53 protein-coding genes, 1 tRNA gene and 1 pseudogene (2 of these 55 running past the window's edge) are annotated in these 57,671 nt (G+C 44.1%); 44 read left to right on the forward strand and 11 right to left on the reverse strand.

Annotated elements, in window-relative coordinates; translation table 11 throughout:
* The 4 genes from NSQ57_RS08510 to NSQ57_RS08525 form a co-directional block, all read left to right on the forward strand.
* Nucleotides 1-140, forward strand: the 3' end of a protein-coding gene (locus NSQ57_RS08510) for a beta-glucoside-specific PTS transporter subunit IIABC (RefSeq protein ID WP_029516651.1). 1,741 nt of this gene lie to the left of the window's left edge; 140 of the gene's 1,881 nt are visible here — the last part of the coding sequence; its start codon lies off the left edge, out of view; the stop codon is at nucleotides 138-140.
* Between the two features lie 74 nt (nucleotides 141-214).
* Nucleotides 215-1,624, forward strand: a complete 1,410-nt coding sequence (locus NSQ57_RS08515) for a glycoside hydrolase family 1 protein (RefSeq protein WP_342425909.1) — start codon at nucleotides 215-217, stop codon at nucleotides 1,622-1,624.
* Nucleotides 1,625-1,803: 179 nt separating this feature from the next.
* Nucleotides 1,804-2,706, forward strand: a complete 903-nt coding sequence (locus tag NSQ57_RS08520) for a LysR family transcriptional regulator (protein ID WP_340955037.1) — start codon at nucleotides 1,804-1,806, stop codon at nucleotides 2,704-2,706.
* Nucleotides 2,707-2,829: 123 nt separating this feature from the next.
* Nucleotides 2,830-3,969 (forward strand): 5-methyltetrahydropteroyltriglutamate--homocysteine S-methyltransferase, encoded by a 1,140-nt coding sequence (locus NSQ57_RS08525; RefSeq protein WP_029516654.1) that lies wholly within the window; start codon nucleotides 2,830-2,832, stop codon nucleotides 3,967-3,969.
* A 992-nt stretch (nucleotides 3,970-4,961) separates the two neighbouring features.
* Here NSQ57_RS08525 and NSQ57_RS08530 read toward each other — a convergent pair.
* Nucleotides 4,962-5,300, reverse strand: coding sequence for a helix-turn-helix transcriptional regulator (locus tag NSQ57_RS08530; protein ID WP_029516656.1), 339 nt, complete (start codon nucleotides 5,298-5,300; stop codon nucleotides 4,962-4,964).
* Between the two features lie 717 nt (nucleotides 5,301-6,017).
* Between NSQ57_RS08530 and NSQ57_RS08535 the strand changes: the two genes are divergently transcribed.
* Together NSQ57_RS08535 and NSQ57_RS08540 are read left to right on the forward strand one after the other, a co-directional pair.
* Entirely contained in the window at nucleotides 6,018-6,116 is a 99-nt protein-coding gene (locus tag NSQ57_RS08535; RefSeq protein WP_014599622.1) for a hypothetical protein, read from the forward strand.
* Between the two features lie 219 nt (nucleotides 6,117-6,335).
* Entirely contained in the window at nucleotides 6,336-6,785 is a 450-nt protein-coding gene (locus tag NSQ57_RS08540; RefSeq protein WP_342425910.1) for a DUF6386 family protein, read from the forward strand.
* A gap of 138 nt (nucleotides 6,786-6,923) precedes the next feature.
* On the opposite strand, the gene NSQ57_RS08545 is transcribed toward NSQ57_RS08540, so the two are convergent.
* Nucleotides 6,924-8,054 carry a phosphodiester glycosidase family protein gene (locus NSQ57_RS08545; RefSeq protein WP_342425911.1) on the reverse strand — a complete coding sequence of 377 codons (1,131 nt, stop codon included), beginning with the start codon at nucleotides 8,052-8,054 and terminating at the stop codon, nucleotides 6,924-6,926.
* 133 nt (nucleotides 8,055-8,187) lie between these two features.
* Here NSQ57_RS08545 and NSQ57_RS08550 point away from each other — a divergent pair, with 133 nt between their 5' ends.
* The 7 genes from NSQ57_RS08550 to nspC all read left to right on the forward strand — a co-directional run bounded on the left by NSQ57_RS08550 (nucleotide 8,188) and on the right by nspC (nucleotide 15,953).
* A complete protein-coding gene (locus tag NSQ57_RS08550) occupies nucleotides 8,188-8,661 on the forward strand; it encodes a hypothetical protein (RefSeq protein WP_342425912.1) in 474 nt (157 codons plus the stop codon).
* A gap of 50 nt (nucleotides 8,662-8,711) precedes the next feature.
* Nucleotides 8,712-10,025 carry a hypothetical protein gene (locus NSQ57_RS08555; RefSeq protein WP_341039180.1) on the forward strand — a complete coding sequence of 438 codons (1,314 nt, stop codon included), beginning with the start codon at nucleotides 8,712-8,714 and terminating at the stop codon, nucleotides 10,023-10,025.
* A gap of 154 nt (nucleotides 10,026-10,179) precedes the next feature.
* On the forward strand, nucleotides 10,180-10,803 hold the full coding sequence (locus NSQ57_RS08560) for an SMI1/KNR4 family protein (RefSeq protein ID WP_029516661.1): 624 nt from the start codon (nucleotides 10,180-10,182) through the stop codon (nucleotides 10,801-10,803).
* A 180-nt stretch (nucleotides 10,804-10,983) separates the two neighbouring features.
* On the forward strand, nucleotides 10,984-12,864 hold the full coding sequence (gene htpG / locus NSQ57_RS08565) for a molecular chaperone HtpG (protein ID WP_029516662.1): 1,881 nt from the start codon (nucleotides 10,984-10,986) through the stop codon (nucleotides 12,862-12,864).
* Between the two features lie 157 nt (nucleotides 12,865-13,021).
* Nucleotides 13,022-13,291 carry a bacteriocin immunity protein gene (locus NSQ57_RS08570; RefSeq protein WP_342425913.1) on the forward strand — a complete coding sequence of 90 codons (270 nt, stop codon included), beginning with the start codon at nucleotides 13,022-13,024 and terminating at the stop codon, nucleotides 13,289-13,291.
* Nucleotides 13,292-13,605: 314 nt separating this feature from the next.
* The gene (locus NSQ57_RS08575) at nucleotides 13,606-14,805 is read left to right on the forward strand and encodes a saccharopine dehydrogenase family protein (protein WP_016819676.1); all 1,200 of its coding nucleotides are present in this window, start codon (nucleotides 13,606-13,608) and stop codon (nucleotides 14,803-14,805) included.
* Nucleotides 14,806-14,813: 8 nt separating this feature from the next.
* Nucleotides 14,814-15,953 (forward strand): carboxynorspermidine decarboxylase, encoded by a 1,140-nt coding sequence (gene nspC / locus NSQ57_RS08580; RefSeq protein ID WP_029516665.1) that lies wholly within the window; start codon nucleotides 14,814-14,816, stop codon nucleotides 15,951-15,953.
* A 108-nt stretch (nucleotides 15,954-16,061) separates the two neighbouring features.
* On the opposite strand, the gene NSQ57_RS08585 is transcribed toward nspC, so the two are convergent.
* Both NSQ57_RS08585 and NSQ57_RS08590 read right to left on the reverse strand, forming a co-directional pair.
* The gene (locus NSQ57_RS08585) at nucleotides 16,062-16,556 is read right to left on the reverse strand and encodes a hypothetical protein (RefSeq protein WP_069012171.1); all 495 of its coding nucleotides are present in this window, start codon (nucleotides 16,554-16,556) and stop codon (nucleotides 16,062-16,064) included.
* A gap of 326 nt (nucleotides 16,557-16,882) precedes the next feature.
* The gene (locus NSQ57_RS08590) at nucleotides 16,883-17,377 is read right to left on the reverse strand and encodes a hypothetical protein (protein WP_039269955.1); all 495 of its coding nucleotides are present in this window, start codon (nucleotides 17,375-17,377) and stop codon (nucleotides 16,883-16,885) included.
* A gap of 286 nt (nucleotides 17,378-17,663) precedes the next feature.
* Here NSQ57_RS08590 and NSQ57_RS08595 point away from each other — a divergent pair, with 286 nt between their 5' ends.
* Both NSQ57_RS08595 and NSQ57_RS08600 read left to right on the forward strand, forming a co-directional pair.
* Nucleotides 17,664-18,179 (forward strand): hypothetical protein, encoded by a 516-nt coding sequence (locus NSQ57_RS08595; protein WP_039269956.1) that lies wholly within the window; start codon nucleotides 17,664-17,666, stop codon nucleotides 18,177-18,179.
* 70 nt (nucleotides 18,180-18,249) lie between these two features.
* Nucleotides 18,250-18,759, forward strand: coding sequence for a GNAT family N-acetyltransferase (locus NSQ57_RS08600; RefSeq protein ID WP_039269957.1), 510 nt, complete (start codon nucleotides 18,250-18,252; stop codon nucleotides 18,757-18,759).
* 108 nt (nucleotides 18,760-18,867) lie between these two features.
* Here NSQ57_RS08600 and NSQ57_RS08605 read toward each other — a convergent pair whose 3' ends face one another.
* Nucleotides 18,868-19,302 (reverse strand): N-acetyltransferase, encoded by a 435-nt coding sequence (locus tag NSQ57_RS08605; RefSeq protein ID WP_342425914.1) that lies wholly within the window; start codon nucleotides 19,300-19,302, stop codon nucleotides 18,868-18,870.
* A gap of 394 nt (nucleotides 19,303-19,696) precedes the next feature.
* On the opposite strand from NSQ57_RS08605, the gene NSQ57_RS08610 reads away from it, so the two are divergent.
* Nucleotides 19,697-19,781 (forward strand) — tRNA-Leu (locus NSQ57_RS08610).
* 92 nt (nucleotides 19,782-19,873) lie between these two features.
* On the opposite strand, the gene NSQ57_RS08615 is transcribed toward NSQ57_RS08610, so the two are convergent.
* Nucleotides 19,874-20,404 (reverse strand): NAD(P)H-dependent oxidoreductase, encoded by a 531-nt coding sequence (locus NSQ57_RS08615; protein ID WP_342425915.1) that lies wholly within the window; start codon nucleotides 20,402-20,404, stop codon nucleotides 19,874-19,876.
* A 197-nt stretch (nucleotides 20,405-20,601) separates the two neighbouring features.
* Between NSQ57_RS08615 and NSQ57_RS08620 the strand changes: the two genes are divergently transcribed.
* Both NSQ57_RS08620 and fabV read left to right on the forward strand, forming a co-directional pair.
* On the forward strand, nucleotides 20,602-20,958 hold the full coding sequence (locus NSQ57_RS08620) for a helix-turn-helix domain-containing protein (RefSeq protein ID WP_029516671.1): 357 nt from the start codon (nucleotides 20,602-20,604) through the stop codon (nucleotides 20,956-20,958).
* A gap of 169 nt (nucleotides 20,959-21,127) precedes the next feature.
* Entirely contained in the window at nucleotides 21,128-22,309 is a 1,182-nt protein-coding gene (fabV, locus tag NSQ57_RS08625) for an enoyl-ACP reductase FabV (protein WP_342425916.1), read from the forward strand.
* 114 nt (nucleotides 22,310-22,423) lie between these two features.
* On the opposite strand, the gene NSQ57_RS08630 is transcribed toward fabV, so the two are convergent.
* Nucleotides 22,424-22,627, reverse strand: coding sequence for a hypothetical protein (locus NSQ57_RS08630; RefSeq protein ID WP_342425917.1), 204 nt, complete (start codon nucleotides 22,625-22,627; stop codon nucleotides 22,424-22,426).
* Nucleotides 22,628-22,795: 168 nt separating this feature from the next.
* Here NSQ57_RS08630 and NSQ57_RS08635 point away from each other — a divergent pair, with 168 nt between their 5' ends.
* The 3 genes and pseudogenes from NSQ57_RS08635 to NSQ57_RS08645 all read left to right on the forward strand — a co-directional run.
* The gene (locus NSQ57_RS08635) at nucleotides 22,796-23,947 is read left to right on the forward strand and encodes a sn-glycerol-1-phosphate dehydrogenase (RefSeq protein ID WP_340884984.1); all 1,152 of its coding nucleotides are present in this window, start codon (nucleotides 22,796-22,798) and stop codon (nucleotides 23,945-23,947) included.
* 197 nt (nucleotides 23,948-24,144) lie between these two features.
* Nucleotides 24,145-25,251, forward strand: a complete 1,107-nt coding sequence (locus tag NSQ57_RS08640) for a GntR family transcriptional regulator (protein ID WP_342426125.1) — start codon at nucleotides 24,145-24,147, stop codon at nucleotides 25,249-25,251.
* Nucleotides 25,252-25,518: 267 nt separating this feature from the next.
* Nucleotides 25,519-25,901: pseudogene (locus NSQ57_RS08645) on the forward strand (ribulokinase); the annotation flags it as partial.
* A 206-nt stretch (nucleotides 25,902-26,107) separates the two neighbouring features.
* Here the strand turns inward: NSQ57_RS08645 and NSQ57_RS08650 are convergent.
* Nucleotides 26,108-26,692, reverse strand: a complete 585-nt coding sequence (locus NSQ57_RS08650) for a helix-turn-helix transcriptional regulator (protein ID WP_007429779.1) — start codon at nucleotides 26,690-26,692, stop codon at nucleotides 26,108-26,110.
* Between the two features lie 295 nt (nucleotides 26,693-26,987).
* Here NSQ57_RS08650 and NSQ57_RS08655 point away from each other — a divergent pair, with 295 nt between their 5' ends.
* The 17 genes from NSQ57_RS08655 to NSQ57_RS08735 all read left to right on the forward strand — a co-directional run bounded on the left by NSQ57_RS08655 (nucleotide 26,988) and on the right by NSQ57_RS08735 (nucleotide 46,367).
* A complete protein-coding gene (locus tag NSQ57_RS08655) occupies nucleotides 26,988-30,227 on the forward strand; it encodes a hypothetical protein (protein WP_342425918.1) in 3,240 nt (1,079 codons plus the stop codon).
* Nucleotides 30,228-30,298: 71 nt separating this feature from the next.
* A complete protein-coding gene (locus NSQ57_RS08660; protein WP_342425919.1) occupies nucleotides 30,299-35,275 on the forward strand; it encodes an RHS repeat-associated core domain-containing protein in 4,977 nt (1,658 codons plus the stop codon).
* A gap of 114 nt (nucleotides 35,276-35,389) precedes the next feature.
* The gene (locus NSQ57_RS08665; protein ID WP_069011062.1) at nucleotides 35,390-36,040 is read left to right on the forward strand and encodes a hypothetical protein; all 651 of its coding nucleotides are present in this window, start codon (nucleotides 35,390-35,392) and stop codon (nucleotides 36,038-36,040) included.
* Between the two features lie 194 nt (nucleotides 36,041-36,234).
* Entirely contained in the window at nucleotides 36,235-37,668 is a 1,434-nt protein-coding gene (locus NSQ57_RS08670) for a polymorphic toxin-type HINT domain-containing protein (RefSeq protein ID WP_069011063.1), read from the forward strand.
* Between the two features lie 69 nt (nucleotides 37,669-37,737).
* Nucleotides 37,738-38,382, forward strand: coding sequence for a DUF3885 domain-containing protein (locus NSQ57_RS08675; RefSeq protein WP_069011064.1), 645 nt, complete (start codon nucleotides 37,738-37,740; stop codon nucleotides 38,380-38,382).
* Nucleotides 38,383-38,875: 493 nt separating this feature from the next.
* Complete coding sequence (locus NSQ57_RS08680; protein ID WP_342425920.1) at nucleotides 38,876-40,012, forward strand: polysaccharide deacetylase family protein; 1,137 nt, start codon at nucleotides 38,876-38,878, stop codon at nucleotides 40,010-40,012.
* 210 nt (nucleotides 40,013-40,222) lie between these two features.
* Nucleotides 40,223-40,648 (forward strand): phage holin family protein, encoded by a 426-nt coding sequence (locus NSQ57_RS08685; protein WP_029516680.1) that lies wholly within the window; start codon nucleotides 40,223-40,225, stop codon nucleotides 40,646-40,648.
* An 80-nt stretch (nucleotides 40,649-40,728) separates the two neighbouring features.
* Nucleotides 40,729-41,016: a Dabb family protein gene (locus NSQ57_RS08690; RefSeq protein WP_013309679.1), complete on the forward strand. Its 288-nt coding sequence runs from the start codon at nucleotides 40,729-40,731 to the stop codon at nucleotides 41,014-41,016.
* A 23-nt stretch (nucleotides 41,017-41,039) separates the two neighbouring features.
* Nucleotides 41,040-41,480: a HepT-like ribonuclease domain-containing protein gene (locus NSQ57_RS08695; protein WP_069011066.1), complete on the forward strand. Its 441-nt coding sequence runs from the start codon at nucleotides 41,040-41,042 to the stop codon at nucleotides 41,478-41,480.
* A gap of 8 nt (nucleotides 41,481-41,488) precedes the next feature.
* The gene (locus NSQ57_RS08700) at nucleotides 41,489-42,136 is read left to right on the forward strand and encodes a metalloregulator ArsR/SmtB family transcription factor (protein ID WP_029516682.1); all 648 of its coding nucleotides are present in this window, start codon (nucleotides 41,489-41,491) and stop codon (nucleotides 42,134-42,136) included.
* A gap of 96 nt (nucleotides 42,137-42,232) precedes the next feature.
* Nucleotides 42,233-42,556, forward strand: coding sequence for a YtxH domain-containing protein (locus NSQ57_RS08705; RefSeq protein ID WP_342425921.1), 324 nt, complete (start codon nucleotides 42,233-42,235; stop codon nucleotides 42,554-42,556).
* 208 nt (nucleotides 42,557-42,764) lie between these two features.
* Nucleotides 42,765-43,574: a glutamate racemase gene (gene racE / locus NSQ57_RS08710; RefSeq protein ID WP_069011068.1), complete on the forward strand. Its 810-nt coding sequence runs from the start codon at nucleotides 42,765-42,767 to the stop codon at nucleotides 43,572-43,574.
* 117 nt (nucleotides 43,575-43,691) lie between these two features.
* Nucleotides 43,692-44,912, forward strand: a complete 1,221-nt coding sequence (locus NSQ57_RS08715; RefSeq protein ID WP_342425922.1) for a M14 family zinc carboxypeptidase — start codon at nucleotides 43,692-43,694, stop codon at nucleotides 44,910-44,912.
* A gap of 136 nt (nucleotides 44,913-45,048) precedes the next feature.
* Nucleotides 45,049-45,315, forward strand: coding sequence for a hypothetical protein (locus tag NSQ57_RS08720; protein ID WP_029516685.1), 267 nt, complete (start codon nucleotides 45,049-45,051; stop codon nucleotides 45,313-45,315).
* A 140-nt stretch (nucleotides 45,316-45,455) separates the two neighbouring features.
* Nucleotides 45,456-45,758: a heme biosynthesis protein HemY gene (locus tag NSQ57_RS08725; RefSeq protein ID WP_013370462.1), complete on the forward strand. Its 303-nt coding sequence runs from the start codon at nucleotides 45,456-45,458 to the stop codon at nucleotides 45,756-45,758.
* 23 nt (nucleotides 45,759-45,781) lie between these two features.
* Nucleotides 45,782-46,003, forward strand: coding sequence for a DUF1450 domain-containing protein (locus tag NSQ57_RS08730; protein ID WP_007429791.1), 222 nt, complete (start codon nucleotides 45,782-45,784; stop codon nucleotides 46,001-46,003).
* A gap of 94 nt (nucleotides 46,004-46,097) precedes the next feature.
* Nucleotides 46,098-46,367, forward strand: coding sequence for a hypothetical protein (locus NSQ57_RS08735; protein ID WP_023987992.1), 270 nt, complete (start codon nucleotides 46,098-46,100; stop codon nucleotides 46,365-46,367).
* A 199-nt stretch (nucleotides 46,368-46,566) separates the two neighbouring features.
* Here NSQ57_RS08735 and NSQ57_RS08740 read toward each other — a convergent pair whose 3' ends face one another.
* Nucleotides 46,567-48,549 carry an LTA synthase family protein gene (locus NSQ57_RS08740; protein WP_029516686.1) on the reverse strand — a complete coding sequence of 661 codons (1,983 nt, stop codon included), beginning with the start codon at nucleotides 48,547-48,549 and terminating at the stop codon, nucleotides 46,567-46,569.
* A 188-nt stretch (nucleotides 48,550-48,737) separates the two neighbouring features.
* Nucleotides 48,738-49,898 (reverse strand): class I SAM-dependent RNA methyltransferase, encoded by a 1,161-nt coding sequence (locus NSQ57_RS08745; protein ID WP_023987994.1) that lies wholly within the window; start codon nucleotides 49,896-49,898, stop codon nucleotides 48,738-48,740.
* A 157-nt stretch (nucleotides 49,899-50,055) separates the two neighbouring features.
* On the opposite strand from NSQ57_RS08745, the gene NSQ57_RS08750 reads away from it, so the two are divergent.
* A complete protein-coding gene (locus NSQ57_RS08750) occupies nucleotides 50,056-50,700 on the forward strand; it encodes an O-methyltransferase (protein ID WP_340884995.1) in 645 nt (214 codons plus the stop codon).
* A 112-nt stretch (nucleotides 50,701-50,812) separates the two neighbouring features.
* Here NSQ57_RS08750 and NSQ57_RS08755 read toward each other — a convergent pair whose 3' ends face one another.
* Entirely contained in the window at nucleotides 50,813-52,033 is a 1,221-nt protein-coding gene (locus tag NSQ57_RS08755) for an MFS transporter (RefSeq protein ID WP_029516688.1), read from the reverse strand.
* A 235-nt stretch (nucleotides 52,034-52,268) separates the two neighbouring features.
* Here NSQ57_RS08755 and hemE point away from each other — a divergent pair, with 235 nt between their 5' ends.
* From hemE to NSQ57_RS08780, 5 genes are all read left to right on the forward strand, one after another.
* Nucleotides 52,269-53,315, forward strand: coding sequence for a uroporphyrinogen decarboxylase (hemE, locus tag NSQ57_RS08760; RefSeq protein WP_039269982.1), 1,047 nt, complete (start codon nucleotides 52,269-52,271; stop codon nucleotides 53,313-53,315).
* A gap of 31 nt (nucleotides 53,316-53,346) precedes the next feature.
* The gene (gene hemH / locus NSQ57_RS08765) at nucleotides 53,347-54,288 is read left to right on the forward strand and encodes a ferrochelatase (RefSeq protein ID WP_029516690.1); all 942 of its coding nucleotides are present in this window, start codon (nucleotides 53,347-53,349) and stop codon (nucleotides 54,286-54,288) included.
* 7 nt (nucleotides 54,289-54,295) lie between these two features.
* The gene (hemG, locus tag NSQ57_RS08770; RefSeq protein ID WP_029516691.1) at nucleotides 54,296-55,741 is read left to right on the forward strand and encodes a protoporphyrinogen oxidase; all 1,446 of its coding nucleotides are present in this window, start codon (nucleotides 54,296-54,298) and stop codon (nucleotides 55,739-55,741) included.
* A 137-nt stretch (nucleotides 55,742-55,878) separates the two neighbouring features.
* On the forward strand, nucleotides 55,879-57,360 hold the full coding sequence (locus NSQ57_RS08775) for a CapA family protein (protein ID WP_340931879.1): 1,482 nt from the start codon (nucleotides 55,879-55,881) through the stop codon (nucleotides 57,358-57,360).
* 81 nt (nucleotides 57,361-57,441) lie between these two features.
* On the forward strand, nucleotides 57,442-57,671 hold the start of the coding sequence (locus tag NSQ57_RS08780) for a glycerophosphodiester phosphodiesterase family protein (RefSeq protein ID WP_029516693.1). Its footprint extends 541 nt past the window's final position; 230 of the gene's 771 nt are visible here — the first part of the coding sequence; its start codon is at nucleotides 57,442-57,444; the stop codon falls past the right edge of the window.

A 57,671-nucleotide genomic window follows, 5' to 3' on the forward strand; every position in this document is an offset into this window, starting at 1 on the left:
ACAGAGAGCAGATTATTGAAGCAGGATACGAAATCGTGACCCCTGTCATCGTCACGCTTACAAAAAATAAAGTGGATGTGTTTGAGACAAATCAGGAGCAAATTCAAAAAAATGAAGTATTGCTAACGTTGGTTGTGTGATACAGGAAAGCCTATCATCACATTCATGAATTGCAAAATCAGAAGGATATAACGATAACTGGAGGGACTATAGCATGAAACATAATCAATTGAAGGCATTTCCTGAAAATTTTTTCTGGGGAGGTTCAACTTCCGCTTATCAAGTAGAGGGTGCATGGGACGAAGATGGAAAAGGCCCCTCTGTGATTGACATGGCTAACCACATTGAAGGAGTCACTGATTTTAAGGTAACCAGTGATCATTACCATATGTTCAAAGAAGACGTAGCTCTGATGGCTGAAATGGGCTTTAAAGCATATCGTTTCTCGATTGCTTGGACACGTATTTATCCCCTGGGGGCAGGTGAAGTGAATCAGAAGGGAATCGCGTTTTACAGCTTATTAATTGACGAACTAATTAAATACGGGATTGAACCGATTGTTACCATGTATCATTTTGATCTGCCTTATGCTCTTGAACAACAAGGCGGTTGGTCGAAAAGGGAGACGATTGATGCCTTCGAACAGTATGCCAAAACATTGTTTGAGAACTTTGGAGACAGGGTGAAATATTGGTTAACCATTAATGAGCAGAACATGCTGATTCTCCATCCCGGTTCTATTGGCACATTAGATACAAGTCTGGAAAATCCGCAAAAGGTACTGTACCAACAAAATCATCATATGTTAGTCGCACAGGCGAAGGCGATGGTATTGTGCCACGAGATGCTGCCTGACGCGAAAATTGGACCAGCACCGAATATTGGGGTTATCTATCCAGCCAGTTCCAAGCCTGAAGATACGCTGGCGGCGGACAACTATGCAGCCATTCGCAACTGGCTCTATCTGGATATGGCTGTGTTTGGCCGATACAATCATATTGCCTGGAGCTATTTGGTCGAGAAAGGCTATGAGCCTGTCATTGAAGAAGGGGATATGGATATATTAGCGAAGGGGAACCCGGACTTTATCGCATTTAATTATTATACCTCTCAAACCGTAGGAGAAAGTTTAGATGACGGGAATGATTTTTCACATACAGGAGATCAGCACGAAATTGTGGGTGAACCCGGAGCATATCGAGGTTCCGTCAACCCCAACCTGCAAACGACGGAGTTTGGTTGGGAGATTGATCCGGTCGGTTTTAGATCCACGTTACGCCAAATTTATTCTCGCTACCACTTGCCTTTGATTGTGACAGAGAATGGCTTGGGCGCTTTTGACAAGCTTGAAGAAGGGGATCTAGTGAAAGACTCTTATCGTATTGACTTTTTCAAGAAACATATCGAGCAGATTCAACTGGCTATTACAGACGGTGTAGAAGTGTTCGGCTTCTGTCCGTGGTCTGCAATTGATCTGGTGAGTACCCACCAGGGCTCCAGCAAGCGTTACGGGTTTATCTATGTGGATCGTGAGGAGTTTGATCTCAAGGATCTGCGTCGTATTCGTAAACAAAGCTTTTATTGGTATCAAAAGCTGATCTCCACGAATGGTGAAATTCGTTAATTAAAGCATCGTAACTAGAGCACCTCCCTGGAAGGAAGATTTCCATTTAGGGAGGTGTTTATATTTTTAAACCTTAGGGAGAGAGGCTGTTCTCATTTAAGTAACGACTATACCTTTTCTTAGAAGTGTGATTATGTATTATATAATAGAAGAAACACAAACGGAAAGGACATCATGCATTGACCTTACAACAATTAAAATACGTCATTGAGGTTGCCAATCGCGGTTCCATGAATGAGGCGGCAAAGCGGTTGTTCATTTCCCAGCCCAGTCTGTCGAACGCGATTCGTGATCTGGAGGAAGAAATTCATATCACCATTTTTGAGCGTACCAATAAGGGGATTTCTTTGTCCAAGGAAGGCGTGGAATTCCTCGGTTATGCACGTCAGGTCGTTGAGCAGGCGGAGCTGCTGGAAAGTCGCTATCTGGATGCCAAGCCTACACCACAGCATTTTGCTGTGTCCACGCAGCATTACGCTTTTGCCGTAAATGCATTTGTGAATCTGGTGAATCAATATGGTCAAGAAGAGTATGAATTGGCTTTGCGAGAGACCAAAACCCATGAAATCATACAGGATGTCAAAAGCCTGCGCAGTGAGATCGGAATCCTGTATCTGAACGAATTTAACGCCAAGGTCATTAACAAGCTGCTAAAAGATGCGAATCTACAATTCAACAGCCTGTTTACGGCCAAGCCACATATTTTTATCAGTGCCAATAATCCGCTATCCCGACAGTCTATCGTGACCATTGACCAGCTTTATCCTTATCCATATCTTTCCTTTGAGCAAGGGGAGTACAATTCCTTTCACTTTTCCGAGGAGATTCTCAGTACGTTATCGCATCCCAAAAGCATTCGCGTCCATGACCGGGCGACCCTTTTTAATCTGCTCATTGGGTTGAACGGCTATACCATTTCTACCGGAGTGATCAGTGCCGATCTGAACGGTAACGACATTATTTCCGTCCCTCTGGAATGTGATGAGTCTATTAATGTGGGATGGATTTGCCATAAAAATGCTGCGCTCTCCAAGCTGGCCACTGTCTATGTAGAAGCGCTGCATGAGGCGATAGGGGAATAAAAAGTTGGGTATAGCCCTAGGCTATAACTAGCTATAGTTTATTGGAGTTACCTTATAACTGAAAATGTATGTTATCTTTCTTACAAGAACTTCACTATAGAAGCGAAAAAGGAGATAACCCTAATGAGCAGCATCCTTGATAATGCATCCCAACGTAAAGTGACCCCTTTTAGACATGATATGGTCGGCAGCTTTTTGCGCCCGCAAGCGATTAAAGACGCCAGAATTCAATTTCAAAATAATGAAATCTCTGCGGACGAGCTGAGAAAGATTGAAGATAACGAAATTATCAAGCTAGTGGAAAAGCAAAAATCCGTAGGACTTCAAGCCGTGACGGACGGTGAATTCAGACGCTCCTGGTGGCATCTTGATTTTATGTGGGGTCTGGACGGTGTGGAAAAGGTACAGCTTTTGAACGGCTACCAATTCCAAGGTGTGGAAACAAGAGCGGAAACTGCACGCTTGTCCGGTAAAATCGGACATTCCCGTCATCCTTTCATTGAAGATTTCAAATTCCTGAAGCAAGTAGCAGGTGAGGATGCGATCGCACGCCAAACGATCCCGGCACCTGCACAGTTCCTGGCCGAGCTATTGCGCGGAGAGAATAAAGAAACAACCGATACGTATTACAGCAATCTGGATGAACTGGTGACGGATATCGCCAAAGCCTACAAATCCGTGATTCAAGCGTTGTACAATGAGGGTTGCCGCAGCTTGCAACTGGATGATTGCACATGGGGTATGCTCTGTGATAAAAACTATTGGGAAGCTAGACAGCATGCGGGTGAAAATGTGGAAGATACCAAAAAGCTGTTCGCCCGTGTGAATCAGGAAACGGTGAAGGATCTTCCAGCCGATTTGGTCGTTACGACCCATGTATGCCGTGGTAACTACCATTCCACCTGGGCATCTTCTGGCGGCTATGAGCCTGTAGCCGAAACCCTGTTCGGCATCGACAACATCGACGGCTACTATCTCGAATTCGATACCGACCGTGCAGGCGATTTCACACCGCTTAAGCATCTGAAAGATCAAAAGCAGGTCGTACTGGGTCTCGTTTCCTCCAAAACGGGTGAACTGGAAGACAAGCAGACGGTCATTAATCGCATTAAGGAAGCGACTCAATTCGTCGACATCAACCACATCTGCCTCAGCCCACAATGCGGCTTTGCTTCGACAGAAGAGGGCAATATTCTGACAGAAGAGCAGCAGTGGAAAAAGCTTGCTTTCATTAAAGAGATTGCGGACGAGATTTGGAAGTAAGGTTTGGTTTAGGATATTTAAAAGGTTCTATTAGTTAAAGATATTTTATTGAAAAACACGTCATATATGGACGTGTTTTTTGATCTTTACAAGATTAGGTGGTGGTTTTCTTTTGATTGAATTCTATAACATTAACAACATGGTCATATGGTTTCGCCAAACTGATGGCGGGAAACTCTAAAAAAGCATAATCTCTGAGTATCCTAAAAAAGGCTAAGACTCTTTTATGTTTGTCCACTTCCTATTTACAACTCTTGCATACAATGGATTGTAGAATGGTATTAAGAGGGAGTGACAAAAAAATGAGTCTTTATTTTCGAAACAGCACCAATTCTACCGTACAGGTAGCCATTTTCTATCACGCGAGTAGGTGTGGGTTTGTCTTTGTGGGACAAACTGGTATATTGTCTACCTGGTACCGTTTGGCGCCTGGTCAAACGAGGGAAGTTGTTACTGGCAACGTAGGGGATAGAACAATATATTATTACGCTGAGAGCGTATCAAGAAATCTTGTGTGGTCAGGTAGTTTCCCCATACATGTTCCTAATTATAACTTCAGTGGATGTTGGATCTGGAATATTAATGGTAATCTATGCAATAATTGCAGAAGAGTTGGTTTTAAAACACTTAACATCCAACGCGGTTTCGTGAACTTTACAGTCAACCTTATTACAAATAGTGCTCAAAGAAAAACGAAGCTAAAAAATGTTCGTATGGTATTGCCCACAAAAAGGGTAAAAAGGAAATTTAAATTGAATGACCGCAAGAAACTACCTAGAAGCCAATAATTTCATAATGGCGGGAAATCCTTTGCAATTTCGTATTCGATTCGGTTCGCGCTTTTATATAAGAAACTTGAAATTAAGATAATACTGGATATATATATGTTATTTTAATGTTCGATAGGGTATTGAACTTACGTAAAACAATAGTGCAATAGGAACTGCCTTGTTAACTAAAGGTGGCTCCTTTATTTTTGCTAAAAAATCCTTTTATTTTGTAATCTCCCGTATCACATTCCTCGCCAAGCGTACTTTCTCTGGACTCGATTTTTGGAGTATTTTTACGATTTCTTGTATATCAGTTTCATGTTTTGTAACCTTAATATCCTCATTTACATAAGCAAAAAGCTGAATCAAATTAACATCCAGTGCATTAGCAATTTTAGCTATATTTATTAAAGATACGTTTTTTTCTCCACGCTCAATCTGCCCTATGTATGAAAAATGGAATCCACCTTTTTCCCCAAGCGACTCCTGAGACAATCCTTTTTCTTTTCGCAAAGCACGTATTCTGGCACCCACTAATTTAAGAACTTCTTTATCTTCCATCGTCTACACCTCACTATTCTAAAAGTGTAGACAAGATATCCAAACGAAAACATTGAATAATGAATATAATAAATAATAATAATATCTATAAGTATTATTTTGGAGTATAATAAGACTAATATTGAAATTCTCTGGAGGAATAGATATGAAAGAAGCCCTTCTACCTTTATTCCAAGTCCCCCTCAACCGTCCAGACCCTCACAACACCTACATAATTCAATAACCGATTTCCACACTCTATCTCAATACCACATGAAACTAGCCCAAATCCTGTACAAGCACAATCAAGTCCAATGCTGCATTATCCTATGTGACTGGGCGTTAACTTCCATGTTAAAAGCTCTATATATGAAAGAAAACAACAGCCTTTTTCCTCCCGGATTCCTGTCTATGACTGACCTGCTGCACTTATTACATACCGAAACCACCCTGGATTAGATGTTGTCGTATTTATAGGTACCACTCAATTTCTTTCATCCCAGTTAGAAACCCCGCTCCTTCAAATGATGAGGCACAAGGATGTGAGCAGGCTGTTGCGCAGAACTAACGATATTCTCTGCCAGTTGTCATCCAGAGTCATTAGCGATCTATCTCAAACGTATCAGTCCATTTTTTTGAGTAGCCCTTCTATGGCAATAAACTTGCCGATTCGCCCTGTCGTTATCCACTTTTCTACATACGATAAGAGTAAGCTTTAATGCAAGGAGGGATTCAGACATGGGTGAAGTAGGTTACGGTGGAGCATGGACATCCACAGGAGCGATTTTGGTATTGTTCATTTTGTTGGTAATTATTACTAAGTCTTTTCTGATCTAACAGCAGGTTAGCATCGCTTAAATCACAAATCGGCCTTCTTTCACGACATCGTGAGGGAGGGCTTTTTATGCAGAATGGGTGTTAGTCCAACATGTTGTCTGGCCCTGCAAGCATTGTTATACTTTACATACAGGGAGATTTTCCCTCAAGTATATGGCAATACGGATAGCGTATGACGTGGAAAAACAGAAATTAGCTGACCAAAATCAGGAGGATCACATGATGAATACGGCAAGCAGTCCATTTCAATTTACAACAGATACGGCGACTCTTTGCCTATTTGATACGCAAGCTCTTAAGCATCGTTTGGACGATGATCCGGATTGGTGGTCCATTGAAGAGGACGAGCTGGGCGAGTTGAACAAAGGAAATGTAGCTTTTTTGAATCTGGGAGCGGACGGGACCTATGAGGTTGTGATGACAGATCATATTGACAAGCCTACTGTGCGGCTGTTTTTGAAGGTTCCCTCAGGCAACCTGTTTATTGGAGCAGGGGAGGAAGCCACAAGTGGTGGACTGGAGCCTGAGTGTGCATGGGGAGGGACGTTCCTATCTGTGCAACCGGGACTTTATGAATGCATGGCAAGCAGAGAAGACAACCGTATTTACCTTTCTATAAAAAAAGGAAGCGAAGGCAGCAATAGCTTTACAGGTCTGATTCGACTGTAGATTGCAGAATCAATACGTGACGGCCATACATGCCGCCTGAACAGGTGGAAGCAGGAACAACCGAAGCCAGGGGAAATGGAAAAAGGCTATCCCCACAGCTTACAGATCCGTGAAGACAGCCCTTTATCATTCTATTGGCTATTGATACTTTACAATAATGGCATTGCTGATTTGGCGGCCGGGTGTGGTGAGGTAGGAGCCGTTGTAATACAGCCCGCTGGAAGCACCGCCATCCAGATTCATGGCCTGATAAGCGCCGGCCTGCTTCATCATTTGGGCGAGCTGCGGTATAGTCGCTCCGTTGGTGGTCAGGAGGATCAGCTTATGATCCCGACTCATTCCGAGTGCGCTGCGGGCGCCGCCGCCTGTTAATATTTTAGGGTCCTTGAAGCCTTCGGCTTTGACATTTAGGGAAACCTGACCGTTCGTAACCAGACGAGGTCCAGCTTGAAGAGCACCTTCGACGCTGCCTTGACTTAAGCGTTGTTCAAAGGCAGAACCTGACACCAGCTCGGATAAATGGTTAGCATCGTAGGTGAAGACCGTCCGTTGGTCGCCGGAGCTCTTTTTCAACATCTTTCCATGGCTGACCAGGTAGCCGTAAGGCGTTTTGTAGGAGCTTTTGGTATAGGCATCAAAGAATGTACCGTTTATGGCTACAACCGCTTGATTACGTTTGGCGAGACTGCTTAAGTCTTCCACTTTACCAATGGTATCGCCTGCTAGAGCCACGTCTAGGCTTACCTTGGGATGGAGCATAGAGATGGTGACCACCTTAGCGGAAAAGGTACGAGACCCGACCTTGAAGCTTTTATGAGCCGTTGTAATGGGGGGAGTATTTCCGGGTAGCTTACCAGTAAGTACCGGAAGCGTGACGGACGTTGTACCCTGCTTAATGCGTACAGCTGAGGTTTCCTTTTGCCATGAGACTTGCAGGTTTAGATATTGGCTGACGAACTGCAAGGGTACATAGGTCGAACCATTATCGGTAAAAGGAGCGTTTTGCAAACGGACCGTCTGGTCATTCACTTTGGCGGTAGATTGTCCGGTGAATAATGTGATCCGGCTATTGCCTTGCGCGATTTCTATTTTTTTGTCCGCGGCAGTCATGTTGAGTGTGATCCCTTCATAGCTGTTCAGGAGACGGAGCGGGATGAAGGAGTGGTTACTTTGATCCACATAGACCAGCATAGGTGCTGGGGCAGCAGCGTAGATCGGGGTTACAAGTAATAGCAAGGACAGGATAACAAGTGCGGTGATTCTTTTCATGAATAGATCAATCTCCTTATGTAGTCTTGACACTTTACGAGGTGCTTGTAGTTATATCGGATTTTGTGAGTTGTAAATGTATGTTATACGAATGTTGAGTGTTTAACTGATATAGGAAGCGGGGTGGCTGGGGATGAGCAGGTATGAGACGAGACTTGAGGATTACCGTCGCAGAGAGCGCCCGTCTTATCGTGTGTTTGAAGGATTGCAGGAATTGGTGCGTAGCGTGGGGCAACTGTATAATAACTGGTTATATGTGAATGTAGATCAATGGGATCAGGACCCTGTTCACACACCTATTTATTATTGGGATGAGCATTGGCTAGAGGAATGTGCAGAGGAGGGTACAGCCGTAACCAACGAACATGACGAGTCTATTCCCAAGTGGGTGCCGGATCGTCAGGTTCAAACCTGGTTTGAGTTGGCGACCTTCGAAAGTGTTGTGGAAGTCCTTAAGGCTGCTGGACAGCCAGTGACGCTTCAGATGGTGATTATAGCGGTAAAATACTATGACAAGCACGATGCCTATCTGGACTATGAAGAGGTGAAGGCAGTGACAGACCTGTGGTTTGTGCTGACAAAGGTGAGAAACCACCTAGCAGAATGAACAAGCCTGTAGATCAAACGGGGCATACATACACTGGATGGGGGAAGCGAATGAGTTGGTTGGATCATGAAATGGCAGCAAAGTGGCGACAGGAAGGAAAAAGGTATGCTGCAGATGTGAATGAATTTGTCAGAATCGGTATGGAAAGCCAGTGGCAGCAAGAGCAGCCAGAGCCAAAGCAAGACGAACGCTCCAAACTGGCCGAAGATATTTTTCGTATGATTCAGGACGCAAATCAGGCAGAGGAAACAGAGCAGTTACGTCGGGAAATTCCGGCTGCATCCTGGCCGCTTACAGCAGCGTTTGAGGAGGCTTTGCAAGCCGTTAGGCCGATAGCCTTTATGAATGGAGGCAATGAAGTCATTCTACATGCGGGCAATCCTCGGGAACGCGGACAGATCTATGTGACGGGAAAAGATGGAATCAGGCAAATCCCTGGAATGCACCGAGTAGGTTGTTCGCCGGACGGGACTTATTTTGCGTTGGTGGATGGACAGGGGATTCGTATTGTTCGTCAACCGGACTTAAATCTGCAAGGAGAAGAGACAGCACATTTTCAGTGGAAGGATATACAAGGACGCTTAAAAGCATCCATTCCTGATTTGGAGTGCTTGGGAGATGAAGAGCATCCAGAGGATATATTAGATGAAGTGATTCCGTTTGGCGATGGACAGCGAGTTCTGCTGGTATGCGGTTACGGCGTTTATTTGTTGGCTGGTGATCAGGTGGATTTGATCCATCCCAAGACGTCTGAACGAAGAGAACTAGAGCTGGAAGACACGATTGTGGATATGGCCCATGGAGCTGTGTCGAGGGATGGACGCTGGATCGCTTACGGTAGCCAGATGAGTGAGCATATGCTTATGGATCTGTCCGATAAGACGGTGCATACATTGGAGCCAAATTCTAGTTATCCGCATTATGCTGTATTTTCCAAAGATGATTTGAATGTCTGGTACAATGCCTGTCATTTCTACAACGGCGCCACCATTCAAGTGTCGATTGCTGAGGTGGATCAGGGTCTTGCTCAGAATAAGGAAGAGTGGCCGATGATAAATGAAGAAATGCGAGTATACGCTGCAACAGCACTGACGCAAGGATCTATTTTGGGTGATGCCTACGGTTATCTCCGTCTGATTGACAGGGAGGGGCGTGAACTTTGGCGCTATTTTGTCGGCAGTACGATATCCGGGCTGGCAGTTACACCCGATGAAGGCATGTTGGCGGTTGGAACGTATGGTGGTATGCTTCATTTGATTGATTTGCAGAGCAGCACGAAGGACGAATATAGCATTGGCACCGCTCTAATTCACGAGACAGAACGTTGGATGATCTGGCGTAACTATGAGCCGTTGCGCTGGTAATACTAATATTCCGCAAATGGTGATAAAAGCAAGTTCTGATAAGCTGAACTTAAAAGTGCAGTAACACATGAATACAATGCTATTTTCATATAGAGAGCATTTGGCATAAACCCATGATGCAAAATGCGAATAGAGAGGAAAGAGGTGTGAGGACATGGACAAGAAAGCGGATATTCGTACATCTATGAAGGAACTATTTGCACAGATGGATGAAGCCTTTTTTATGGATGTGGAAGAAAATGTACCGATTGAAATGCGTGATGGGAATGTCGACGAGGAGGGATGGATCAAATGGAAGCCTCTCCCTTCACAGATTACTGAACAGGAAATTCGGGAGATGGAGGAAAAATACCATTTTGAGCTGCCGCCCCTGCTAAGGAGTTTTATCATGTCCTACCATTATGTATCTTTACAATTCGATAATGAGTCCATTCCGGGAGTGTACTGGAGCGATTGTACGTTTGTTGAGTTTCCACGTCTGCCTGTAGGTCAAGGCTTAAAGGCATTTTATGATTTGCTCGATCAATGGTCACCTCTGCTGTCAGCAGGCTACATTCCTTTTGCAATAGCAGAGGACGACCAAGGTCCCGTTTGTTTAAATGTAGGCAGCAGACATAAGGACGGCGATTATCCTATTGTTTGGTTCTTTCATGAGGACCTACAGCATTTGGATGAGGATGAGCTGCGGATCAGGAGTAATCTGCTTCCCCATGTACAAGGGCTGTTTCCCTCCTCTGTCGAAATGTTTAACGTGATGTTTAAACACATTAGACACTAGCGATTTCCTAAAATGTAATTTTACTGCTCAGCCAACCGAGATATTGACATAAAAAATGAGGAATGTTATAAAAAAGGTAGGCTAGCACTCGAAAGATGGGAGTGCTAACAAAGTAGAATCGTTTGCATAGCTCATATCTGCTGGCCTTACATAGGTTTACATCTGAAAGGAGATATCCGAATGGAGAAAAAACAGTTTCAGGCTGAGTCCAAGCGTCTGCTCGAAATGATGATTAACTCGATTTACACGCAAAAGGAAATTTTTCTAAGAGAGCTGATCTCCAATGCAAGTGATGCGATTGACAAAATTTATTATAAAGCATTGACGGATGATCAACTGGTCTTTGACAAAGAAAATTATTATATCAAAGTAACTGCCAATAAGGATAATAGAACGCTAACCCTGCGTGATACCGGGATTGGTATGACTAAGGAAGAACTAGAAAATAACCTGGGTGTTATTGCTAAAAGCGGCTCACTGGCATTCAAAAATGAAAATGAATCCAAGGATGGTCATGACATCATCGGTCAATTCGGCGTCGGCTTCTATTCAGCTTTCATGGTAGCAGATGTTGTTACAGTGACTACCAAGGCTTTGGGAAGCGATACTGCATATAAATGGGAATCCACAGGTGCGGACGGGTATACCATTGAGGCAGCTGAGAAGGACGAGGTCGGAACCGAGATTGTTCTGAAAATCAAAGCAAACACCGAAGATGAGTCCTACGACGAATATTTGGACGAGTATCGTTTAAAAGCACTGATTAAAAAATACTCCGACTTTATCCGCTATCCGATTAAAATGGATATTACAGGCAAGCGGTTGAAAGAGGGAAGCGACAACGAGTTTGAGGATTACGAGGAAGAACAGCGTATCAACAGCATGGTTCCGATCTGGAGAAAAAACAAAAGCGAGCTGACCGACGAGGATTATCAAAATTTCTATGCGGAAAAACGCTATGGCTACGACAAGCCGCTCCAGCATATCCATGTCAGCGCGGACGGCGCGGTAGTGTACCAAGCTATTCTGTTTATTCCTGAGAATATCCCGTTTGATTTCTACTCCAAGGAATATGAAAAAGGGCTGGAGTTGTATGCCAACGGTGTGCTGATTATGGAAAAATCCCCTGATCTGCTGCCGGATTATTTTAGCTTTGTCAAAGGTATGGTTGACTCCGAAAGCCTGTCACTCAACATTTCCAGAGAAATGCTGCAGCATGACCGTCAGCTGAAGCTGATTGCCAAAAATATCGAAAGCAAAATCAAAGGCCAATTGCTGACCTTGCTCAAAAATGACCGGGAGAAATATGATCAATTCTACAAATCATTTGGCAGACAATTGAAATTTGGTGTCTACAACGATTACGGCAGACATAAAGAAACTCTGCAGGATCTGCTCATGTTCTACTCTTCTACAGAGAAAAAGCAGGTTACTTTGGACGAATACGTATCACGTATGCCAGAAGATCAGAAGTATATCTATTATGCTTCCGGCGAGTCCAACGAGCGTATTGAAAAACTGCCGCAAACCGAAATGGTGGCTGACAAAGGCTACGAAATTCTGTACTTCACTGATGATATTGATGAGTTCGCTATTAAAATGCTCTTAAGCTACAAAGAGAAAGAATTCAAATCTGTATCAAGCGGTGATCTGGGCATTGAGCCTGACGAAACCGAGAAAGAAACAGAAGCAGAACAAAACGACAACAAAGAGCTGTTCGAGTACATGAAGGGCTTGCTGGAAGGCAAGGTATCCAGTGTTAAAGCCTCTAAGCGCTTGAAGACACATCCGGTATGTCTATCCGCAGACGGCGAAGTGACGATTGAGATGGAAAAAATCTTGAACGCCATGCCTAATAACGCTGATGTCAAAGCGAATAAAGTGCTGGAAATTAACGTAAACCATGCGGTGTTCAACTCTTTGAAAGAAGCTTTTGCCGAGGATAAGGAGAAAGTAAACCTCTATACGGCATTACTGTATAATCAGGCTTTGCTGATCGAAGGCTTGCCGCTGCAAGATCCGGTTGAATTCACGAACGATATTTGCAAAATCATGGTTTAACAAGCTTTATTACTATATAGAGCCGTTCCCGTACTGGGAGCGGCTTTATTTATCATAAACGTTTCCTAAAGCTTCATGATAGACCATATAGCGCTTACAGAAGAAGGGATGGGCCCACACATTGCCGATCATACTCAATACAAAGGAGGGCAATTATATGAGTCTGGATCAAGCCAACCAGGAATTCCAAAATTTAGACCGTTTAGAACGAAGTGAGCTTATACAGTTAGTAGAAAAAATCATCAGAGATGAGGGAACAGAAGAGGAAATCGACAGTATGTTGACCATAGTGATGCAAAATACGCCTCATCCGGGGATCAGTGATTTGATCTACTGGGATGACCGTGACTTGAGTGCGGCAGAGATCGTAGATGAGGCATTACGCTATCAGCCCATTATTTTACCACCCCATGAATCATCTTCATAGGATGCGGAGGGGTGGTCTTTTGTTTAGAAATAAGATAATATTAATTCTTTAGGGCTATGCGCATTATATTTAAAAAAACTTCCGTTAAACGTGTGCTGACTTCCCTGGGGTGTATGGGGTAATAGTTGTTTTCTGCTTACTTTACGGATTTTTATGCCTAATTTTGGGTTTTGTAAAGTTTTTGTGACATGTTCCTGTGAATTTTGACACAGCAAATTGTCGTTTTTCTTGATTATTTGGTGGGATGTCTTTATAATCATTTTGTTTGCAAGAATGATTAGCGATTAGCGTATGGAATAAGGAGGTTATTTATTTTGGGAAAAGCATTGATTATTGGCGCCGGTGGCGTGGCCAGCGTTGTGGTGCATAAATGTTGCCAAAACCCAGATGTATTTGAAGAAATTTGTATCGCAAGCAGAACTGTTGAGAAATGCGATGCGCTTAAAGAGAAGCTGGGTGGAGGTCGTACGAAGATACAAACGGCTCAGCTTGATGCTGACAACACCGACATGGTCATTGACTTGATTCGAAGCTTTCAACCGGATGTAGTTATCAATGTGGCTCTCCCTTATCAGGATTTGACGATAATGGATGCTTGCCTTGAGACAGGTGTTCATTACGTTGATACGGCGAACTATGAACCGCCGGATACGCCGAAGTTTGAATACAGCTGGCAATGGGCCTACAAAGAAAGATTCGAAAAAGCAGGAATTACAGCTCTGCTGGGCAGCGGTTTTGATCCAGGCGTGACTGGAGTATTTACGGCTTATGCTCAAAAGCACTACTTTGATGAAATTCATACGATTGATATTGTGGATGCGAATGCAGGGGACCACGGATATCCTTTTGCAACTAATTTTAATCCGGAAATCAATATTCGTGAAATTACGGCGAAGGGCCGTTACTTTGAAAACGGAGAATGGATTGAAACTGAGCCACTTTCTGAGAAAAAGGTATACGACCTTCCTGAAATTGGACCGAAAAATATATATCTTTTGTACCATGAAGAACTGGAATCTCTTGCAGTGAATATTAAAGGCGTGAAAAAAATCCGCTTCTGGATGACGTTCTCGGACAATTATCTGAATCATTTGAATGTACTTCAAAACGTAGGCATGACTTCGATCGAGCCTATTGATTACGAAGGACAACAAATCATTCCACTGCAATTCCTGAAGGCTATTTTGCCAGATCCGGCTTCTCTGGGTCCAAGAACAAAAGGCAAAACAAACATTGGTTGCATCATCCAAGGTGTGAAAGATGGAAAACCAAAAACGTATTATGTTTACAATGTTTGTGATCATGAGGAATGTTATGCAGAGGTTGGCTCCCAAGCCATTTCTTACACAACTGGTGTTCCTGCCATGATCGGCGCCATGCTTATCATCAAAGGTCTCTGGAAAAAGCCAGGCGTTTACAACGTTGAGGAATTTGATCCAGATCCATTTATGGAAGCCCTAAATAAACACGGATTGCCATGGCAAGAGAACTTTACGCCAACGTTGCTTGATTGAGGTCTGCGATGAATATTGATATTACAGGACTTCCATCACCTTGTTATCTTGTTGACGAAAGACTTCTTGTCAAAAACCTTGAGGTTTTAAATTCCGTTCAAGAACGGACAGGCTGCAGTATTTTGCTCGCTCTTAAGGGATTTTCGATGTTTTCGACCTTTCCTCTGGTTGGCAAATACTTAAAAGGGGTAACCTCCAGTTCGTTGTTTGAGGCTAGACTTGGTCGCGAAAAAATGGACAAGGAAGTTCACGTATACGCACCTGCTTATGTTGACAGTGAATTTGATGAGCTATTGGAGTATGTTGACCATATTGTTTTCAACTCCTTTGATCAACTGAAACGCTACAAAAGCAGAGTGCAAGGCGTAACTTCCAAAAAAATCGACATCGGCATTCGGGTTAATCCGGAATATTCGGAAATCGAAACGCCGTTGTATGATCCTTGCTACAACAACTCCAGAATGGGTGTGACTCTGGCTAACTTTAGACCTGAGGATCTGGATGGCGTGGACGGTATTCATTTTCATACGATGTGTGAACAGAATTCAGATACGCTGGAGCGCACCATTAAAGTCGTGGATGAGAAATTCGGGCCATACATTAAAAACATGAAATGGCTCAATTTCGGCGGCGGTCACCATATTACCAGAGAAGACTATGATCTGGACACGCTGGTACGCTGTATTCAATATTTTCAGGATAAATATGGTGTGCAGGTTTATCTGGAGCCAGGCGAAGCTATTGCTTTGAATACTGGATATCTAGTAGCTACCGTATTGGATACGATGAAAAACGGAATGGACATTGCCATTCTGGATACTTCGGCTGAATGTCATATGCCTGACGTGCTGGCTATGCCATATCGCCCGAATATCATCGATGCAGGCAAGCCTGGTGAGTATGCACATACTTACAGACTTGGTGGACTTACGTGCTTGGCTGGAGATGTGATTGGAGACTATTCCTTTAAAGAGCCATTGAAGCCAGGAGACAAGCTTGTATTCTGCGACATGGCCCATTACACCATGGTCAAAAACCACATGTTCAACGGAGTCAACCTGCCAGCCATCGCCAGCTACAACGACGAAGAAGGCATTAAGGTAATCCGTCAGTTTTCCTACGAGGACTTTAGCTCTCGTTTGTCGTAAGAAATAGATGTGATTAAATGACTGTACCGAAGAATGAATGAACTACAAAAGCCTCGCCCCTTGAGATAGGGGCGAGGCTTTTTTGTATAGGAAACTGAATTAGTATCTTTATTCCTCAATTTTGGCGGAAATCTTGTACCAGAACAATTGACCGATTTCATAGCCTGGCACTCCCACTTCTAAGTAGTACTCTTTGCCAGCCTCAAGTTTTTTACCTAAAGTATTCTGTCCTTCTTCTGTTGTTTTAATCATATGACCATCGCTATCTGTTAGAGTCAAATTTAACCATGCATTAGGATACTTATCCCCTTCAATTTTAAAATCAACCCACTTGGTCTGAAAAGCTTTAAATTTATACATATCGTAAGTATCATAGTCTCTTCCTTCAATGAGTTCCCCTATGGTTCCGTATATATCACTACCTAGCCAAACTTCGCTGGCCTTATCATACCAATTGTTAGGCTCCCTGTCAGTTCCATTACCGAAGAGTTGGTTGGTTTCCTTTGCAACTGGTACAGAATCTGCTTCTGCAGCTAAAGCGACACTGGCAGTAGTACTCAACATAAGTGTAAGACCTAATGAAGCTAATAATGTTTTTTTCATGAATAAGAGCCCTCACTTTTTTGGTTTATATTCATTAAGTATACATATTAATTTTAGGTTGTTATTCTATATCATTCACTAAATAATCATATACACAAAAGAAATAACAATACGTGAGTATAATAGAATTCTTGTTATAAGATGGTGATTTTCCATGATGCAGAAGCTTATACCAGCCATAAGCACGGAGAAGGTGTTAGCGTTCATCCGTAGTTCTCCTACGAGGATAGCTGCGTTTGTGGTAAGACAGGAGTTGTTAAAAGTGGTAAAAATGTGGTCCTGAAAAAGGATCGTGTTTTTTTGTTAACTTCAATTTATCCTTTGATCTACTTGATCGTAGAAGTAATTTTATAGTCGAATAATTGTCCTAACTCAGCACCGGGTGTTTCTACGACCAGGTAGTACCATTTGCCAGCTTCAAGATTTTTACCTAAAGAGTATTCACGATCATTTGCATATCTAATGAAGTGTCCGTTACTGTCAGCCAAACCAAGTCTCAGCCATGTATTAGGGTATATGTCCCCTTGAATATTAAATTGATACCAACCAGACTGAAAGGCTTTAAACTTATAATAATCGGTATTGTCATAACCTCCATCAATGTGTTTGCCTATTTCCCCATAGATGTCGTCTCCTGCCAGTATTTCACTAGCTTCATCGAACCAGTTATTAGGCTCTCTGTCAGTCCCATTTCCAAAGAGCTGGATAGATTCCTTTTGTAAAGCGGGTGCTCCTTCTTGAGCTTCTTGAGCAGATGCAACAGCGGAGGATGTGCTTAATAGAAGTGCAAGACCTAGTGTGGAAAAAACTGCCTTTTTCATTTAATAATCTCTTCCCTTCTTTTGTTTTGTGGGATTTATATGATATATTACTAATCCCATCCAGTATTATATAGTGTATTACAATAAATTGGAATAATAAACGAAAATATATATTTTTTTGTCACAATTATGTGTTTTTACAAATTTATTCACCGAACTTCGACATATAAATTGACCAACTTGCTGTATACTATAAAGTTCCATCTTAATATGCTTTCATGAAAAGGGGCATTCTATTTTAGAGGTAACAGAAGCTATGTTATACTCAATAATTGGAGGTGGAAAAATGTTCGACCCGACGGTTTTTGATAATTTAAAAGTGGCTATGGAAAATGCGGTTTACGATCTGGATAATTTGGATTCACGTATTGACATTACTCAGCGGATCGATAGATTGGAAATGTCTGTGATGTCGCGTGAATTTGGCGTACAGTTCAGACTGAGGGAACAGCCGGATGTGATGGCAGAACTTCAACTAAAGATGGATTTAAACAACTTGGCTGCGGAAATTTTGGAAATCAAAGATCAAATTCCGGGATGTGTCTTGTTGCTGAGTTTTTACATGGAAATTCGTGATATTGAGTCACAATGCAGGCGGATTGAAAATATACTGACCGAAATTTGGAAGCCCGATCTTCGACCGGTACAAACGCTTAGTCAGATTTACGGAGAGAAGACACCTACATACCAAAATAGGATTGAACTCCGATTTTCCAGACAAATTAATGAAGATCAGATGGAGGATATTCCAGAGTTATTGGAACATATGTTGCTGACACTTATGGAATTAAACAAGGTCTAAACATCCCTCTTCCTCTTAATAAAGACAGCCTGTCATTTGGGGGATTTAGAGGTAAAGGAGCTAGGAATATATGATAAATGAACACGATTTTTCTGAAATATATGCGATTATGGAGTCTTCTTTTCCAGCATCAGAATGCAGGACGTTTGAGGCTCAAAAGGCTTTACTGAAGCATCCAAGCTATCGTATTATCACTGAAAAGAATGAGCAGGGCAAGGCAGTGGCTTTTTTGGCAGGCTGGGAATTCGCGCATTTTCGGTTTGTAGAGCACATTGCGGTAGATTCCCGTATACGAGGTGGCGGATTAGGCAAAAAACTCATGAGTAGTTTTATCTCACAGTCTGATAAACCGGTAGTACTGGAGGTTGAGCCACCAGGGGATGAATGGACACGGAGAAGGATTGGTTTTTACGAACGTTTGGGGTTTCATCTAAACCATTTTGACTATGTACAACCCCCATTAAGAGAAGGACAGGCTGATCTGCGGCTTCAAATTATGAGCTATCCAGGTGCGCTGGCTGAACAGGATTTTGCTCCGTTTAAAAAGATTTTATATACCGAGGTTTATGGGCTTAAATAAGAGACTACATAGTCAGTTGTATTAAATAAAAGCAAAAGGCTCTGCTTAAGCCGTATTTCTACGGGAGCAGAGCCTTTGTGCTATAAAGCTGTTGGTGCTTCATTATTGTTAATGTTGTGTCCATTTCATCACGAATTCTTTCTCGTCAGTTTCGGTATCTACAGATTCCTCTTGAATGGTAAATCCATTTTTAGTGTAAAAGTTAAATGCTTTCGTGTTTGACTGGTACACCTTTAATTGAATCTCATCATGTTGCTCCTTAACCCAATCTAATAGTAACTTGCCGTAGCCCTTTCTTTGAGAATCAACACGTATAAATAGAGCCGCCAAGTATCCATCCAACATGGAAACGAAGCCGCCGACGCTATGATCATCTTGTATGATAACGTAGTTTTGAGCGAGGGGAAGGTACCTGTTCTCCATCTCAGTAGCTTGTGATGCCCAATACTGCGGAGCAATAAAATGGTGGGCTTCTACGGAAGCATCCAGCCAGATGGCTGCCAGTTCCTTGAACTCTTCTACATTCGCGGGTCTAATCGACATCGTAACGCCTCTTTTCACAGTATGTAATCCTATTCCGATAGTCAAGTATGAGAAAGATGTTGTTGAAATAAAAAAGACCGTCCGAGGACGGTCTTTCTACCCGTGGCGCTTAATTAAAGCTTTGATCCGTATCCCGCGCCTCCGTTAACTCTGTAAATTAGAGAATAACGGACCGGGTAAGGGATACGTTCAACATGTGATTATTGATGTTGACGCACCTCCTTTCCTGATGAACCCATTTTACCATATCTGGTTTGTGATATCCAGTGATTTTCTTATATTTACGGGAATGATTCATAGAAAATATAAGATAAAAATAGCTTGATTTTATGTTCTATGGAAGATATAATCTAAATTACCGTGATTGAAAAACATCGGTGTGAATACATAATATGCGGTCGTGGCGGAATTGGCAGACGCGCACGGTTCAGGTCCGTGTGGGCTAACCCCCCGTGGAGGTTCGAGTCCTCTCGACCGCATCATGCCTAACATTTACAGGTTCTTGGATTGGCTGGATGCCACCAAGAGCCTGTTTTTATATGGGTAAGATGCGTGTACTATTATAACTATTTTATTTATACTGAAATATATATTTGATATAATCCTTTGCACTCTGATTAATGTCTTCGTCACTTGCTTGAAACGAGGCTCCAAAGACAGCGAAATAGGGTAATGTTATGGCGCCAACATGTACTGCGCTTGCTTTAAAAGGTGCTATAACTTCATCAACAGTGAAAGAAACGGAACCAGTAGGTAAGTAATTTCCTTTTTTATCGCCGATGGACATGGCTATCCCTAGCTTCTTTCCTTTTAACTTATCACCTTGTGAACCATAAGCCCATCCGTGAGTAAAAACATCATCAAACCACTTTTTTAATAAAGGTGGGTAACTATACCAATATAAAGGGAATTGAAATATGATATTACTATGTGTTTCAAGTAACTTTTGCTCTCTCAAAACATCAATGCTCCAGTTTGGATACTCTTTATAAATCTCATGAATTGTAATTTCATTGGTATACTGAAGTAATTCTCGTTTCCATCTGTGATTTACTCTGGAATCTTCAATATTCGGATGTGCTAAAATCACGAGAGTTTTCATCATAAATCACCTTTCTTACATAGCATCATTTGTTTTTTGTTGGTACGTCTTATTATTCTGTACGCTATAAAAAAAGTAAATACACACAATAAAGTAATATAGTTACTAGAAAGTGTGCATGGTACTTAGAGTAAATATATGGGATTATAGAATTAATCAGATCAACTTAGTTATTTTAGCGTTGAAGAGGTGGTCGTATGAAACAATATAATTTAGGCATAGAAGCAACACTTGAGATCATCGGAGGTAAGTGGAAATCCTTAATCATATGCTTACTAATGTCTGGTAGAAAGAGGACAAGTGAATTACAGCGCAGTATTCCAGGCGTTTCTCAAAAGGTTCTTATACAGCAGCTCCGTGAACTTGAGAAGGATGGCATCATTGGCAGACATGTGTATAATCAGATGCCTCCAAAAGTGGAGTATTATATAACGGAATATGGTATAACAGCAAATGAAATAATTGATTTAATGTGTTCTTGGGGAAGAGCTAATATCAAAATAAGACAACAGCAAGGAGAAGATGTGATGTTGTTAGAATATGATTCAAAATGAATAGTGGAGTAAAAAAGCGTTATAGACTACGATGTTTGCGGCGGTTTTCTTCGGCTGCCTTCAAGTGCTATGTTATATGTTGAGCCACAAGCTGATTTGCTATATAGTAATGACTGGACAACCATTCCATCCATATTAAATGAATGCCAAAGTAGGGGGACCATTTACAATGATTATTAAACCGAAAATTCGTGGTTTCATATGTACGACTGCACATCCTGCAGGATGTGCGGCTCATGTTAATCGTCAGATCAACTACATCAAAGACAGTACATCAATACAAGGAGCTAAAAAGGTACTTGTGATCGGAGCATCTACTGGATATGGGCTGGCTTCTCGTATTGCTGCGAGTTTTGGGCTGGGAGCGGATACCGTAGGGGTATCCTATGAACGTCCCGCATCAGAGGGGCGCACGGCTTCAGCAGGCTGGTATAATACAGTAGCCTTTGAAAGAGCGGCCAGAGCAGTTGGCTACATAGCAGAAAGCATTAATGGAGATGCTTTTTCTCATGAAATTAAGCAGGAGACATTGAAGCTGGTAAAGGAAAAGCTGGGCAAGGTAGACCTGATTGTGTATAGTGTCGCTTCACCGCGACGGACACATCCCGATACGGGTGAAACCTTTAATTCCGTTCTCAAGCCTATCGGACAGTCTTTTTCTAATAAAACAGTGAATACGAATACAGGTGTCGTATCAGAAATTACGCTGGAACCGGCTACGCAGGAGGAAATTGAGAACACCATCACGGTAATGGGTGGCGAAGATTGGTCCTTGTGGCTAAAAGCGTTGGAAGAAGCTGATCTGCTGGCTGAAGGGGTAACCACACTGGCTTACTCGTATATTGGTCCCGAAATTACGGAGGCTATCTATCGTAAAGGAACCATTGGCCAAGCTAAAAATGATTTGGAAGCTACAGCACATACTCTAACAAAGCAACTGGAACGTTATCATGGAAAAGCCTACGTTTCTGTGAATAAAGCTTTGGTTACACAATCCAGTTCGGCTATTCCAGTCGTACCATTGTATATTTCTTTGCTGTTTAAGGTCATGAAGGAAAAGGGACTGCACGAGGGATGTATTGAGCAGGCACAACGTCTGTTCGAGACGCTATACAGTGGGTCCACGGTGGAAACGGATGAAGAAGGACGCATCCGTCTGGATAACTGGGAAATGAGAGACGATGTGCAGCAGGCTGTCAAAGCAGCTTGGTCTGAAATCACTACAGAAAATGTATCTGAATTGGGCGATCTCGAACAATACCGACTGGATTTCCTCCAATTATTTGGATTCGGGTTTGATGAAATTGATTATGAATTAGATGTTAACCCAGAGGTAGACACGACTTCATAAGTAAATATGTGTAAAATAAAAACGGGTACTCTCAAGCGATGCAATTGGCTTAAGAGGCCCGTTTTTTTATGTATTCTAGCAAAATACAAGTTGCACTCGTTTCACTAACAGCATTTATCGAGAATTAGACGTGAAAAGCGACTTACGGTGCAGCAAGCGAAAAACGGCAATGGTAATGATAATCCCCGCAATGCCAAAGATTGCAACAGAAGTCAGGGCCCGGTAAGCTTGCCAGCCGAACAAAAATGCAATACCACTGCCAAACGTTGTACCTGCCAGTAACCCAAGTGCGCAGGCAATATCCGTTCCAAATTTCATAAACATGTTCCTTTCGAATGTATAAATTAAAAAGTAACTTGTACTTTTTCTCTGGACTTAGACACACACTTGTGCGTACAATTAAATAGTAATCGTTTTCAAACGGAATCTATTAATCATTATGTATCATTCTTGTGCAAATTATTCCTTTTTCAGGAGGCTGATGAAATGAATATGAATGAACAGATCAAGCTGTGGAACGAAGAGGCGCAGGCTAGTAACGCTGATCATCCTCACCGAAAGGTTGAATTGTTTATTGAGGTACGAGATGGAGCATTGGAGGCTGTTGTTCCTTATTTGAACCAACAGGATTATCGTCATGTAACTCTGGTAGAAGATGAGCATACTTCGGTTGCGGCTGGAAAAAAAGTAGCTGAGCTGATCCGGGAGGCAGGTTTGACAGTTGATGTAGTCCGTTTACCTCCGAATGCTGTAGGGGATGTCATTGCTGATGAAACCTACATTATGAAGGTGCTGCTGGGTGTGGCGGATAAGAGTCAGGCTGTACTTGCTGTAGGTTCTGGCACGATTCATGATCTGGTTCGCTTCGTATGTTATAAAATGAATCGTCCCTTCTTGTCAGTACCGACGGCTGCTTCGGTGGATGGTTTTACCTCCGCAGGCGCACCACTGATTGTGGACGGCAGCAAGCAGACATTCCAAGCAGTTCCGCCAGAGGCGATCTTTGCTGATTTGTCCGTGCTGGCAAATGCGCCACAGACGATGACTGCTGCAGGTTTTGGCGATATGCTTGGTAAGTTCACCTCACTAGCGGACTGGCATGTTTCCAGAGATTTGGGAAACGAGCCGTATTCGCCTGTGGCTAATCGCATTACCGAGGAGGCTTTGCGTGCCTGTGTAGAGCATGTCGATGAGATTTCGGCAGGCAGCAAGGCTGGTGTCGAGGTATTGATGAATGCGCTGATTGCATCCGGTATTTCGATGCTGATGATAGATCATTCCCGTCCAGCGTCAGGGGGAGAGCATCATATTTCCCACCGAATTGAAATGGATTTTATTGCAGAGGGACGCAAGCAAGTTTTGCATGGTGCTAAAGTAGGCGTAGCATCCGCATTGCTGTCTGACCTGTACAGGGATTTAGCATCCAGTCAAGATGTAGAGGCTTTTAAGGTGTATCAGGCTTTGCCTACGTCGGAGCAGATGCGTGCATGGCTGGCTCAGGTCGGAGGCCCATCTACCATTGCCGAGCTAGGAGTTACGGAGGAACAGCTCGCTCGTGCATTGCGCACGGCTCATACCTTGCGTGATCGCTATACTGGGCTCAAGTATATGAACGAACATCAATTGCTTCGTTCGTAATGTGCAACATCTACGTAAATTGTCCTTAGATATTCAGCCAATCTTGTGTGGCAAGGAAGGGATAAGCGAATGGGTTTACACCTCCGGCAGCAATACGAGGATATCCTGCTCCTGTGACATTTGTATGTACAAATGAACGGTATGCTATAATCGTGGAATATGAACAGGTACACGATATTGCGAGTACGGAGGAAATTATGGCGCCCAAATATATACAAGTTAAACAGGAAATTTTGTCCTGGATTCATTCATCCAAATTGAAGCCGCAAAGCCAGCTTCCATCTGAGCATGAAATGTCTGAACAATTTGCCGTTAGTCGGCAAACGGTGCGTCAGGCGCTGGGTGAACTGGTGCAGGAAGGATGGCTGTTTCGAATGCAGGGCAAGGGAACCTTTGTCGCGACACGTGACAGTAAACAGCCCGAAGATCCAAAGATTATTGGAGTCATTACAACCTATATTTCGGATTATATTTTCCCATCCATTGTACAGGGAATTGAATCCAAATTGAGTCGCCAGGGCTACAAGATGCTGCTGTCCAGTACAGGTAATGACCCTGAGCAAGAAAGTCAGTGCCTGGAAATGCTGTTAAGTCAACCGCTGAGCGGAATTATTATTGAACCGACCAAAAGTGGAGAGCGTAACCCCAATCTGAGCTATTATTTAACCGTGGAAAATCGCCAAATCCCTTATTTGATGATCAATGCGCGTTATGAGGAAATGGATGCGCCCTGTCTGAGAGTAGATGATGAAAAGGGTGGTTTTTTGGCGGCCGAGCATCTGATTAAGCTGGGACATCGACGCTTGGCCGGATTTTTCAAAACCGATGATATGCAGGGGATTCTTCGTATGAAGGGATTTGTGGCCGCTCACCGCAAATACGGAGTGACATTACACCCGAACGCAGTAACGACTTACCGGACAGAAGAAAAAAATGAGATTCCGCTACAACGTGCGTCGAGGCTGCTGGCGATGGAGGCGGGAGAGCGTCCTACTGGATGGGTAACCTATAATGATGAGTTGGCTGTTCGACTCCTGGATATTGTACGTTCGGCGGGTCTGAATATACCCAATGATCTATCGCTGGTTGGGTTTGATGATTCGTTTTTGGCGACAGCAACAGAAATCAAGCTAACGACAATTCGGCATCCAAAGGAAGAATTGGGGTTACGTGCTGCCGATACCATGCTGTCGATGATTGAAGAGAAGGGGTACCATGAAGAAGATCGTCAGTTAATTCTACCGCCTGAGCTCATCGTTCGTGAATCTACAGGGCCTGTCCAGGTCATGCCTGGAGAACACTAGGCTGGGAGATCAGTCACTTTTATTACTTAACATGTAAGGACAAGTTAGTAAGTATACAGCTGTAACGCTTCATATTTGATGGACATGGTTCTCGCCATACCGAACAGTCTGTTTTCTGGATTGCAGAAATAGACTGTTATTGTTATATCTTTTCTGAAAATAAGTACATAAATCTATCGAAAAAACATAAAAAGGTTAGCTAAGTTGTACGTACAAGTATATAATGAAAGCAGAACCAAGAATAAAGGGTCAATGCAATCGGTCTGTAACCGTTCTCTGTTGGTCGACACTAACCTGACAGGGCTTATTGTCGGGTATACGTTGCTGACGTAACCGGACGGGAATTTATTTAAGGTTGCAGCTTCCACCCAAACTCCTGCGCTGGGTGCGGCCATGTTCGCAGCAGTGGCTGCGGGAGCTTAAACTGGAGGGTACAATGATATCGTCGAAGCAGCGCGTCATATGGCCGTGTACGGGACGAGAACTTCAAACCGATCCCTGAGAACGCGGCCGTGTATGATAAGCTGTACGAGGAATACTGCCGTCTTCACGACTACTTTGGACGTGGAGGCAACCCGGTGATGAAAAAGCTAAAGTCCATTAAGGAAGAAGCCGGACGTTCAACTGAAGCGGTAAGCATTCATTCTTAAGATACTGATAAAATATAAGCAAGAAATATTTAAATGCTCTGTTATCTAAAAAGCACAGTACACCGAGGAATCGGTAGACTGTGCTTTTTGCATTTTATATTCTGTGAAATTACATGATGTGAAAGTCTCAGCGAATGAAAGATGGTAATGCGTTCCTTTCAAAGACTTTCATGAAAATTACAATCATTTCTCTTTTACGGACATTTTTACTTTTTCAGCATGGCATCAGCAAACAAAATGGATTTTGGAATACGGAAAAACTGTTCCGCCTGATCCTGGAAGGTTTGCGAAGGAACGGTACCCTGATGCAACCATTTCCGAAATGTACCGGGGTGAACTCCAATCCAATGACTCACATCGGTCACCGAAATATCATGTACCATGCATAGACCCGCCAAAATCCGATTTTTAACCGGAGAACGAGTCACAGTCCGTTTCATAAAACGGGACGGCGCTGGTTGACAGATGAGTGGTGAACGCCGGACAACCTCTTCATTAAATAGGATATGGTGCGGATAACCAAGTGTATTACACGTCTTTTCCAGATTAGTGTTGCCGGGAATGCGACCTTCATATACCCACGCACTGACACTACGGGAGGAAATGGAAAGCTCCTCGGCAAGTTGGGACAGTTTAATGTCATTAGCCATCAAAACGGCAAGCAAAACGCGATTGCGCACCTGACAGCGTGTTGGTTTACGAAAACGTTTGACACGCACGCCTTTTCCCAAATATTTGCGATTGATCAGAGACCACGCCTGAATGGAATGTTTATCTTGTTGTTTAGGCATATACCCTCCGATTTTTTTAAACACATACTACTATACCCGAAGGGGAGTTTGCAAGTGGCTCCTCTCCTGATTTTCTTTTAATCCCATGGGCTTAACCGGTTTATGGAAAATAAGGTCCATTTGGCCTATAAAAATGGAAGTTTAAGGTGCCGACATATTAAAATGTGACATTTTTAATGGAAATGGAGGTAACATGTTCTTCTCTTACAATTGTAAGGATGTACAGAGATAAAAGTGGGTCCTTGCAGCCCGACATGGATTTTTTTGACGAGAAAAAAGGAGGTTATACAGCTAGATGATTTGTAAAAAGGTAATGGTATGGTTTCTGACGGCACTTTTAGCAACAAACACTTTGCTGTGCTTGCCTAGTGTGGCAGGAGCGGAAAAACAAGATTTAAGGGACGGAGTACAACTGGATCAGGCAGGTTTGGTACAGGAGGAGCAGGAGCTTTCTGATGAAACAGTTTCTTTCAATCCGCCTACCTCTGCAACAAACAGCGTTTATAACGCACTCATGATGAGTTTGGCAGCGGTGGAGTATACGTCAATTGTTATCGAACCTGGGGAAACCTATGAATTCGAGAATACAGATACGATCAGTAAGTCCATATATAGCAACGCTTCTCAATCAAAAGGCATTTTGTACGATAGTGTAAGTTACAAAGAGGACGGAGACATCAGCACTGTCCATATGGACTATGGCATAAGCCCCATTGGTGTTCCTGGGGGAGGCACAGCGTTTATTACGAATACAGGAACAGCAGCATTAACCGTAAAAGTAACGGACGTCTTCACCTACAGTACATCGGAGGACCCGGCACTAGAGCGAGTTACGGTCTCTAAAAATGAAAGCTATCGGATTGTGAATGAAGGATGGACTGCCCGTTCGATTCAGCATGATGGGTCAAATGCAGACAATCGCCGTTTTGATTACGCAAAATACAAGGCAGACGGAACTTTATCCGCATCTGATCTTAATAGCATTGCTCATCCCACTTTGGGTGATGGAGAGGAACTGATTATTACAGGTTCCACTGCCAATGCGGTGACCTTCGGATTTCCATACGGTAAATACAGTATAGAAAGCACCGGCGAGCCGGCTTATGCGCGGGTTACCCTAAATCAGGGAGAAAGCTACCAATTTATCAATGTGGGAACCCGATTGGATACGGTGGAAAGTGACGGTACATCTAAAGATAAACTTGACTATGTTGTTTATCTGGCAAACGGAACAGAGGCTTCACGCGGCAGTGGCACTACGGCGAAGCCGCAGATTGCTGTGGACAGATACGCGGTAATTACCCAGGTCACTGCAAACCCGGTGACATATGGGGCTCCATATCGCAATTTTATTGCCCGTCCAGTGGGTGGAGATGCAATCAGCCGTGTGGAGCTTGAGGTAGGCAAGAGCTACGTTTTCCACAACAATGGTACGCTGATGAATCCGATCTACAATAACTCCAAAAAGGTAGGAAGCTTGTTCGACTATGCTATTTACAAGCCGGATGGAACGGTAAATTCCTCTGGTTTTAACAGCCAGTCTGGTCCCATGATCCCGCCTTCGGGATATGCCATTGTGACTGTGATCGGTCCGAATCCTATTATCTTTGATTATACAGATGATTTTTCCTGGGAAACGAGTAGCCATCCTGCTTTCTTGCGGGTAACACTTTCGAAAGGTGAAAGTTATGCTTTTACCAATATTAGTGATCATTTGAGGAATCTGCACAGCACAGCCAAAACTGTTAAAGGAAAATTTGATGTGGTCCTGTATAAAGCAGATGATACAGAGCAATCCAGGCGCAATACCGGGAACTCAACCTTTTTGGTTGGTGCAGGTAAAAAGGCTAGTGTGACGGTAACCAGTGACACGCCAATCACGTTTGGGGGTATCTATCGGAGCTTTAAGGCCAGCGAAGATGATAATGGTATCGGGCAAACGACGCTGGAGCCGGGAGATTCGTATGAGTTTCGTAATCATGATAGTCAATCGAATTCATTGCGGCATGACAAAAGCAGTGGCAATGCACACTTTGATGCTGCAAGTTATAAAGTGCTTCGATTACTGACATCAGATCATTTCAACAATACAGTGGACCCAGAGATTGTCGCTGGCGGTAAAGCCATTGTCACCAATGTATCCGATCGGCCAATTACCTTTACCTATAGCAATAAGGTGGAGGCTTTGCTTAGCGGGCAGGCTGCCTTCCATCGAATTACACTAAAACGCGGTGAAAGCCGGAAATTTATAAATGTAAGCACTTTGGACAAGGCCCTAGACGTCATTTCAGTCAGCGGTATGAAGTGGAATTACATGAATTACAAGGCAGACGGGACGGTATACAGTCAGGCCAGTGATACGACTCAATTGCCGTTGGTACAGGCTGGAGGTTATGCCATTGTAACGACGGTCTCGGATGTACCCGTGACTTATGGAGCTGTGTTAGGAATATTCGACGTTGAGGATGCTCAGGTGCCGACAGGCAATCAGGTTACCATCAAGCAGGGAGAAAGCTATGTATTCCATAATGTTGGCTCACAGGCTTCCTCATTAACCACAGATGCTTCAAACGAAAGCCGTCTCTATGACTATGCCATGTATGGAGAAGGTAGCGGTGTGAATTCCAAGGTGGATAGGGCAGGTATGGATGCTTCTCTACCTGAAATCTCACTTGGAGCAGGAGGTACGCTTGTTGTAACCGTCACTTCGCCGCAAGCTGTAACCATTCATTTCAACAATGACATTAAAGCAGATCCAAGCACAGAACCAGCATTATTAAAAACGTCTTTGTCTGGCGGCAAGCAGGAAGTATGGATCAATCGCGGGAGCCAGGAAGCACCTGTTTTGACGAATGCGAAAGCAACGGGTGGAACATATCAGTTCACTGTTGCAGATCGTGCTGGAAAAGTGATTAGAGAACATAAAGAGGCGACAGATACTCAACAGCAAGTGCCAGCTAACGCAAATATTCATCTTTCCGTAGCTGCAACTGCTCCTGCTGTTAACTTTGGAGCGCCTTATCGTGTGTTTGCTGTAAAAAATAACGATGACAGCAAGCTGGACGAGCTAATTGAGCTTATAGATAAGGAAGCTGACTTTACGGTAGGCCAACAAGGGAAATATCGGTTTACACCCAAAGAAGACGGGATTTACCGTTTTGCGGTGAAGGAGAAATCCAACTTTGCTGCGCAGCAGCCAATTCTAGCCTTGTTTACGGACCCTGATTTTAGTAGTCAGCTTGTCTCCTCAACTGAGCAAGCACAAATATATGGTTGGGATTACACGGTCTTAGAGTATGAGATGAAGGCAGGTCAAACGGTTTATGTGAAGCTGTCAGAAATTAATAGCGGTGCATTACAAACTGTAATTAAGGCAGCCCATATGGCGCTTGGCAAAGATACTTCATACGAATACGGCAAAGGAAACCGACTGAATAAAGTTATTTTATTCACCGGTGATCAAATTCAATTGGATTATGATTTAAACGGAAACGTCATTAAACGGACAAAAAAGGTATTTCCTTTTACAGATTAAAAGGATGTCTTGGCTTCGAAAAAATATAACAGATCATTAGATGTATAGGCATTATTAATAGGGGTGAGCGAGTGTTTAAACGTTATATTTGTAGTCTACTATGTGTGCTGATGTTGCTGGGTCCATGGAGCACATGGGCATATGGAGAAGAAGGACACGGAGAGGCAGCAGCTTCTCAATCTTCTTCGTCTTCTACTCCGCAGATTATTACCAGAGCATGGCTTGCACAGCAAACAGGTAAGGATCAGGCTTGGGTCAATGCACAGTTATCCAAAGGCTATACCTTATATGATATTTATAAAGCATGGCAAAAAGATGGTGGAGAAAATTCATTACCAGAACAAAGTCCAAGCTTGTGGGTACAGCAGAATGAACTGACATTGGGCATAAATGCAAAGGTGGAGCCTTCCGATGAGTCGGCTGCGCTGAAGGAGGGTGAAAAGCCCGCTCAGGCTACCCAGGATGAAAAGGCAACTCAACATCCACTAGATAAGGAAGAGGGTAAAGAGCCGGCTCCAAACACGACTGAGATGGATATCCCATCTATACCCCGAGTAAATGATTCCGTATATGCTCCGACTCTAGGAGAAAATGGACTGATCGGGCAGGATTTACTTAAACAAAGTTTATTGCAGGTATCTGCTACAACAGATGTCTATGCTCCTTTTGATCAGGTGGCGATTGCACAAAGCAGGTTGAGTGATGATACGTCGCGTTATGGAATGGATTATGGTGACAACAGTGTGTCCACCGCTTCAGGACAGCTCGTTGTTCAAAATACGGATTTGGTACTGCCGGGGTCATTGCCCTTTGCACTGACTCGTGTGTATAACAGTTCATTGGCAAGTAACCAGCTTGGTGTGCAGCAAAATGAAGGGTTGTATACAAACACAAGTGCGATCCGCGAGGAAGAAGCAGCTTCTGGTCTGGGGAGAGGCTGGAAATGGGATCTTCCTCATATGCAGAAACAGGATGGTAAACGGTATTTGTATATTCCGGGAACAGGCTCCTATGAACTGAGAGATGATTTGCAGCTAGAAGGATATGCATACAAAGATCTGAAGATCAGTACAGATCAAAGCGCAAGTGTGCAGGGAGTAAGCAGTGCATACAAAATAGCAGTGTTGAATGGAAATGACTATTATATCGATCAGGACGGTTATTTGATTTTAATCCAGGATGCGTATAAGAATCGGGTGGAGTTTGATTATACAAGTTCTGGTGGAGTAAAGCTTATTCGATCGATTCGAAACAGTGATGGCAAAGAGCTTGACTTCACTTACAATGCCGGGCAAATTGTTGTTAAAGAGCAGGGCACGGACCATCAGTACACCTATCGCCAAAGTGGCGAGGGAAGCAGCAAGGTGCTGTCAGAAGTGTTGGATTCTCTTTCCAGAAGCACAAGCTATGCGTATACATTCATGGACGCTCCTTTTAATGTGGTCGTAGATGGTGAAGGAAAGACTGGAGCCCTACAGCAAAATGCATCGGCGTTGCTTACACGAATTGTACGACCTACTTCATCGATCACAGACATTCGTTATGAAGCATTTAACAAGCAGATAGGTGTATACGGTACACAAGGCGTGTTCAAGGTGGTTTCACGCGCTGATATGTACAGTACAACCGCAGGCAATCGTTTTTTAAATAAAATTGATTTCACCTATTCCGGAGAAGATCTAGCCAACTATGGGAAAAACGCTGAATGGACGGTAGTTGCCAAAGGGACACGTACAGCGGAAACCTTCCATTTCGGTAAAGTCTTTAGAGGAGATAACGCACCGGACAAGCTTGTTCTAAACAGCTATGATCAAGAGGGAGATTCTACCGGCTATCATATAGATTACACGTATAATGATGCCATGGACTGGAATTTGCCTGTGCAAATGCGAGAGTCCTATACGGAGGGAGGTTCTTCATCAGAACCTGTAACGACCTCCTATGACTACAATGAATATGGTCTTCCATTGAAAATATCTCAAAGTACGGGATCGGAGACTGTTCATACGTATAAAAACTCTAATGAGCCTTTTTTCTGGGTTCAACCTGCTCAGACAGTCAACAAAATAAGTGAAGGGAAAACGTTAACGACGGTTCGCACCTACAAGTCAGAGGGCAATTTGTATGAGCTAAAAAGCTATGAAGGCACAGAGCAAGGAAAGCTATTATCGCACAGCTCTACTTTTTACAATACAAAAGGGAATGTAAGCAGCCAGAAAATTCAAATTGATGACAGAAGCGATGCTAATGTGTCTATTGATTATGATTCTCCTTATGGTTCTTACCTCCCAACAAGGCAGCTTTTGCCTAAAGGTGTTGAGTATACGTATGATTACTATCCGACCGGAGAAATCAAGTCCCAAACAGATGCCAAGCGCAAAACGGAGTCTTATGTGTATGACGCAATGGGGCGTGTAACAAAGGTTACTTATCCGGACGGCACTCAAACTGTCGTGGTGTACAAGGATGATACGAATGATGTCACTGTTACCAGACCCGATGGCGTAAGCGTTGAAAGATTGTATAATCCGTTCGGGCAGATGCTCCAGCAGCAGGTGGATGATGCAATCTATGGTTATGGTTATGATGATAATGGAGATATGGTAGAAAGCACGGATGCTGAACAAGCAACCACTCGCTACGCCTACGATGCTTTTGGGCGACCTGTAAAGACGACCTATGCGGATGGAACAACAGATACCGTGGCGTATAATGCGGTGGATCGTACCGTTACTCAGACGGATGCCTCTGGCTACAGTATACGTGAAGTATCGGATGCTTTAGGTCGTGTGACCTCCACACAAGAGGCTAAAAATGGATCATTTCAGCCGCTGGAGTCGTTAGCTTACAATCATGCGGGTATGGTCACTAGCCGGACGGACGGTAACGGTCAACGTATGATCTATGATTACGATGCTCTGGGACAAATGACTTCGGTCACAGATCCATCCGGACAGCAGGTTAGCTATATGTATGATCTGGCCGGAAATTTGAAGACCGTTCAGTATCCTGATGGGCAAAAGAATGTGTATTCGTATGACGAGCTGGGCAGACGTATGTTACTGGAAAAATCAAGCGGAGGAACAACGCTCAATATTTATGATACGGATGGAACCATCACTCGTATGCTGACAGGAAAATCGCAAGCGATTACCTTTCAATATAACTCGTACGGGCTGGTTACCGAAGCGGCGGGACCGGATTTTAAAACCAATTATACCTATGACCTTGCGGGACGCCGAACCAGCATGACAGATGGTCAGGGAACGACCACCTATGCCTATGATCCATCAGATGGGTCGTTGACTGGGCTGAAGTACCCTGATGGTACGCACATCAGCTATGAATACAACAAGCAGTCTCGTACAGGCTATGTGCTAACAGATGCTGCTGGCACGTCTATGCACGTTCAATCCAAGCTGGACAGTGTGGGCCGAGTTACCCAAATGGACATTAGCGCTGGGACAGGTGCGACAAATGTACAGAGCTTGGGAGAAGCGAGTGCTGCTGGGGGCGGATCATTGGATCGAATGACGTTCGATTATGCTCCTAATGGTTTGCTGAAAAGCCAGTCTTCGAGCAGAGGGCTGAGTACGCGATTCAGCTACAACGGACTGGATTTATCCGGGGTTACGGTGGAGCACGGTGGTACGTCGCTACATCAATTTGGGTATGAACGGGATGGGAATAAAAACATCATCGGACGTACACAAAACGGAACAACAGACCAGTTTGGATATGACCCGTCAAACCGAATTGCCAGCGCAACCGCAGGTGAGAAGAATAAGACCTATGGCTACGATCCGAATGGAAATCGAAGCGCTGAAGGCAGTGGCAAAGTGTTCGGCATGAAAAATGCTGAATATACGTATGATTCTGTCAGCCGTCTGACGAAGGTGAGCGGTGAAGGCAAAGAGGTCGGGTACAGCTATAATGGAGACGGTCTACTGTACGAGCGTACAGAGGGTGGAAAAACGACTCGGTATTACTATGACGAAGAAGCGAAGCTGATTGCGGAAGCCGAGGTCCAAGGTGGAACAGCGAAGATCACGTACGCTTACGTATATGACTTATCCGGTCAACTGTGGGCTAGACAGGACAAGGCAAGCGGACAGTTGCAATACTATCAGTTGAATGGCCACGGTGATGTGGTAGGACTAAGTGATAGTTCGGGCAAGGAACTGAATAGCTACAGCTACGATATCTGGGGCGGCCCGGAGAAGGTCAAAGAGAACGTTCCGAACGTGCTGCGTTATGCTGGCGAGTATTGGGATGACACGGCTGGACTCCAGTACTTGCGGGCTCGCTGGTATGATCCGGGCACAGCCCGTTTTATGGGCGAGGATACGTACCAGGGCGAGATCAGCGATCCGCAAAGCTTGAACTGGTATACGTATGCAAATAATAATCCGTTAAAGTATATTGATCCAAGTGGGCATAAAGTTTGGCTAGTTCACGGTACTTTTGTTGATCCAAGTACATGGGATAATAGTAAAACGTATATTAAAAATGAGCTTTTTAATGAACCGACTGATACTCCGCGATGGAGCGGTAAGAATAATGATGGAGCCCGAGTTGAAGGTGCAGAAATTGTAGCGAATCAAATTTATAATTATCACAAAGCTCATCCAACAGAACCGATACGAATCATGGGGCATAGTCACGGAGGTAATGTTTCCATCATGGCAACTAATATGTTGGCTAAACGTGGGGTACATGTAGATACTCTTATCACTATTGCAACACCAGTAAGGGAATATAGACTGAAAACGAAGGTCGGTCAACATATCAATGTATACAACCATAATGATATTATTCAAGTTAACGGAGGGTTTTGGGGTTTAGGAGAAGCAAAACGCAAATACCCTGGTGCTGAGAATGTTGAAGTTAAATTATCCCCATATTATTTTAAACATCCAATTGAAGCTCATTCTGTAATGCACAATAATCCCAATATTTTGGATAAATACGTAAAACCACGAGTGCTGTGGCACAACTTTTCTAAAGCCAGATATGAAAGTTATAAAAAGAATCAGAGTAGGTACTAATCACTAGAAATAATTGGTTTATTATGTATTTTAGGATAAAGTTAGTATTCGAAATAGTGAAGTATCAGTTTTTGAAATGTGAGTAAACATTTCAGTGAGACTGGAGGGAAGGAAATGAAAATGCCCATTTGGTTTAAAATCATATGGATGATTCCTATTGTTATTAATATAGCGGCGTTCATATGGTTTATTTTAGGCTCAACAGGGGGCTTTCAACGTGGACATGATATCTTGGCAACTGCTACATTAGTCATATTTGGAGTCCCGTCTATTATTATTGTATTAATATCATTAACATATATATGGCAAGGATGGCCACCATTTAATGGTGTGAAATATTTAGTATCAGCAATATTGATGGGATCTTTATTATTTTGTTCTTATTATTTGGTTGACGGGACTCCTACACGTGGATGGTTGTATGATAACGTTGATAGTGATCCTGTACGGTTAACTTCAGATCAAAAATATGAATACCGTATAGATTTAATTAATCCTTTCCAGAGGAATAGTAGAGAACAATTGCACTTGAAAAATATTTCAACAGGAGAAGAAAAGAATATCCCTATTTCAATTAGAAAGGAAAATAGTGGCTACTCAGGTGGTGATGGAGATAATTGGGCTTGGGGTATTTTAAAACCAACAAAAGTACCAAATCAATACGAGTTGTCTACATTGGATGAGTATAACAACGGTATGTATGGCATGGATCCGAGAGTTTTTTTAATTGATGTAAAAGCTGGAACTGCACAAGTATTGAAGTAGAATTTGAATTATTTAACCACAATACGAGATAGTTTCGTATTGTGGTCTTTATTTATTATTAGTTCTGAACTAATAATAAATAGCTAAATATTCTCGATACTGTGCTACACGGGCTGGTTACTGAATCTGCAGGTACAAAGGATAAGACTTACAACTACGTTTCAAAAGGAAACCGAAGCTTCGAAGGTAGGGCAGTGAAGATTACATACGCTTACGTGTTGTATGACTTGTCCGGTCAACTGTGGGCCAGACAAGACAAGGCAAGCGGACAGCTACAATATTATCAGCTCAACGGTCACGGTGATGTGGTGGTCCTAAGTGATAGTTCGGGCAAGGAACTGAATAGCTATAGTTACGATATCTGGGGCGGCCCGGAGACGGTCAAAGAGACCGTTCCGAACGTGCTGCGTTATGCTGGCGAGTATTGGGATGATACGACGGGGCTCCAGTACCTGCGGGCTCGCTGGTACGATCCAGGCACAGCCCGTTTTATGGGCGAGGATACGTATCAGGGCGAGATTAGTGATCCGCAGAGTTTGAACTGGTATGCGTATGTGGCCAATAATCCACTCGGATATGTAGACCCTAGCGGGCATGAACTTATGCCTACGACTAAAGGCGGAATATTTTATACTAACCAGAAGACGATTATTCATTATCAAAGAGTAGGCATGGGGACATGCTGGAATGAGTTTAAAGCAGGAACTATTCAGGCATCCACGGCTGTAGCCAATTTCTTGATTGTAGATGATATAAACACGATACTTGATCCCAAATCGTCCGCATATGACAAAACACTTGCTCTAGCAGGATTTATACCTGTTGGTAAGTTTGTTAAAGGTGGAAAATTGATCATACAGCTGACGAGTAAGGAGGGAAGATATGTTGAACGTTCTGTTGAATTGACAGAAAAAAATCTAAAATCAGCCAAGGCACTCCCTTGTAATTGCTTTACGGCGGGGACTAAGGTTCAAACAGACGAAGGGGAGAAACCTATCGAGGAAGTCGAGGTAGGTGACAAGGTTCTAGCCAAAGACGATGAGACAGGTGAGATGGCTTATAAGGAAGTCGAATGGCTCTACCAACGTGATGTGGAAGAAACGTATAATATTACTGTTGGTGGAGAAGTCATAACGACAACTGATGAGCATCCGTTTTGGATTGTCGGCAAAGGTTGGGTCAAGTCTAAAGACCTCGAGGTGGGAGATGTTCTGACAACTTCGGATGGTAAGGAATTAGCCATTGAGAAGATTGAAGTTAAAAAGGGACATGACACTGTATACAATTTTAAGGTCAAAGATTTTCATACTTATTTTGTATCAAATTTGGGTGTGTGGACTCATAACGCTTGCGATATCCCGAATAAAACAACAAAATGGGATATAAAAATGAATGCAAAAGGAAAAGTCACTTACAAATTCCACGGAGATACAATTACAGCTTACCAAGATAACACAAAGAAAGGTTATTGGTGGGCGAAAGACACAACTGGACACGGCGGTTCAGCGTATAAGGTATTTGAAAAGAAAGGAAATTCACTTCATTGGATTACTGATGCAGATGAATATGGAAATTTCATAACAGGGAAACACAAGAGTACAACAGGTACAGTCATAAAGCTAAAATAAATATAGTTAAAAAAACGCCGTAAAGGGAACATAGATTTCCCTTTACGGCTACATGATGGGGATGATTGAATGGAACATAATCAAAATTTAAATGATTTTTTGTTGCGATACTTTGAAGGAATTTATTTAAAGAAACCTTTGTTTTATAATGCTTCAATTGCTATTAGGTTTGAAATGGGGGGAGGGACAGATACGCCTGGAAAAAGAGTAGAGCAGGTGAAACAGAGAGCGGTTGCTTTATTTGACGCATTAAATAGTTATGATGACGATGTTTACTTTGTACTATTCGTAGATAAATGGAGTAATGAGTCAATTAATGCCATTGAGAATGATGTCTTTAAAGAATTCAATAATTATATTAGTAAGATAGATTTTGGACATGTATTTAAACAAGAACAGGAGTACCGATATAAAGATTCCGACGAAACTGATGATATAGTAACTATTAGATATTGTATAAATGTGAAATCCCAAGATTTGAAGATTGATAGTCTGATAGAGGCGATTGCCAATCGAACACTTGGTTTAGAACCTAGTGTAGATGGTGACATATATTTAATAAATGACACGAACAAAACAATTTTTCATCTTTATGACGATAGAGGCTTGGATATTGTAGCGGAAAACAAGGAGACTCTAAGGATTGTTTATGAGCAGTATAATCATTGGATATTGGATTATGACCGAAATAAAATCGATGAAATATTTTCTTGAATGATCTTGAGGGCTGCAATCCTCAAGGTCTTTCTTTATATTAATACCTAGTACCAAGTAAATGGTTGAATGACAATCCCATAGTCAATTAGAAACCCAAAATCTTCAGATACCACTGTATCTTGCTCAAAAGTACCTCATCTTCATTTTCTTCCGGTAGGTTCTAGTTCCGCCAAAAGAATCTACTACCCGCTTGTACCCTTCTTAACTCCTACTAATTTATTCACAACTTTGTAACTTTCTCTGGCAGGGGGGTTGCGAGATTGTTTTCAAATTGTTTTACTATATTTACCTACTATAGTCTGGTAATCTATTAATATATATAGGGGGAACGAAAAGACGTCCGGTTCAGTCGGTTGAGATGCGTTTATGTTCTATATGTTGAGTGAATGTCTATATTGCCATGTCTATATCGTCATGTCTGTATAACTTCATAGACAAGCTAGAGATAGCTCCCGCACATTATAAAATACAGCACAGGATGGTGTAATGAATGAAGCTTTTAAATGCAAAATGGATGGCTGTATGCTTGATGGCAATCTGTTGTTTGGGTTTGCTAGGTATACATACGAATACAGCGAGTGCACAAGCGCAGGCTCCTTTGCTTGGGGTCAATGACGTGTTACTAGATTCGAATACGGTTAAGCCCGTAATGGAAAATGATAAGTTGTATGTACCTGTCGTGACATTAGGGCAAAAGATGGGCATTTCTACTTCGGCTAGCGGCAACACATTGGTGCTGACTGGACATAATCGCAGCTTTACGCTGGATTTGAACAAGGGGGATGTGTTCGAGCGTGGAGGACGCACGTTGGTGCCAATTCGCACTTTGACCGATGCATTCGGCTTCACTATTACGGTTCCTACAAGTAATCTGTATCGAATTCAGAATGCAAACGCTAGTTTGTCTGATGCTCAGTTTTTGAATACATTCGCGGCAGAAATTAAACAGTATGCAGCTGTCGAACCGGGCAAAGCCAGCAATACAGGCAACAAGGGAACTGCCTCATCATCCAGCCGTACGATTTATTTGAGCTTCGATGATGGTCCTACGGCGCATACGTCGCAGCTGCTGGATATTTTAGATAAATATAATGCGAAGGCTACTTTCTTCATGCTGGGACCTGAAATTCGCCAACATAGCGCAGTGATGAAGAGAATGGTAGACGCAGGGCATGGTTTGGGCCTCCATGGGATGACACACCAGGTGAAAAAGATCTATGCATCCCCGGCAGCAGCATTGGCAGAGATGAATCAGGATAACGACATTTTATTTAAGGCCACAGGGAAACGCACTTCTTTGATTCGTACACCTTATGGCAGCAAACCGTATTTGAAGAAAGCATATCGTGATCAACTGACGGGTGCAGGCTATCATATTTGGGACTGGAACATCGATTCCAATGATTGGCGTTATACTAAAAATCCACAGCATTTTGTACAGACTGTCCTAAGTGATATAAAGAGATTGAAAAAGCAAGGCAGAACACCAGTCGTTCTTATGCATGATAAACCATCTACGATCAAGGTGCTTCCACAAATCATGGCTGCTTTGCAGAAAGAAGGCTATTCGTTCGAGCCGTTGAATGATAACCTGACTCCGCTTAATTTTTGGAATGATCGTCGTTAATTGAATAGCATGAAAGAAAAAAGACACCTTTTCAACCATTTATATAGTGGTTTGGAAGGTGTCTTTTTGTTGTATTTGCTCAAAAATGTGAAGTTTGCAGCATGGTTTATATGAATCTATGAATTCATGTCTATGCACAGGTCATACGACTTTACGGGTTACCACGTCGCTGCATATATTACAGTAACCGCCTCGAGAGGAGGAGCAGGTATGAATATTAATCCGAGTATGTTTAGTATGATTTGCGCTACCGCAGGAGCCTTTATTACGTTTGCATTTGGCGGCTGGAATCAGCTAATGGTGCTATTCACGGTTGCAATGGCTGTCGATTATGTGACTGGAGTCGCCGCAGCAATTAAGACTGGGCAAGGTTTAAGCAGTAAAGCCGGCTTTTGGGGGTTGGCGAGAAAGGCTTTAATGCTAATGGTAATTTCTTTGGCGCATCATGTGGACCTCCTGATGGGTACCGAAATCATGAAAGGGGCGGCAACGTACTTTTATTTATCCAATGAATTGATCTCTATTACGGAAAACTGTTCACGAATGGGTCTACCGCTCCCACCGAAGCTCAAGAATTTTTTTGCCCTATTAAAGGACAAGGAGTCTGATGGTAAAAATGGTGGAAAAGATCGCTAGAGTTACAAAGTTTCTTTCCGTATGTGGGGCGTTATGATAAAATTTTCAAGAGAACATTTTAAGATAAGGAGCCTATACGCATGATTAAACATATTGTTTTGTTCAAATTGAAAGACCGCTCCCCCGAAAGCATTGAGCACACAGCATCCATATTGCGCAGCATGAACGGCAAAATCAAAGAGCTGCTGTCACTCGAAGTAGGTACGGATGTGATTCGTTCGGAACGTTCTTATGATATTTCCCTTACCGCTGTTGTCGAAACACTGGAGGATTTGCAAACGTATCAGGTACACCCTGTGCACCAGGAAATTATTGTACACATGAATGAAGTGAAGGATGTATCTATCGCAGTTGATTATGAAATCTAAAGCGGTACTGGAGGTGCAGGACCTTGTATTATGTCAACCGGGAACAAATTGAGCTTCGACTAGGGGCTGTTCCCGACATTGTCGCCGGACTTCGCCAGACATCTGCTTCCTGGAACGGCGATCTGTTGCAGGGGCTAGTGCAGGAGCGCTGTCTTCATCTGGCCATTGAGACGGTAACGGACGTAGGAAGCTATATCATCGACGGATTTATTATGCGTGACGCCAGTAGCTATGAGGATATTATCGGTATCATTCATGAGGAAGGTGTACTGGATGATACCGTATTTCATTCGCTAGTAGAGCTGGTAGGCTTACGTAAACCCTTAGTGCAGGAGTATTTCCATTGGGACCGGACAAGCCTTCACCCGCTTACAACAAAGCTGCCTGGGTTGCTGGAGCTTTTTGCATCTAACGTGCATGATTATTTAAATAAGGAATTGGGTCCCCAGCCCGAGGGAGTGTAAAGGCAAAAGTGACGGATAAGTATATCGTACCCGAAATGCCCACTAGGCGCATGATCATGACACTATTGAAAACCCAGGGACCTGTGGGCGTCGGAAGCTTGGCAGCTCAATTAGGCATTACCGAAATGGGAGTGCGTAGGCATCTCAAATTGATGGAGCAGGATGGCCTGATCGTGGCTACAATCGTGAGACAGGCTATGGGACGCCCGACGTTTTTATACAGCCTGAGCGAGCAGGGAAGCGAGCAGTTTCCACGTAATTATGATCATTTGTTACTGGAACTGTTAGAGGAACTCGATGAAGAACAGGGAATGGAAGCTGTTTACTCGCTGTTTGATGGTAGAAAACGTAAAATGATGAAGCGTTACGCCCCTCATATAGAGGGGGAGACTACACTGGCTTCACGTGTGGAAAAGCTTTCGGGCATCCAGAATGCTTCCGGATATATGGCAGAGTGGCGCGAGGAAGAGGATGGTAGCTACTCTATTGTGGAATACAATTGTCCTATCTCTCAAATTGCAGGCCGTTACCGCAAGGCTTGTGAATGCGAGCAGCAAATGTTTGAGGAGCTACTTGATGCCGAAGTTGTTCGTGAGGATTGTTTGGCAGATGGGGGCCGTTGCTGCCTGTATCGTATCCGCTCTAAAAAAAAGTAAAACTTTTCAGGCTTGTTTTCTGTATCATGACAAGCTCCCCATGCTTATAATGCACTAACAGATGGGCATTCGCCCGGGCACAAGGGAGAGATGATGATGAAGGAGAACTGCAAAAGTTTTATCCGAGGCGCGTTGGCAGGCAGCATTGTTGGTTCGGTTGCTGCTTTATTATTTGCCCCTAAGTCAGGTCGTGAGCTGCGTCAGAATATTACAGATCAGGCGCGCAACGTAAGTGATAAGGGACAGGAGCTAGCGGGGAAAATTTCAGACACCTCAATTGAGTATACTGACAAAATTAAGGAGACAGCCTCAGCCGTCATTCATGAAATTGGGCAATGGCGTAAAAAAGGTGAAATGCTTCCTGAGGTTAGTATTTCATCAGCGACTGCTCAAGAAGATACAGAAAAAGATGCGCTGTAACGGTCTGTAAAAAATAGGTGAAACACTGAATACAGTTTGAATTCGTGGCTTCTCCCGTTGGGATGGAGCCTTTTTATTGATCACTTCCTCGTTTTAGGGTAATCTTTTGGGGTACCTTTTACACTGATACGACATAAGGTATGTAGCAACGGATAGCTTTCCGAGATGAAATAACTCATATTTGAACAAAAAAGGAAGCGGTGTGTACGTGCAGCAAGCGATTGCAATATTGGATTCCGGTGTAGGAGGTTTGACGGTTGTAAAAGAAGTCATGCGTCAGCTTCCACGGGAAAAAATCATTTATTTTGGAGACACTGCGCGCACTCCGTATGGCCCCCGACCATCGGAAGAGGTTAAAAAATTTACAGAGCAAATGGTTGATTTTCTGATTCAATTTGATCCGAAAGTCATTATTATTGCTTGTAACACGGCTACTGCCGCGGCATTGGACTATATAAGCCAAAAGGTATCCATTCCGGTGATCGGAGTCATTCACCCCGGGGCTCGTGCTGCGATTAGCGCGACTGCTACCGGGCATGTCGGGGTGATTGGGACTGTCGGTACGATTCGAAGCGGAGCGTATACAGCTGCGCTCAAGCAATTGTCTCCTTACGTAGACGTGGTGAGCCATGCGTGTCCTGCGCTTGTTCCATTGGTGGAGCAAGGGTTATTTCGCTCTAAGACGACATCGCAGGTTGTGGAGGAGACATTGAGACCTATTCAAACGTATCCGATTGATTGTCTGATTCTTGGTTGTACGCATTATCCTTTTTTGAAGGAAACGATTCAAGAAGTCATGGGGCCTGCAGTAAAGCTCATTAGCTCGGCAGATGAAACGGCGCGTGAGACGAGTACCATTTTGTATAACAAAGACAAGTTGGAAGCTGGGGACGAAACCCCGGTACATCAGCTTTTTTGTTCCGGCGATCCTGAATTGTTCCAGCGCATTGCCGCACAGTGGCTCGGGGAGCAAATTCGCCAAACGCCTGTCGTCTGGCAAGTCACCAATTTGGATTAACGAGACAGCCGACTTTTTGTCATTGGACAAAAGAAGTCGGCTGTTTTGCTTTTCGCTACATCAAGACACGCCGCGTTTGCATAACATGCAGTAAGGCAGATGGAAGGGGCGTAGAAGATGAGGGAATATATCGTTCAAAAAGGAGATACATTGCACCGGGTCGCCTCGGCTTTTAAACTATCGGCGGATACTTTAATCGTAGATAATCCGTGGGCCGCCACGCAACCCTATCTGATTAGTGGTCAAGTGTTATATATTCGTCCGTCTACGGATCGTAAATACGTTATTCAGCCTGGTGAGTATGCAAGACAGATTGCCAAGCAGTTTGGTGTGGAGCTTAATGAGTTACGGCTAGCCAACCCCGGACTTGCGGAGCATGATTTTATGGAAGGAAAAACTATTGTTATTCCTGAAGACCATCAGGATCAGATTGTACGATTACGTGGAGAGTATGGATATGAAGATTTAAAGGAAGACCTAGCGGCCTTGGCCCGCAGATATCCGTTTATTGAAGTTGGCAGCATTGGAACCAGTGTCATGGGGAAGGATATTCCTTATGTACGTATTGGGCAGGGAACGCGTAAAATTCACGCCAATGCTTCAGTTCATGCTAATGAATGGCTGACGACGCCTTGTTTGCTGCGTTTTATAGAGCAATATGCACAAGGGATCGGTGGGACTGAAGAACATGTAGGGGCCACTCAATGGGTGTATGGAGGTTCTCCGCGGGATTTGCTGGAGCATACATCCTTATGGGTGGTTCCGATGGTCAACCCGGATGGGGTAGAGCTGGTGCAACAAGGTATACTCCCAACTCATCCGTTGTATCATGACCTCAAAAAGTGGAATGAAGGACGTGCTGATTATCGCGGTTGGAAGGCGAATATTCGTGGTGTCGACCTCAACGATCAATTTCCGGCATATTGGGAAGAAGAGGTGCGCAGACGCGGTAAAACAGGTCCGTCTCGACGAGACTATGCAGGGCCTGCACCTTTGTCTGAACCGGAGTCTAAGGCGCTTGCCGATCTAACGGAGCGCGAACAGTTCGACATGGTGTTATCCATACACAGTCAGGGACAGGAGATCTATTGGAATTATCGGGATCTAGAGCCTAAGGAGAGCCGAGATTGGGCCTTACGGCTAGCTGCCGCAACAGGTTACCGGGCGGTAAAGCTGGGTGGGAGCGATGCAGGGTACAAGGATTGGTTTATACAGCGATTTTGTAAACCGGGGTTTACCGTTGAAGTCGGTCTAGGCGTAAATCCGCTGCCCATGCGTGATTACGATGATATTGCAGCAGAAGTGGGCATGTTAATGGCAACAGTGCTGTCATGGTAAAAAATTCGGCCTACTGAAACGTATCGAATCACTTGCACGTATTAGGAGGAACACGTTTTTTATAAGTGTTCCTCTTTACATGTCCCTTCAATGGGGTATATATACTTAGGAGCATTGGAAATGGAGTGAACAACCTATGAAGTGGAAAAGATTACTATCTCTCCGTCAATGGTCACATGTATTTCGTCGTATGCCCCGACTGATTACTTCATCAAGGATTCCGCTGGGAGAAAAATTACTCTTTGCGGTGCCTGTGTTGCTCTATTGGGTATTACCTGATGTCATGCCATTTATGCCCATCGACGATATTGGTGTGACATTATTGCTTATGAATTGGTTTGTGACCCGTGCCGAACGAAAATATCCAGATGTGCTTGAAAAGCAACATGTACGTGTTCGGTAGATAAGCTTATGAATTTCGTGATTGCGATTTTTCACGATTTTCTTTACAATAGGAATATTGCCTTTTGCTATGCTAAACATAATTGTGATTTATCCAATAAACCACATTTCATTTAATGAATATGAAGGAGATGAAGTTTGATGAACTGCAAAATTACTCGTAACGCAGCTAAAGTATTGAAACTTGAACTGGATAAGGAAGAGAACCAAGGGAAGAGCCTGCGCGTTGTTATTACTCATGCTCATGGAGATCATGCTCATTACGGGCTGGATTTGGACACGCCTAAAGAAACAGATACTGTCGTATCTACAGATAAAGGCATTGACGTAATTTTGGAAAGCGGCCAGCCGCTGCTGGATGGTGTGAAAATTGATTACTTGTACTTCCCCGAAGAAGGATTTGTCATTACTAACCCTTCCCAAGGTAATCACGGCGACCACTAAGCCGGAGCTCGGAGGGATGACAGATGGCCAACGATATTCGCGTATGTGATGAATGCAATCATATTCGCTTGAAAACAATCTTGCCCAAGTTGCAAAAGATGGCACCAGATGCCGAGATCAAAATCGGCTGCAAATCGTATTGCGGTCCTTGTGGGAAACGGGCGTTTGTGTATGTGAACGGACGTTATGTGAGTGCGGCCACGGAGGATGAAGTATTGGAGAAGGCTGCGCGCTTTATCAAATAGTTCCAGTACGCAGCATTCGCAATTTTTGAATAGTTCCCCTTCTTCTGATCCATGCTAATGGATGTAGACCACTGCCCAGAAGGAGGAGTGACTCATGGCCCAATATGATTCCAATCTCGACAATCACAGTGTTGAGGCTCAAACACAAAACTCGGTGGACAGGCTCCACAATGCCGTCTCTCAGGCATTGTCACATCCAGCTGAGCAACTGATTGAACAGGCGGAGCAGTCTCGCACTCATGCTGAACATGCCATACAGCAGGCGAAGGATAGCCTTGGTGACGACTCAGTAGAAGTTGCGGAGGATATGCTTGGTGAAGAGGTACAACGGCTTGAACAGGCCAAAAAAACGTTGCGTTCCTAAGCATTTGTGACTGGTAACAACGAGCGCAGTCGAGTGACAATCCATAAAAAAGCACGATCCACAGCACTTACAAGCCGATGGATCGTGCTTTTTTGTTATATACAGAGTAGTTATGCGGCGACATCGTTAAAGGGGTTTGGGAAGATGCTGTATCAGCAACCTCCCACATAAAGTCTATTAGATACAGATACAGAAGGAGTTACTTCTTTGTTTGTGGTTCCCATTCGCGAATAAGATCGTATGTGATAACCTGATCGGATATGTTCAACCGATTGAGAGCTTCGGTATATCCCGGTCCGCAGGCGTTTACGTCTGTAGGCTGGCCTGTACTCAGGTTGTAACAGGTCCCTTTGGAGAATGTACCGTCCTCAGATGGAATGTAGTACACTCGTCCATCCGTGAAAGCACCAGTACGTAGCACAACCATACGAGGCTTCCCGCTAAACAGATCGTTTCCCATAAAATGATATGGTTTTGTAGAAATCCCAAGCAGGTGCATTACGGAAGGAGTCAGATCCAACTGACCTGCCGGTTCTGTATACGTGCCCGCCTGACTTCCGTCAGGAAGATGCACAAGCAATGGCACCTGATTCATGATTTTCTGCATGTCCAGATCCGTAAGTGGCTTGCCTAAAAATTTCTCATACAGTGCTTTGTCTTTAATAGAATTATCATGATCCCCATAAAACATCAGGATCGTATCATCCCACAGTCCGTCTTTCTTCATCTGATCTACCAATTCGCCTAGTGCTTCATCTACATAATGGACAGATTTTAGATAGTCTCCGAACATGGTACCTTCAAACTCGCCAACGTCTAAATCTACCGCGTCAGGTGACAGGTTGTACGGATGATGGCTCGAGATACCGACCATATAGGCGTAGAACGGCTGCTTAACTTCGGTAGTGAGATCATTGAGCGTTTGACGGAAAAAGGATTTGTCTCCCAGGGACCAGCCCAATGGCTCATCTATTTTAAAATCTTTTTTACTGTAGAACTTGTCATAGTTCATTGCCTTATACATAGTGTAGCGGTTCCAGAAGCTGCTGTCATACACGTGAAACGCATTGGGACTATATCCAGTATCCTTCAAAATGGAAGGGAGCGTATCGAATTTATGGTCCGCATAACGGATAAATACGGAGCCTGTAGGGAGCGGATGCAGCGAAGCATGTGTAGAGAAGTCCGCGTCCGAAGTACGGCCCTGCGCAGTCTGGTGAAAATAATTGTTGAAATACATGCTTTCCTTCGTCAGTTTGTCAAAGTTAGGCGTAATCGCTTGACCGTTGATCTGTTTGCCGATAAAAAAGTTCATGAACGCTTCAGCTTGAATGACCATCACGTTTTTGCCCTTATACTTGCCAGATAGATCATTTTTTACCTGAAGCAACTTTTGGTGCTGATTAAACCATTCCTTATCCTTATCGGATTCCGCTTGAGCCAATGTAGGCTGAGGACCAAGGTGATCCTGACCATAGCGGTAGATGTCATATCCATGAAATCCGATCAACCCTGTTACATTGTACAAGGCCATCGACCACCAGTTGCCGACAAATATGCCAGTTGCCCACGTGGAGGTATAATATTTGATCGGCCCAAATGTTAATACATAGCCAATCAGGAAGGCCAATGCTCCTTTAGAGAAGCGAAGCAGGAACCTCTTTGTGTAGGAGCTTCGGGATGCTTTTAAATAAGTATCATTCGTGGTAAATCGACGTCGTAAGGAAGCCACAAATATGACATACGGAATGAATAGAATCCAGTCTGCAAAAAAGAGAATGTCCCCCCAGTACATAAGGGATGCGATACTTCCGCCTAGAGAATCAACTTGTCCAGCTTGAAGTAAGACGGGAATCGTAATGAAATCCTGGAAATACCGATAATAAACCATGTCGGAATAAATGAGCGCGGTGAGCAACATATCGAGCACCACAAGAGCAATCAAACGTCCGCGACGTGGCAGCCATAAGGTCCAGAAGCTCACAAGTAAAAGCGAACCAATAGCGATGACATAATCCAGCGGATTCATGTCAATATTTTGGGCATGCAAGTTATAGTGAATCAGTACGAGCTTGCCGATCATAAGCACAAAAAACAGACCTAGTCCAAAATATCGAGACAGCAGCATTCTGCTGAACGTGTTACCAGTGCGACTTGCACTGGACGTGCGAATAACCAACACTTTACCCCCTCTGGCAGAAATGTTCGGCTAGTATAAATTACATATTAACGTAATGTTAAAACCGAAATGCCTTTAATTATTATAGCGCTCATCTCGCGCATTTCAATGATTAAGTAAAGAAAATACAGCACAAATCAGGCCAGAACAACGAACGGAGAGTTCGTTTCCTGGCCTAGGCTTCATCTTATTTAAGGCTGCAACGGCGAAGTATCTTTGCGGCGCGGAGGCAGAGGGCCTAGATACTGATAGTATTGGCATTCGATCCGGCCGTTAAACAACTTCCGGCGCTTGTCTGCTTTACGGCCCCAATAATGCTCAAATTGCTTGGTGGAGCTGATGGCAAAGAAGGACCAGGTCTTCATTTCGGCTGCCGTGCGTGCGAGTGAACGGATCAGCTTTTCCACCTCGGATTGTTCGCTCAGTCTCTCGCCATAAGGTGGGTTTGTAATCATCACACCATATTGTCCTTCGAGTCTGACTTTAGTTACAGGCATCACCTTAAGAGGGATGTCTTTAGCAAAGCCTGCTGCTTTTACAGCTGCCTCAGCAACTTGTATGGCATTTGGATCGATATCGCTACCTGCAATTTCAAAAGGAATGTCATCGCGGGTCAAATCCATCGCCTCGTCGCGAGCCTGATCCCATAATTCTCTGCCAATGACAGGCCAGTCTTCCGAGTTAAAGGTACGTCTCAGTCCTGGCGCAATATTCCAGGCTTGCATGGCAGCTTCGACCAATAAAGTACCGGAACCGCAGCATGGGTCATAGAAGGGGCGGTCCGGGCTCCAGCGACTAAGCTGAATAAGAGCAGAAGCCATCGTTTCTTTGAGGGGCGCCTCTGTAACGAGTTTACGGTAGCCGCGTTTGTGCAGTCCTGGACCGGTTGTATCAAGCGTCAGCAACGCACGATCATTCAATAGAATGACCTCAATGACGTAACGAGGGCCATCTTCAGCAAACCAATCTGTATGGTAGGTTTCCTTGAGTTTTTCTACAATCGCCTTCTTGACGATTCCCTGACTGGCTGGTACGCTACTAAGCTGTGATTTGTGCGAACGTCCCTCGACGGGGAATTCACCATCTACAGGAATCCAATCCTGCCAGGGTAATGCTTTGGTACCCTCGAACAGCTCATCGAAGGTTGTTGCAGCAAATTCACCCATTTTAATAAGTACGCGGTCTGATGTGCGAAGCCACAGGTTACACCGGCATATATCCATATAATCTCCGGTAAAAACGACGCGGCCGTTTTCGACGGTTAGATCTTCGTACCCGAGTTCTCTGAGTTCTCGGGCCACGACGGCTTCAAGTCCCATTGGCGCAGTCGCAATTAGTTGCAGTTGAGTCATTAAACGTATTCACTCCGTCCCCATAATCATGTAAGCTTGGTTCAATCCCTATAGTATAGGTCATTGTACTCGAAGAGACAAATCATTAAGGTAAAAAATTTACGAAGGACACCACGTCCTACCTGCGTTATGATTAAGCAATAAGGAGAGATGAACCGTGGAAATTACACCCAATATGACGCCTGAACAATATGTAGACCAGCTGGTACAAGAGGATGAAGCACTTCGCAGTATTAGGGAGGCTATCGTTAAAGAAGGTATGCCGGAAGTATCCGTTGCCCATCCTTATGGAAAACTGTTGACCTTTCTAATTGAAGTATCTGGCGCACAGCATGTACTGGAAATCGGCGTATTAGGCGGCTACAGTGGATTATGTCTGGCCCGTGGGCTGGGAGAAAAGGGCCGTATTGTGTCACTGGAGCTGAAAGAAGCGTACGCAGCGCTGGCACATCGACATATGGAAAACAATGGATACGGTGACCGTGTCGAATATCGTATTGGACCCGCAGCGGACAGCTTGAAAGAACTTCAGGAAGAGGGAAGAACTTTCGATTTTTTCTTCATTGATGCAGATAAGGAAAATTACCCAGTATATCTGGAATATGCGATTGCTCTGGCGAATCCAGGTGCCATTATTGCGGGAGACAACTGTTTCCTTCGCGGACGGACGCTGAATACGGATAAGAACGGCCCTGCCGTTCAGGCCGTGAGACGTTTTAACGAAACGATAGCAACAGATCCGCGGCTGGTCAGCACGCTTTTGCCAGCTTACGATGGATTGGCGCTAGCTCGAGTTAAATAGCGTTCATTCCCCATGTATAGCTATCTATACAAAAAAGAACCTCCTTGTCCACTATAGCGTGGGCAAGGAGGTTCTTGTCTGTTAAGGTGGGCTTGTCTTACCTGAAGGTTTCTTACCTGAAATCAGGCGTAGCCTTACGATCAAAAAGCTTCATGCGTACCCAGAATATGTTGACGATTAACAGGACACCTGACATGATAAACAGTCCTTCGATGCCGATAAACCCGGATAGCACCCCGCCAATGACAGCACCCAGCATATTCCCAAGCGCGAGCGAGCTGGTATTGAAGCCGAAAGAACGACTTTCCATTCCTTCCGGTGTATACGTGCGAATCAGCGCATTTACGCTTGGTAGCAGACCGCCCATAAATACACCCATGAAAAAACGGATAATGACAAGTTGCCACACTTCATTGACAAAAGCCTGCGGAATGAGCATAACCGCCGTTCCGAGCAGTGCAATGGTCAAGATCTTGTGCGCTCCTATCTTGTCACTCAATCTTCCAAGGAGCGGTGCAGCAATCATATTGGATACGCCTGTTATAGCTGTAACGAACCCGGCAATCAGCGCAATTCCTTCTGCCGACCCATACAGTTTTTGCACATATAACGGCAGCAGAGATACCGTACTGATCATGGCAAATTGGAGCAGAAACGTTACGGTGAACAAAGCCGGAAGCTGGGGCGTATGGCTTAGCTCCTTTAATCCGGCAAGAACCGAAATTTGCGGTGTGCGTGCGGCTTCCGCTTTACTGAAATTTTCTTTAACCAGAAACATTGCAATGAGTGAGGCTATAAAAATCAGAGCGCCTGTAATATAAAAAATCGGTCTGAATCCGACCCAATCAGCCAAAAATCCGCCTAGCAGAGGACCGAGAATCGTGCCGGCCATCTGACCGGATTGCATAATCCCCATAGCGAATCCGGTTCGCTCTTTGGGAGTGGTGCCCGATACTAGGGAAATCGATGCCGGATTGAAACCCGAAATCGTACCGTTCAGCAGGCGAAGCGCCAGCAGTTGCCACGGATGGGTGACCAAACCCATACATCCGATGACCAAAGCCATACCAAAGCCTGAGCGAAGCAGCATGACTTTACGTCCATATCGGTCAGCCAGCTTGCCCCACAAAGGCTGGAACATAAATGAGGTCAAAAAGTTAGCGGCAAAAATAACTCCAGCCCATAGACCAATATCGTGCTCTCCCTTCACATGAAGGTCCTGAGCCAGATACAGAGCGAGGAACGGAGTAATCATCGTAATACCCGCATTGACCAGAAACTGACCGAACCAAAGCACAATGAGATTGATTTTCCACGTCTCCCACGTTTTCAATGTGCTTTCACTTCCTTTCTGCCCATTCTCATCCTGTTGTAAATCCTACGTATCAACGCATAACTTCTCCGGAGCTTTAAAAAAAGCCATTTCTCTAGTATAGCACACTTCATTGAAACTTTATCCAAATGTCATGGGTTTGTCATGGTTTGTTCGAGAGCTACGGTTGTTACGACTCTTGAAAAAGGGCATAATTAAAATATAGTATTTATGATTCGAACTGGAGGCTGAAGTCATGACCTACAATGATACTTTTATCCGCGCTTGCCGCAAGCAAGCTGTGGATCATATTCCCGTATGGTACATGCGGCAGGCCGGAAGGTATGACCCTGAGTATCGCAAAATTAAAGAAAAATACACGTTGCTTGAGATATGCCGCCAGCCCGAGTTGGCCGCAGAAGTGACTTTGATGCCCGTGCGCAAGCTCGGGGTGGACGCTGCAATTTTATATTCTGATATTATGAATCCGGTGGCCTCGCTAGGGGTTGATTTTGATATTGTCAAAAATATTGGACCGGTTATTGATAATCCGATCCGGTCAGCTGCAGACGTAGACAAGTTGCGTCCAATTGATGTGGAACGCGATTTGGGTCATATTTTGGAAACGATCCGCATTTTGGACCGTGAACTGAAAGTGCCATTGATTACGTTCGCTGGAGCGCCTTTTACCATTGCAAGCTATTTAATAGAAGGAAGACCCTCCAAAGGATATATTCGCACCAAAGCGATGATGTATGGAGAGCCTGAGTTGTGGCATCGCCTGATGGATAAGCTAGGGGACATGGTTATTACATACGTGCGAGCTCATATCGCTAATGGCGGTAAGGCTTTTCAATTGTTTGATAGTTGGGTAGGTGCGCTCTCGCCCTATGATTTTCAAACTTTTGTGCTGCCGACTATCACACGTATTTTTCATGAATTATCTGATCTGGATGTACCTAAAATTTATTTTCCGGGCGTAAGCTCTGGTGAATTGCTCCCACACTTGAATGGGTTAAAAGCCGATGTGATTGGACTGGACTGGCGGGTAAGTATACCTGAAGGACGTCGTCGCTTGGGCAACGGTTTTGGTGTACAGGGAAATCTGGATCCTTATGTGCTTACTGCGCCAATCGATGTTATCAAGCAGTATGCGAAAACCATTGTAGATGAAGGTATCTTGGAGCCGGGTTACATTTTCAATCTCGGTCACGGTTTATTTCCTGAAGCCTCGCTAGATAAGCTAAGAGAGCTTACTGATTATGTACATGAGTATTCCCACTCGATTTTGTCAAAGAATTAAACCATTAGAAATGTTAAGAGGTGATCTGCTAATGAAAACCAAAGTGGGTGTACTGGTTATGTCCTACGGGACGCCAGAAAGTCTGGATCAGGTGGAAGCCTACTATACACATATCCGTCGCGGTAATGCTCCCTCGCCGGAGCAGCTAAAGGAATTAAAGGATCGTTATGAAGCTATTGTGGGCGGTGTGTTTCCGCTGCGTCAGAATACGGATCGGCAGGTTCAAAACCTGCAGGAAACCCTAAATCGGGAAAATCGCAACCCGGACATTGAATTTGCCTGTTATCAGGGACTCAAACATGCGAAACCGTTTATTGAGGACGGTGTGGAAGCCATGGTGCAAGATGGCATTCGTGCTGCGGTGGGTGTCGTGCTGGCTCCGCATTATTCCGTTATGAGTGTAGGCACTTATATTAAGCGCGCACAGGCTAAGGCACAGGAACTGGATCTGGCCATATCATTTGTGGAGAGCTATTATCTTCATCCAAAGTTGATTAAGACGCTAACTGAGCGTGTGAACGCCAAGCTGGCGCTTTTTGAAGAAGCTGGAGCCAAGCGGGATGAGGTTCGTGTTCTATTTAGTGCGCACAGCTTGCCTGAGCGGATTTTGGCTATGGGTGATCCTTATGTAGAGCAATTAATGGCTACTTCGCAGGCTGTTGCGGACAAGGCGGGGATTACCAACTGGCAGTTTACGTGGCAAAGCGCCGGTCGTACAGCAGAACCATGGCTGGGGCCAGACATTTTGGATACCATGCACAGTCTTAAAGAGGAGCAAGTGGAGTATGTGCTGGCTGCACCAGTTGGCTTTGTTTCTGATCACTTAGAGGTGTTATACGATCTGGATATTGAAGCACAGGCTTTGGCGAAGGAATTGGATATGCGTTTTCAGCGTATTGATTCACTCAACAGTGATCCACTGTATATGGAGACGCTTAGTGATGTCATCATAGACCAATGGAAAAAGGGATGAGGACATAATGGAGCAAAGGTTACGTAATATTGTAATTGTAGGCGGAGGCTTGACCGGGCTTAGCACTGCTTTTTATACACGAAAAATGTACAAAGAAGCTGGCTACACACCTCGAATTACGCTGGTGGAGAAAGCATCCGTGCTGGGCGGAAAAATTGAAACACTGCATAAAGATGGTTTTGTGATTGAAAAGGGGCCAGATTCCTTTCTGGCCCGTAAAACGGCCATGATAGACCTGGCAAAAGAGCTGGAGCTGGATCATGAACTGGTGAGCACGAATCCTGAGGCTAAAAAGACATACATTTTGCATGAAGGACAGCTTCATCCGATGCCCCCTGGACTGGTGCTGGGGATTCCAACGGAGCTGAAACCCTTTTTGCGCAGCGGCTTGATCTCTTTAGGCGGGAAAATGCGGGCTATGATGGATTTTGTCATTCCGCCTCGCCGTGTACCGGGAGATGAGGCGTTGGGTGATTTTATTGAACGCCGACTTGGCAAAGAAGTGCTAGAAAATGTAACCGAACCACTACTGGCAGGGATTTATGCTGCCAACATGAAGACACTAAGTTTGCAAGCGACCTTCCCACAATTTGCTGAGGTAGAGAAGCAATACGGAAGTCTCATTCACGGAATGATGACAGGTCGAAAACCAGCTGAAACACATACGGGTACGAAAAAAAGCGCCTTTTTGACCTTCCGTCAAGGCTTGCAAAGTTTGGTGCATGCGTTACTGAATGATTTGTATGACTGTGATTTACGCACCGGTATTGCTGTTACAAAATTCACAAAGACACCGCCAAGTGAAGGCAGCCCATATCGCGTTATGCTGGACAATGGAGAGATGCTGGAGGCGGATGATATTTTTGTAACGACTCCCAACTTTGCTGCTGCGCCGCTATTGCGAGATCATGTCAATGTGGCTGCACTGGAAGCTGTTAATTACGTCTCCGTAGCAAACGTGGTCCTAGCCTTCGATAAAACAGATATTGAGAACGTCTTTGACGGTTCTGGTTTTCTGGTTCCTCGTAAAGAAGGACGCAGCGTGACCGCTTGTACATGGACGTCTGCCAAGTGGCTTCATACCAGCCCAGATGATAAGGTGCTGTTGCGCTGTTATGTAGGGCGAGCAGGAGCTGAAGACACTGTAGAGTTACCGGATGATGAGTTGATTGGACTGGTACGTAAGGATCTGAAAGAGATGATGGGAGTTACAGCGACTCCGTTGTTCACGGAAATTACACGTCTTCGCAATTCCATGCCGCAATATCCGGTAGGGCACCCGCAGGCTATAGCTGATTTGCGTGAAGAGTTACGCACTGAGATGCCGGGAGTGTATGTGTTGGGCGCTGGCTATGATGCAATTGGCTTACCGGATTGCATCCGTCAGGCTAAGGAATGGGCCTCCAATGCCGTCCAAACGACACAACAGGAAGCAGTCAAGGTACAGGTGTAAATGTTCGATAATGAACCCTTCGCGATCCAGGCGAGGGGTTCTATTTATATTGAAATTTGATATATAATGGAGAAGGTGTAAAGTTCGCCAGCTAATAAAGAAGTTATGCAAATGCAATAGCATAGAAGGAGTGAAGAATGTACCCTCCCAGATCACAGCGAAATGAAGGTCGCAAAAAAGCAAGAAAACCAAAAATAGGCAAGGCTTGGATCATTACAAATCTGGTCCTACTGCTTATGATTGTAGGTCTTTTCGGTTATTATTACATATTTGAACACGACAACAGTGGCTCTCTTGCGGAAAATGCCGGGTATTCGCAAACGGAGAAGAAAATCCAAACAGGATCTGCTAGTGCAGATCGGTCTACTTCCTCGGTCAGTGAAAATGTTACAGCCTTGTCAAATAAACAGCTGGATGAAGGCCCCCATGCAGAAAATAAATTTGTCGACGATGAAACAAAGCAATCTGCTGCTTCAGACACAAGCAATCGTCCCGCGACAACGTCTGACACAAATGCTCCCGAAGGCAGTTCCACAGGAGCAAAATTGTCCTCGGGGAAAGACGGGCAAGCACAGAACGATACGTCCAATAAGGATATATACGATGGTAATCCATCCACCGATAAGGGAGGAACGGAGGATATAAAGAAATCCAAAACAGACGGTGCAGACTCTCCGACAGTCACGCTTCACTTTGTAGGGGATGTGCAGTTTTCCGGTAAAGTTGAGCAGCGTTTGGAGCAGAATGGGTTTGATTTTCCGTATCAATATCTCGGAAACTTGTTTCATAAAGACGATTTGACGATTGCCAATCTGGAAACGCCCGTGACAACGAATGGTGTGGGTGCGTTAAATAAAACGTATGTGTATAAATCTTCGCCCAAAGCGTTAACTGCGTTGGCTGCGGCAGGGATAGACGCTGTCAATTTGGCCAACAATCACATTTTGGATCAGGGCACAGGCGGATTACTGGATACACTGAAATATCTGGATGAAAAGGGTATAGCCCATGCTGGAGCCGGACGTAATGCAAAAGAAGCATATGCACCGCATTATTTTGAACGTAAAGGGATCAAAATTGCCTTGTTGGGGACTACACGTGTTATGCCTGAAGCCAACTGGAATGCGGGCGCCAAACTGCCCGGTGTAGCAGGAGCCTATGATTCGACTGCTATCGTAAAGTCTATCCGTGAGGCACGAATGCAGGCCGATCTGGTGATTGTCATTACCCATTGGGGGAAGGAGCGCGCAACAGCACTTGAGCCCCATCAAACCGAGTTATCGCACGCTTTTATTGATGCTGGAGCTGATCTTGTCATTGGCGGTCATCCACATGTGCTTCAAGGGATGGAGCAATATAAAGGTAAATGGATTGCATACAGCACAGGCAATTTTATTTTTTCTAAATCAACGGTGCCAGCCACTTGGGATACAGCGATATTTCAGGCAACCTGTACCCGTAAAGGGGCTTGCGAGATGAAGCTGACTCCTTATCGGGCGGAGCTGGGTCAGCCGATCCCATTGAAGGATACGGAGGCCAGCAAAATTTTGCAGAGAGTGGCGGCACTGTCACCGGGAAATGTCTCGATTGGGACGGATGGTACAGTAAGTGCTCAATAGAATTTCGAAAGAAATTGTTAATATAGGAATTGACGGAATGAGCGTATGAGGGACTCCTTTGTGGATGGAGGTCATAACAAGATGAATAATTTGTGTGTGGCTCACCGCGGTTTTTCGGGGATTGCTCCTGAGAACACGATGGCAGCCTTTCAGCTTGCGTTGGAGCAACCATTTGTACACTGGATTGAGCTGGATGTACAGCTGTCAAAGGACGGTGTTCCGGTGGTAATTCATGATTTTACACTGGAGCGAACGACGAATGGTACAGGGAGAGTAAAGGATTCGGACTGGAAAGCATTGCAACAACTTGA

The organism is Paenibacillus sp. FSL L8-0502 (assembly GCF_038593055.1).
GTDB classification, from domain to species: Bacteria; Bacillota; Bacilli; order Paenibacillales; family Paenibacillaceae; genus Paenibacillus; species Paenibacillus polymyxa_D.

What these genes read in the sequence shown, in the direction of transcription:
- NSQ57_RS08680 (WP_342425920.1), top strand. Translation starts at nt 38,876, where the DNA reads ATGAAGCTTTTAAATGCAAAATGGATGGCTGTATGCTTGATGGCAATC.
- NSQ57_RS08540 (WP_342425910.1), top strand. Translation starts at nt 6,336, where the DNA reads ATGATGAATACGGCAAGCAGTCCATTTCAATTTACAACAGATACGGCG.
- hemG (WP_029516691.1), top strand. Translation starts at nt 54,296, where the DNA reads ATGGAGCAAAGGTTACGTAATATTGTAATTGTAGGCGGAGGCTTGACC.
- NSQ57_RS08525 (WP_029516654.1), top strand. Translation starts at nt 2,830, where the DNA reads ATGAGCAGCATCCTTGATAATGCATCCCAACGTAAAGTGACCCCTTTT.
- NSQ57_RS08515 (WP_342425909.1), top strand. Translation starts at nt 215, where the DNA reads ATGAAACATAATCAATTGAAGGCATTTCCTGAAAATTTTTTCTGGGGA.
- NSQ57_RS08775 (WP_340931879.1), top strand. Translation starts at nt 55,879, where the DNA reads ATGTACCCTCCCAGATCACAGCGAAATGAAGGTCGCAAAAAAGCAAGA.
- NSQ57_RS08715 (WP_342425922.1), top strand. Translation starts at nt 43,692, where the DNA reads ATGAGGGAATATATCGTTCAAAAAGGAGATACATTGCACCGGGTCGCC.
- NSQ57_RS08705 (WP_342425921.1), top strand. Translation starts at nt 42,233, where the DNA reads ATGAAGGAGAACTGCAAAAGTTTTATCCGAGGCGCGTTGGCAGGCAGC.
- NSQ57_RS08655 (WP_342425918.1), top strand. Translation starts at nt 26,988, where the DNA reads ATGATTTGTAAAAAGGTAATGGTATGGTTTCTGACGGCACTTTTAGCA.
- NSQ57_RS08675 (WP_069011064.1), top strand. Translation starts at nt 37,738, where the DNA reads ATGGAACATAATCAAAATTTAAATGATTTTTTGTTGCGATACTTTGAA.
- NSQ57_RS08545 (WP_342425911.1), bottom strand. Translation starts at nt 8,054, where the DNA reads ATGAAAAGAATCACCGCACTTGTTATCCTGTCCTTGCTATTACTTGTA.
- NSQ57_RS08635 (WP_340884984.1), top strand. Translation starts at nt 22,796, where the DNA reads ATGAATATGAATGAACAGATCAAGCTGTGGAACGAAGAGGCGCAGGCT.
- NSQ57_RS08730 (WP_007429791.1), top strand. Translation starts at nt 45,782, where the DNA reads ATGGCCAACGATATTCGCGTATGTGATGAATGCAATCATATTCGCTTG.
- NSQ57_RS08620 (WP_029516671.1), top strand. Translation starts at nt 20,602, where the DNA reads ATGAAACAATATAATTTAGGCATAGAAGCAACACTTGAGATCATCGGA.
- NSQ57_RS08615 (WP_342425915.1), bottom strand. Translation starts at nt 20,404, where the DNA reads ATGAAAACTCTCGTGATTTTAGCACATCCGAATATTGAAGATTCCAGA.
- NSQ57_RS08595 (WP_039269956.1), top strand. Translation starts at nt 17,664, where the DNA reads ATGTTCGACCCGACGGTTTTTGATAATTTAAAAGTGGCTATGGAAAAT.
- hemH (WP_029516690.1), top strand. Translation starts at nt 53,347, where the DNA reads ATGAAAACCAAAGTGGGTGTACTGGTTATGTCCTACGGGACGCCAGAA.
- NSQ57_RS08665 (WP_069011062.1), top strand. Translation starts at nt 35,390, where the DNA reads ATGAAAATGCCCATTTGGTTTAAAATCATATGGATGATTCCTATTGTT.
- NSQ57_RS08690 (WP_013309679.1), top strand. Translation starts at nt 40,729, where the DNA reads ATGATTAAACATATTGTTTTGTTCAAATTGAAAGACCGCTCCCCCGAA.
- NSQ57_RS08685 (WP_029516680.1), top strand. Translation starts at nt 40,223, where the DNA reads ATGAATATTAATCCGAGTATGTTTAGTATGATTTGCGCTACCGCAGGA.
- NSQ57_RS08650 (WP_007429779.1), bottom strand. Translation starts at nt 26,692, where the DNA reads ATGCCTAAACAACAAGATAAACATTCCATTCAGGCGTGGTCTCTGATC.
- hemE (WP_039269982.1), top strand. Translation starts at nt 52,269, where the DNA reads ATGACCTACAATGATACTTTTATCCGCGCTTGCCGCAAGCAAGCTGTG.
- NSQ57_RS08530 (WP_029516656.1), bottom strand. Translation starts at nt 5,300, where the DNA reads ATGGAAGATAAAGAAGTTCTTAAATTAGTGGGTGCCAGAATACGTGCT.
- NSQ57_RS08550 (WP_342425912.1), top strand. Translation starts at nt 8,188, where the DNA reads ATGAGCAGGTATGAGACGAGACTTGAGGATTACCGTCGCAGAGAGCGC.
- NSQ57_RS08725 (WP_013370462.1), top strand. Translation starts at nt 45,456, where the DNA reads ATGAACTGCAAAATTACTCGTAACGCAGCTAAAGTATTGAAACTTGAA.
- NSQ57_RS08535 (WP_014599622.1), top strand. Translation starts at nt 6,018, where the DNA reads ATGGGTGAAGTAGGTTACGGTGGAGCATGGACATCCACAGGAGCGATT.
- NSQ57_RS08570 (WP_342425913.1), top strand. Translation starts at nt 13,022, where the DNA reads ATGAGTCTGGATCAAGCCAACCAGGAATTCCAAAATTTAGACCGTTTA.
- NSQ57_RS08745 (WP_023987994.1), bottom strand. Translation starts at nt 49,898, where the DNA reads ATGACTCAACTGCAACTAATTGCGACTGCGCCAATGGGACTTGAAGCC.
- NSQ57_RS08720 (WP_029516685.1), top strand. Translation starts at nt 45,049, where the DNA reads ATGAAGTGGAAAAGATTACTATCTCTCCGTCAATGGTCACATGTATTT.
- fabV (WP_342425916.1), top strand. Translation starts at nt 21,128, where the DNA reads ATGATTATTAAACCGAAAATTCGTGGTTTCATATGTACGACTGCACAT.
- NSQ57_RS08590 (WP_039269955.1), bottom strand. Translation starts at nt 17,377, where the DNA reads ATGAAAAAGGCAGTTTTTTCCACACTAGGTCTTGCACTTCTATTAAGC.
- NSQ57_RS08605 (WP_342425914.1), bottom strand. Translation starts at nt 19,302, where the DNA reads ATGTCGATTAGACCCGCGAATGTAGAAGAGTTCAAGGAACTGGCAGCC.
- NSQ57_RS08555 (WP_341039180.1), top strand. Translation starts at nt 8,712, where the DNA reads ATGAGTTGGTTGGATCATGAAATGGCAGCAAAGTGGCGACAGGAAGGA.
- NSQ57_RS08585 (WP_069012171.1), bottom strand. Translation starts at nt 16,556, where the DNA reads ATGAAAAAAACATTATTAGCTTCATTAGGTCTTACACTTATGTTGAGT.
- htpG (WP_029516662.1), top strand. Translation starts at nt 10,984, where the DNA reads ATGGAGAAAAAACAGTTTCAGGCTGAGTCCAAGCGTCTGCTCGAAATG.
- NSQ57_RS08735 (WP_023987992.1), top strand. Translation starts at nt 46,098, where the DNA reads ATGGCCCAATATGATTCCAATCTCGACAATCACAGTGTTGAGGCTCAA.
- NSQ57_RS08600 (WP_039269957.1), top strand. Translation starts at nt 18,250, where the DNA reads ATGATAAATGAACACGATTTTTCTGAAATATATGCGATTATGGAGTCT.
- NSQ57_RS08560 (WP_029516661.1), top strand. Translation starts at nt 10,180, where the DNA reads ATGGACAAGAAAGCGGATATTCGTACATCTATGAAGGAACTATTTGCA.
- NSQ57_RS08640 (WP_342426125.1), top strand. Translation starts at nt 24,145, where the DNA reads ATGGCGCCCAAATATATACAAGTTAAACAGGAAATTTTGTCCTGGATT.
- nspC (WP_029516665.1), top strand. Translation starts at nt 14,814, where the DNA reads ATGAATATTGATATTACAGGACTTCCATCACCTTGTTATCTTGTTGAC.
- NSQ57_RS08630 (WP_342425917.1), bottom strand. Translation starts at nt 22,627, where the DNA reads ATGAAATTTGGAACGGATATTGCCTGCGCACTTGGGTTACTGGCAGGT.